Here is a 57671-nt window from a genome sequence, read left to right as displayed (position 1 = left end):
GATAGATTAGAAGACGTAGTTTGTCAGAATAGGTGGGCAGGGTCCAAAAAGTTTACGACAAAAGAAACAAGCCTGGCGCGGTGGAGCGAAACCCCCGGCCTTATTGTGGTTTCATTCATTCTCCTACTTGATTCCGACAATCGGAATGTCTGATTTTGAACCGGAGATGGTTTGGTCTCGCCACCATTTGAGCAGGATAACTGTGGAATGCCACGGAAACCTGTCGGTAAAAAATGGTAGACGACAAATGTTCTTATGGTTTCATTTTGCCGTGCAGAAAAACTGGGGATATGGAGCTTCACCTTACAAAAAAAGCTATTCAACTACTTATCTGTGAAATAAACGCAAAAAAACCGTTAGCCCATGGGCTAACGGTTTTACTTATATGTTTAGATCAGGTTGTGACAGATTACACACGCTTGGCTCCACGGCCTCCGCGTTTGCCTTCTGTGTTCTTCTTAAGCGAAGAGATCCGCTCTTCACTATCTTTCAGGAAGCGTGACATTTTATCCTCAAATGAAGGTTTGCCTGCTGCGGGCTTGAAAGAACGGCCTCCGCGGTCACCACGGTTAAATCCACCGCCGCCACCACCACGACCTTGGCCACCACTTGGGCCTCCGCCGCTGAATCGTTCGCGATCTCCTCCACTGCGTTCCGGTCTAGGAGCTCTCGGGGGTCTAGATTGGGTTTGTTGCTCAACCGGTTTGTCAACAGCTTGCTTAATGGAAAGTCCGATCTTGCCATCCTTGTCAACGTTGATAACCTTCACTGTAACGAGGTCATTCAGCTTCAGGTGGTCGTTGACATCTTTGACATAATTGTCGGCGATTTCCGAGATGTGAACGAGACCCGTGACACCTCCTGACAGATCCACAAATGCTCCAAAATGCGTGATTCCTGTCACCTTGCCCTCTAACTTGGTGCCCACTTCAATTGCCATAGAATAAAATGATCCTCCCTTAAAAATATACAACCCGATTTTTTGAATGCCAAAATCAATGCTGCGCTAATGTAATTATACCTTATGCCATAAACCAAGGTCAACTGAACACTACCCCATCAGAGAGCCTATTTTTTCCGGTTTAACGGCTTCAGACACACGGATAACAAACCTAGCTCGGTAATAGACCGAATTCCATCAGTTCCCTGACTCTTCAACCTGGATCGGCGTTTCCTCAGGAAGATAATATCCTTTTTTCCGTGCCAGCTGTCCTATGTATTCAGGGTCATTCAACCGGCTGACTTCGTACTTCAACTGTTCCAGCTTCTTCAACGTATCTTCCTTTGAAGCTTGCTGAGTGGCCAGATGAGAACTCTTGTCCGAAATTTGTGCAGTCTGCACAAGGAATGTATATCCTGCCCATATTACAAATACAATCATAAACGTCATCCAAAGCATGAGGCGCCTTTTTGCACCAGCAGATTTTCCTTGGTTAGTTGGAGCCTTTGATCTGCCCACAGGTGTTTTACCCATTACGGACCTCCTTAAAACCAGCGTTTCCACATCGCTGCAATTCTTGTACCCACACGGATCATGAAGCGTGGCGTTACCCAATGTTTCAGGAGCGGCCTAAACATCCAGCGGAACAACTTGCCGAAAGGTACCAAACATTGCAGCACCAGCCTGCCCAGGAATAATAGTATCGCAATTACAAAACCGAATAATACGCGAATTAACTTATAAATTCCTTTAGCCGGCATAACGATCAGGATGTTAAGGATATGTCCACACCAATGAATCAGCGTTCTTGCGAGTTTAATTAACATTACCACAAAACGCTGGGTTGTAACACTTAAAAGCCAAAAATAGAAGCAAACCCCTATAATCAGCCCCAAAAAGACATAAAACCGCAACTGTCCGTGGTTTCCGGCGTATAGCATCCGAAAAACGAACAGCGCGGAAGCAACCCAGTACAACAGATCGAGCGTGTGAATACTCCATCTCGGAAACCGCAGCTGTCCGGACAGTACCCGGTAACTGTCGTAGGCCATTCCCATCACGACCCCCGAGGTAAGCATCCACATCAATGTGATCCATTGAGTATCCGGACTCATCGGAACATCTTGCCAAACAGGCCTTTACCATTTTTGGACTGGGAACCGGGGTCCAGATATTGGAGCGAACTGACTGTGCCTTCAATGGATAACAGACCTTCCTCCAGGCTCAGGTTTTTGATATGTAAATTGTGCCCCCGGATGGTCAGATGCCCAAGTTCAGTCTGCAGCAAAAATTCCTCACTGTCGAAGCTCTCCACGTTGGAGACACCCGTCAGATCCAGCAGTTTCCGATTCTGCATGCTCAGATGATGCTGTTTGGCCTTACCGTGCTCAACCATGGCATGTACCCCTCCTTCTTACACCTAGCTTATGGGTGTGGAGGTTGGAATAGAACCAGCGTTGTTGAACAAATAACCCGGCATCCAGTAAAAACAAAAACGCCCTTCCCTGTTACAGGAGGACGTTTCGATTCAACTTGCATTGAATGAATATTTAATACCAGATGTACTGTTACCAGTTCATTCCGTTATCCTTGGCGATCGGCTCTTCCTTCACCAAGGTGTAGAGGCTGCTCGCCTCATCCTTCTTGGTACTCTCGGCAATTCGTTCCACCCTCACAGTGACCAGTTTCTGACCGAACTGAACCGTCAGCTCATCGCCCACTTTGACAGCGGCGCTGGGCTTAGCTTCACGTCCGTTCACCAGAACACGTCCCTGTTCAGAGACGTCCTTGGCCACAGTGCGGCGTTTGATTAGCCGGGAGACCTTCAGGAATTTATCAAGACGCATTATTTTACGGCTTCTTTAAGTTTGTTGCCTGCTTTGAATGCAGGAACAGTGGACTCAGGAATCACGATTTCATTCCCTGTTTGTGGGTTACGTCCGGTACGACCGGAACGTTTGCGGGTCTCAAAAGTGCCAAAGCCGATCAATTGTACTTTGTCTCCGCTGGCAAGTGCATCTGTAATTTCTCCCAAAAAGCCGTTCAATACGGACTCAACGTCTTTTTTAGTCAAACCACTTTTGGTTGAAATGTTGTTAATCAGATCTGTTTTGTTCATTTTTAAAAGCCTCCCAAATTGAAAAAAAAGTATCTGCGATTCCTGACAATACATCGATTGCCGCTGATTCGCGTTAGGTCACTACACATGTATTCTGGCTTGGCATCTGAAATCCTGCCTTAGTCCGCGACTTTTTTTAGCTTTTTGTCGATGGTCCGCAGGTAACAGTCTAAGACCAGTACCCGAAACCATCCGTCGCTAAACACCTATCCCAGTCAACATAGATGAACACATGTTCGTATATCATAACACACTGCATAACATGATGGAATAAGGTTTATCGGTATTTCCCAGAAAATTGAACCCGTTATAATCCTGCCTTCTTCGCATCCTGCCAGAATTGCTCCATCTCTTCTACATTGCTATCTGCTGGTGTTCTTCCCTGTTCACGCAAACGCTCCTCGATGTACTGGAACCTCCCGACAAACTTGCGGTTGGTCGCAGCAAGCGCCTCTTCCGGGTCCGTATCGATGAATCTTGCAACGTTTGCGGCTGCGAATAATAAATCACCCAGTTCGAGCTTCCGTTCTTCCGCAGACTGGCCTTGTTGCACCGCTTCTTTCAACTCCGCCAGTTCTTCCTCGATCTTGGCAAACACACCTTCAACATCATCCCAGTCAAAGCCTACTTTGGCTGCTTTCTTCTGTAACTTGTATCCCTTCATCAATGCAGGCAAGTCACGCGGTATACCATCCAGCACGGAAACTTTCTGCTGATCCTGGCCTTTGCGCTTCTTCTCCTCTGCCTTCATCTGTTCCCAGTTCTGAAGAGCTTCATTCGCATCTTTTGCCTGATTATCGCCAAAAACATGTGGATGGCGGAAGATCAGCTTATCATTCAAACCTTCGATGACATCATACACATTAAATGTGCCCACTTCTTCTTCCATCTGGGAGTGCAATAAAATCTGCAGCAGCAGATCACCCAGCTCTTCTTTCATATGGTCGGGGTCATCCTCATCGATCGTCTCAATGACCTCGTAGGTCTCTTCAATCAGGTTTTTGCGAATGGATTGATGTGTCTGCTCCTGATCCCATGGACAGCCACCCGGACTGCGAAGAATATTGACGATCTCATGCAAACGCGCAAAGGAACGGCGACGCAGGGCATCATCAGTGTTCTTCGGTACATAGATCAGTGACAGATTGCCGTACCCTTCGATCCGGTCCAGTTCGTGCAATGGGATCTTGTGAATGACCTCCTGACCCTGCACACCCAACGCATGTCCTACAAATACGGGATAATCATCCGGGTAAACCTCCATCAGGCATAGCTTCACATCTGAAGCAGTGAACACATCGTAGACTTGTCCGATCAACGTATGTAACTGTGGTTGTACCAGTTCTGTGTTCAGGCTGCTGGCATCCAGGAGTTGAAAACCTTCGATTGGATCGAATCCAAGTCGTATAAAAGCTTCATCTAGGAAGCTCTCCCCGCCCATCACACGCAGTGAAATACCCATCTGCGGACAACGCTCTTTGAGTAGGCGCACACTTGCTTCTGCCACCATGGGATGACCCGGAACGGCATACACAACTTCGGTTCCGGCCTCACCCTTGCGAGCAGCCTCTATCAGTTGGTTCGCGATCTCATCATATACTTCGGGGAAGGAGGACTTCGCCTCATAGATGGCATCAAATGATGTCATCTCCAGCCCCTCTTGCTTCAGATCATTCAATACGGGATGATCCAGGGTACGTACATACAGCGTAGCTGCATGTTTCATTTTTTTGATAATACCTACGGTCAGTTGGTCTGCATCTCCAGATCCAAGACCCACTACGGTTAAAGCTGCACTCATTACGTAAACCTCCATCCGGACTATCCTGTCCAGGCTCAATGATTCATCATGCCTGAACAGGACTATTTACACGTATTATACCAGAATCATTCGATATCCTATAATTGCATATTCGCTGTGCTGGGTGTAGAAGCACTGTGAGCATGGAGCTAGCGCAGCACACGCAGTCTGCGCAGCAGCTTGGCAAGGCGAGGCCCCAACTTGGGCACAGCCGCCAGCTCCGCGGCGGTCAGTAGCATTGTCCGGGCCGCCGCCAGCAAGAACACGGCCGAGCCTGCGGCAATGCCCAGCAGGCTCACGCCCATCGCGGCCAGCCGGCGTTCGGCCGCGATACCCATGCCGCCGAGCATCGCTTCGGCGGCCCAGGCCGTGCCTAACGCCGCCAGACTCATGGCGGCGATTACCAGCGCCGGCTTCGCCAGAACGGCGCCAGGGGCAGGGCGCAGGGCGACAAGTCGCGCCAGCAGCGCCACATTCAGGCCAGCCGCCAGCATGTAGGCGACTGCGCCTGCCAGGGCCGCGCCGCTGATGCCCAGCGCCGGCACAAGCATGACGTTCAGCAGCGCCTTGACGCCTGCGGCGGCTAGCATGCTGAACGCGGGTGCGCGCACAGCGCCGAGGCCTTGCAGCAGCGCCGCCGCAATAATGCTGACGGTGCTGCCCGCAGCCGTCAGCGCCATGTACCGCAGTGCTTCGGTGCCTGCGGCATCTCCGTACAGCATGCGGTTAATCGGCTCCGCCAGCACCGCGAGACCCGCGGATGCCGCCAGGCCGATCAACCAGAACCAGCGCAGAGCGAGGCCTGCTTGCTGCCGGACGGCTTCTGGCCCGCCCTTTAACCGGGCTTCCGCCATCGCCGGAATAAACAGCACAGATAGTGACGTAGCCAACATCGTCACCAGTTGAACCAGCGGCAATCCACGGTTGTAGATGCCGAAGGAAACCATCGACTGAAGCTCATCCAGTCCTTCTCCTCGCAGCAATCGGGGCACGGTGAAGGTATCCACCAGATTCATCAGCGGTACAGCCAGCGACCCGAGACAGACGGGAATGGCGTACATGAGCAGCGTCTTGATCCACTCACCATTGGATCGTGATCTTTCTGCCAGAGCCGGGTTAATAGCACTCACCGTTTTCTTCAGCGGCTTAACCGGTGTATTCTCCTGACGCTCATGACGATCTGATCCAACCTCTCCGCTGTTACTGCTCCATTCCGAATTCAACTGTTCAGTGACTGCTTCCCTGTCTTTCCGCCGATGACGGACCATGTACCCTAACATGGTTAACAGCCCAACCATCCCACCAGCAACGGAGCCCATCATGGCACCAGCAGCAATAGTCTCAAGCGAAGCGTCCCGTCTCATCAACCACAGAAGAAGAACAATCATGACGGTGACACGTATCGTCTGCTCCACCACTTGTGATACTGCTGTTGGAACCATCTGCTGTAATCCCTGAAAATATCCACGCAGCCCTGTCATCACCGGTACGAATAATAACGCCCATGAAGCAGCACGAATCGATGGAACCACATGGCGGTTGCCAATCATGTCAGCGATCAGCGGCGCACCTGCATACATCAAGAGCGCCATTATAATTCCAATTCCCCCGAGCAGTAGGGAAGATAGTCGAATAATTCTTCTGCTCTCGTCTGGTCTTCCGAGTGCGTTCTGTTCTGCTACGAATTTGGATACGGCCAGCGGCAGCCCTGCAGCAGCAAGCGTGATAATGAGCATATATAACGGATACACCGTATTGTAGATGCCAAATACACCGTCTCCCCCCAGATTCTGCAGCGGAATCTTCTGAAAAGCACCAATGATTTTAGAGATAATGGCAGCAAGCCCAAGTATAAATGCACCCTGTAGCAGCCTTGAGCCTGTAGACGGCTGTTTCATAAGTCCCTCCCGCGTAATCCTTTTAAGCATACCTTGCTATTATAACTGCCTGAAGGCACACAGACTAACCCTCCCCCATCACAATCATCCGGATTAACTTTGTTGTCCCTTAAAATGCAAAAACTCCCGTATGCCCAAGACAGGGCACCAGGAGTTGATCTGCGGTCTATTGTTCCATTTGCTTGCCAAGGAAACCAGCAGCCGTCTCAGACATCTTCACTTCCATCTGAGACATCTTAACTGATTCGTCCTTATTGAACAGGATAACCGTTCCGATGGGGTCACCACCTGAAATAATCGGCGCAATAACAAAAGAGGATAACGTCTCGTCATGATCTTTGCTAAGTTCATAAGAACCATTGTTTGTTTCCAGAATGGTCTTCCTGTTTTCCATACATCCCTCTAACAGTTGACCTACCTGCTTGTCCAAATATTCTTTCTTGGAGCCGCCTGCCACCGTGATAATGGTATCCCGGTCAGAAATCATCGTTACATGTCCTGTACTCTCATACAGGGATTCTGCATATTCTTTGGCAAAATCACCAAGTTCGCCAATTGGCGAATATTTTTTAAGGATAACTTCTCCATCACGATCCACGAAAATTTCCAGTGGATCACCTTCACGAATACGTAACGTACGGCGGATTTCTTTTGGAATGACCACACGACCAAGGTCATCTATACGGCGGACAATACCAGTAGCTTTCATTTCACATGTTGCCCCACTTTCTCGAGAAGATTTTTCAACTACTGTTCCTTAATGGGTAGAGGAAAGTCCCAGAACGTTTAGTGTGATATCTTGACCATAGTATTCATCTGTTCCCATTTCCTTATACATGCTTCGGAGAATATAGTTGTGTAACTTTCGAAGAAGGCGACCATTTACCCATATGACTTGAATATATAAAAGAAGAAGCAAGAAGGAGGTCCTAAGTCCTCCCCTTGCTTCTCTGTATGGTTGTCCATATTTACGAAGTACAAGGCATTCATTCGGGCGAATTTAACCCCTGAACGTATGCTAACACAGCAATTTTACCAGCTTACTTGCTGCTTGTACCTTCATCTGTAGTTGCATCTTTGTCTGTTCCAGTCGTACCTTGGTCAGTCTTGGTATCCGTACCTGTGGAGTCATCCGTTTTTGGTTCGGTTGTTTTTTCTCCTTCAGTTCCTGTACCCGTAGTGCCTTCAGTCTTACCTTCTTCAGCTTTTTCTGTTTTTGGCAGTTTAACTTCTTTTACGATTTTGTCCAATTCATTTTGCATGAACGTATCGATTTCGGCTGCAGCCAATTGGCTCTTCAGACTTTCTTTTTGTTCAGCCGTCAATTTGGCAAAGTCAGCTTCTGTACGAGCTTCCACTTTCATGACGTGGTAACCGTACTCTGTCTCTACTGGATCACTGATTTTGTTCAGTGGCAATGTTTTTGCAGCTTCCTTAAATGCCTCTACCCAGCTACCTACAGGTGTATTTTCATACAGTCCACCCTTTTCAGCAGAACCTGGATCTTCGGAATATTTTTTTGCAATTTCAGCAAAATCAGCTCCGCCATCCAACTTGGTTTTTACTTCTTTTGCAATTTTAAGTGCATCTTCTTTTTTACGCTCTTTTTGCGTTTTTGGATCTGTGAAGTTAATCAGCACGTGACGAACGGAAGCCGTTGTGAACTGATCTTTGTTTTTCTCAAACTCAGCCTTGATTGCATCATCCGTAACGCCTGTTTCTTTATCTTTGATTACTGTCATGATCCGAGTCATGTAGTCTTTAATGTTGTCGTCAGTCAGTTTCTGAGCTTTGAGCATTTCTGTCCATTGATCTGCCTGAACAGAAGCTTTCATTTTATCGAATTGCTCAGTTGCCGCTTTTGTACCTGCTGTTTTGGCTTCTTCACTTGCTTTGCCACTCAGATATTCATAAGCAACTTCCTGTTTCACCAGATACTCTTTGAAATCGTCCATATCCATCATTTGTGCATACTCCGGATAGAGGAATTTCATGACACGTTGCTCCATGTCGAATTCATTGGCTGTAATAGTACCACCATCATACGTAGCGACTACAGCACTTGTATCCGTGGATTCAGGTGTTTTTGCTTCTTCCTTCTTGCCACATGCAGCAAGCAGTGATAAGGATAGTACTGCAACCATGCTCACAGACAGTACTTTTCCTACTTTTTTATACTTTGGTAACATCCTTTAGTTCCCCCTTTGATTTAAAAGCAGTTTTCATGGACTCCAGAATTTTCTCTACCAGCTCCATCAGTTGCTTATCCCCAAGCCCCTTGCCTTTTGCGTGAATCAGCATATGGGGTCCTTGTTCAAATTGTACACGTCTTTCGAACTGATTTCCAATGTGCGCGATTTTCGAGAGTTCAAAGGCATGTTCACGCCCTTCATAGAACTTCACGGTAATGTCCTCACCACGTTGGGAAATGGACTCAATACCGTAGATTTTGCCGTATACTTTCATCCGCGCAACAGCCAGCAAGTTAATGACGGCTTCCGGAAGATCACCGAATCGGTCAACCAATTCGTCTTCCAACTCCATCGCATCGTCGAAGGATGCAATGACCGCCACTTTTTTGTAGATCTCAATCTTCTGAATACTGTCATAGATATAATCGGACGGCAAGTAGGCATCGATACTGAGATCCAGCGTTGTGTTCCACTGGTCTGAAGGTACCGGCTCTTCGCCAAGCATCGTAACTTTGCGTTTGTTGATCTCCTCTGCGAGCATCTGGGAATACAGATCAAACCCGACGGAAGCGATGAAACCATGCTGCTCCGCTCCTAGCAGATTTCCCGCACCACGAATCGACAAGTCACGCATGGCAATTTTGAATCCTGAACCCAGTTCGGTAAATTCTTTGATTGATTGCAGACGTTTCTCAGCAACTTCAGTAAGCACTTTATCCCGTTGGTACGTAAAATAGGCATACGCAATACGGTTGGAACGACCCACACGTCCGCGCAGCTGATACAGCTGGGAAAGCCCCATTTTATCCGCATCATGTACGATCAGTGTATTTACGTTCGGAATATCTACCCCGGTCTCGATGATACTTGTGCTCACAAGCACGTCATATTCACCATCCAGGAAGTCCAGAATCGTTTTCTCCAGCTCTGTTTCCGACATCTGACCATGTCCTACACCAACTTTGGCTTCAGGCACAAGTTCAGAAATTTCGGCTGCCATCTCCTGGATTCCCTGAACACGGTTGTAGAGGTAATACACTTGCCCACCACGGGCAAGCTCACGCTCAATGGCTTCACGTACAAGCGCCTGGCTGTGTTCAACCACATAGGTCTGCACCGGGAAACGATTCTCTGGTGGAGTCTCGATAACGGACAGATCACGCACACCCAGCATGGACATATGAAGCGTCCGCGGAATCGGCGTTGCCGTAAGTGTCAGCACATCCACATTGGTTTTCAGCTTCTTCAGTTTTTCCTTATGGGTTACACCGAAGCGCTGTTCTTCATCAACAATGAGCAGTCCCAGGTCCTTGAACACCAGATCCTGTGACAGCAATCGATGCGTCCCGATAACAATATCCACTGTGCCTGCCTTGATGCCTTTGGCTGTTTCATTCTGCTCTTTACGGGAACGGAACCGGCTAAGCACATGAATGTTGAACGGATAACCGGAGAAGCGCTCACGGAACGTCTCAAAATGCTGCTGGGCCAAAATGGTTGTTGGCACGAGTACAGCCACCTGTTTGCCTTCAATAGCTGCTTTAAATGCAGCCCGAATAGCCACCTCGGTTTTGCCGTAACCAACATCCCCACACAATAAACGATCCATTGGACGGTTTTGTTCCATGTCCTTTTTGATTTCTTCGATCGCACGCACCTGATCACGTGTCTCATCGTAAGGGAACATGTCCTCAAACTCCTGCTGCTCCGCGGAATCCTTGTCGAATCCAAACCCTTTGGAGGTCTGACGCTCTGCATACAGCTTAATTAGATCATCAGCAATATCCTGTACAGATGTGCGGACTTTATTTTTAACCCGTGTCCACTCATTGCCGCCCAGCTTGTATATTTTCGGTTCTTTCTCTTCGGAACCAACATATTTCTGGATCAGATCGATCTGCTCAATAGGTACAGACAGTTTGTCTCCACCCGCATAGAGAATATGCATGTAGTCCTTATGAATACCGCCAACTTCGAGGGTACCGATCCCCAGGTACTTACCAATCCCGTGGTTCTGGTGAACGACATAATCGCCCACTTTTAGCTCGCTATAGGATTTGATCCGTTCAGCATTATCTACATTCCGAATCGGTTTGCGTACTTTACGCTGTTTTTGCGAGAACATCTCGCCCTCGGTCACAACAGCCAAATGAATGGACGGCATTTCAAATCCCGTTTGCAAATTACCGATCATCATCTCTGGCTCTGGAATATCATAGTCCATCAGTACCCGGCGCATCCGCTCGAGTCGCTCCTCACCGTTCGCCAGCATGAGCACTTTGACTCCGGCCTTCTGCCAACGCTCCATCTCTGCCTTCAGTACATTCATCTGTCCATGGAAATCCTGCATGCCACGACTGATGAAGTTCAGAATGTTTTGTGGTTGAGTGTGTGGAACTTGGCGCAAAAAGATCGACATAAACAGCGTCTGGAATGGACGCTCATACAAGAGTTCATCACCGTCTGCGGATAATGGAAGATCCGGAAGTGTTTTTCCGTTTTGCATCAAATGTAGGTTCCACTCTGATTCATCACGGTCCAGCTGTTTTGATGTCTCCGATAGTCTGGCAGGCTCATCAAGAACCAGCAGGGTATCTTCTGGCATATAGTCGTAGATCGTTTTGTTCTCCGGATAGAGCGGAGAAATATATTTATACATTTCGGAGAAATACACGTGTTCCCGCAAAAGCTCGATCTCCCGGTGAATTTCCTCACGAAGACGCAGCTTCGCCTGCCGGTCCGTCATTTTCTCCAGCTGTTGCTCCAGCAAAAGAGCAGCCGCATCGGCAGCCTTTTCCATACGTTCACGATCTGCAATTAACTCCTTGCATGGTAAAACCGTAATTTCTTCAATCCGTTCAATCGAACGCTGATCCGCTGGATCAAATGTCCGAATGGAGTCGATCTCATCATCAAATAACTCCACCCGATATGCGATCGATGAAGTAACCGGATAGAAGTCGATGATACCTCCGCGTACACTCATCTCACCACGAGATTCCACGCGTTCCACACGCTCGTATCCGAGCTTTACCATCTCCAGCAGGAAGGAGTCCAGTTGAAGTGTGTTACCCTGTTTGATCAAAATTCGAGCATTGGCCATCACTTCCGGAAGCGGAACATAACGTCTTACCCCGGAAAAAGGAATAACAACAACGCCCCTGAATCCCTGGGCGCAACGGACCAACACATCAATACGCTGACCCAATGTTTCCGGGCTGGAAACAGCAGCTTCCGCAGCGACAAGCTCGTTGGCAGGATAGATCAACACCTGATCAGGTGAAAGCGCTTCCTGTAAATCTTCTGCAATTTTTTGAGCTGAAAACATATTATGTGTTACTACGAGCAATGGTCGGTTCATTTCCTGATGCAGAGCAGCCAGCATAATCTGACGCGCCGAGCCGGATAGACCCGAAACCAATTGTTCCTTCATGCCGGACTTGATTCCGGCTGTAATGGATCCGAAGTCCGGATCTTTGGAAAAAGCCTGTATAAGTGCTTGTAACAAAAGGGGCACCTCTCTTATAACTTACTTGATTATCTCACGCATACGCGTAGCATCACTATTAAAATGGATACAAATTCCTTTTTGTCCTGTTTCATCATATCGGATTACTCGCAACATTGCCACATCTGTTGATGCGGCTGAGCCTGATTTCGAGATAGCCATGACTTTCATGCCAACTGAAAAGAAGCCTCAGCAGGCTGCCAAGGCTATAAAAGGTGGAGCGTTATTACGCAACCGCCCTCAACTGTCATTCGATCCTGTACAGGCGATGTCTACTGAAGCGGACTCGCGAGCAGGCTAAGCTCCGGATTGTGCTCCAGGGCTTCCTTACAGTAATCACATGTAATCCGAACGGTAATGTCACCACCGGAATTATACGCTATTATATCCCTCCGCTCGTCGGGGGTCAAGAAATGAAAGCCGAGCTCTACTTCCGTTATCCGGGCAGAATCGATTCGTCCAATAAAGGTACGGCAATGCCTACATACGTAATTCACTGACATGTTTATGCCTCCTGAACATGGTTTATACATCCAGTATGTCCAGTATGGCTGAATCGAACCCGTCTTTATGATCATTTTACCAGTATGTCTTACAAAATTAACCGTTAAACTTCGCCATTGTTTGTTCAAACGTATGAGTCAAGCTATGCTCCAGGGCATCACATGTTTGCTCAATGGTCTGATCAAGGGCTTCCTTTTCTTTCTTCATAAATGTCGACAGTACATAATCAACAATGGCATGTCCTGGTTCAGGCCGGGATATTCCCATGCGCACCCGGTTAAACTGCTGTGTACCGGTATGCTGAATAATGGACTTGATTCCATTATGTCCGCCTGCACTACCTTGGTAACGTAATCTGACTTTGCCAATCTCTGTATCCATGTCGTCGTACACAACAATCAGATCTTCAAGACTAACTTTATAAAAATCCATATATGCTCGAACCGATTCACCAGACAAGTTCATATAGGTCATTGGTTTGATCAGTACGGTTTTCACACCGCCAATATTGCCTTCTCCAATCAGCGCTTTACATTTATTCTGTGTAATGGAGATATTATGACGATCAGCCAACCGATCCAGTGCCATAAAACCGATATTATGACGGGTTTTGGCATAGTTCGAGCCTGGATTTCCAAGTCCGACAATCCACTTCATCTTGTTCCCTCCTTCGGATTAGCCTGAGGTGAGGCATAGACTTCGAATCTTATATTTCATATAATATCAAGAAAGTAAAGATCGATTTACTGTAGTGTTCACAGTTAATATTTTATCGACCCAGGAAGGTGAGCGGGTTTTGCGCGAAGACAATGGACAACTGACTCAACATAGCGATTTTATCTATCATCTCGAATATCACGTACCTGTACAGGTATACGACCGCGACACCCATATTGAGATTGGTCTAATCACACGTTTCGATAATCAATTCGTCGAAATTGCCAATACGCTTTTTCATCGGCGTCGTTTCCGATTTATCTCCCGCCCCGGGTATTAACCATATTAAGATGAACGAACCATTTTACACTGGATCACTGCGCGTGCAGAAACATCTTCCGATCGCTGTTATCCCCAGATTTTTTGATTCCCTTTTCAAAGGGAAAATCCGGTGATAAAGGCGAACGCTTCGCTTCTTCAGATCTTTTCTGCCCTCTCCGTTATTGTGTAAATGAGTAGTTCAAACTTATATGGACTGACCAGCGTCTGTTTCACCTTTAATAAAACGGCACGCCGACAGGGGTTACATTTTCCATTGAACCGGAAAACGTAACCCCTCTACTACTTTATGCAGACATCCTTATTCAATTTCAAACAGCTTGCTGATTGACAATTCCTCATGAACCCGGATAATCGCTTCTCCGAGCAAAGGCGCTACAGACAACACTTTGAGTTTGCTTGTCGGATTAGCATGCGTAATTGGAATGGTATCCGTTACGATGACTTCCTTCAATGGTGCATTCTCCAAACGTTCCATCGCAGGTCCGGACAATACCGGGTGAGTACAGCACGCGTATACTTCTTTTACGCCGCCTTCCATCAGAGCATTCGCTCCCAGTACAATCGTTCCCGCCGTGTCAATAATGTCATCGATCAGGATAGCTGTTTTACCCTCGATGTTACCGATAATGTTCATCACTTCGCTCACATTTGGCTCAGGACGACGTTTATCGATAATCGCCAGGGGTGCATTCAGGAAATCAGCCAGTTTACGTGCGCGCACTACGCCACCGTGGTCAGGCGACACAACAACCGGATTTTCGATCTGTTTCGACCGGAAATATTGAGCCAGAATTGGCACGCCAAGCAAATGGTCGACTGGAATGTCGAAGAATCCCTGGATCTGCATTGCATGCAAGTCCATCGCGATGACACGGGTTGCACCCGCTTTTTCAATCAGGTTAGCAACCAGTTTCGCTGTAATCGGGTCACGCGAACGTGCCTTGCGATCCTGTCTTGCATAGCCATAGTAAGGAATAACGACGTTAATCGTCTTGGCAGATGCCCGTTTGAGTGCATCAATCATAACGAGCATTTCCATCAGGTTATCATTAACCGGCAAGCAAGTGGACTGCACGATATAAACGTGACAACCCCGAACACTCTCGGAGAGTTTCACTTGAATCTCGCCATCACTAAAGCTGGTTGTGTGAGATTCACCCATAGGGATCCCGATATAATCAGCAATTTGATGGGCGAGCTTGGGGTTAGAATTGCAAGTAAATATTTTTAATTTCGAATCAAAATAAGTCATAAAATAAAAACCCTCCGTGCTGGTTCATTGGAATCAATAAGCGTCTGCGACATGTCGGCACCTCCCCGATCTTCGGGAGGCAATCTTGTTATCAAAACCCCTTATTGGGGTTTGGCATTTTGTTTCTTGGCTTTGGCACGTCCGCGAATCTTCTCCGCATAACCAGGTTTATTCTCCTGACGTGGACGAGCAATGGCCAGATCATTCTCGGGAACGGAATGGGTAACGGTGGAGCCAGCAACCACATAAGCGCCTTTTCCTACCGTAATCGGTGCAATCAGATTAACGTTGCTGCCTACAAAAGCATCATCTTCAATCGTTGTCACAGCTTTATTATAACCATCATAATTGACAGTTATTGCCCCGCATCCAACATTTACGTTTTTCCCTACTTTGGCATCCCCAATATAGCTGAGATGAGATACTTTGGAACCTTCATCAATTGTAGCATTTTTCACTTCAACAAAGTCACCAATTTTTACGTTGCGACCCAGTTTGGTCCCTGGACGCAAATTAGCAAATGGACCTACCGTTGCATCAGAACCAACCTCGGCATTGGATACTACCGAATGTTTAATTGTAACTCCGTCCTGAATAACACTGTCTTCCACATCTGCCTGAGGACCAATATGACATGCTTCACCAATGGAAGTTGTGCCTTTGAGGATTGTCCCCGGATACAGAACTGTATCTGATCCAATCGTAACATCCGCTCCGATATATGTCGATGACGGATCAATGATTGTCACACCGTTCAACATATGGCGTACGGCAAGACGTTCACGCATGAAGGCTTCGGCTTGCGAAAGTGCAAGTCGGTCGTTAACCCCGATGGATTCTGCGATGTCATCCGACATGTAAGCTTCAACCACTTCTCCATCATTGCGGAAAATGCCAACTACGTCTGTGAGATAATACTCTTCCTGAGCGTTCTGGTTCGTCACTTTTTCCAAGGCAGCGAACAATTTTGCATTATCGAAACAGTATGTGCCTGTGTTAATCTCATTCACAGCATCTTCCTGCTCTGTGCAATCCTTTTGTTCCACAATCCGTTGTACAGATCCATCTTCTCCGCGAATGACGCGGCCATAACCTTTGGGATTGTCCAACTGAGCCGTAAGAACTGTGGCTGCTGCTCCGCTGCTCTCATGCAACTTCATCAGACCTTCCAACGTCTCACTGGTCACAAGTGGTGTATCTCCGCAGACCACAATCGTAGAGCCAGTTTCACCGCCAAGCAAGGATTTAACCTGCTTCACTGCATGACCTGTACCCAGTTGTTCCGCCTGAAGTGCATACTCCGCTCTGGAACCCAAAAATGACTGCACCGCTTCGGCACCATGACCGACTACAACTACACTGCGTTCAACGCCTGCGCTGAGTGCTGCATCCAGCACATGTCCAACCATAGGTTTACCGCATACGGGATGCAGTACTTTGTACAATTTTGATTTCATTCGTTTTCCTTGCCCTGCGGCAAGAACGATTGCCATTCGTTTCAAAATTAACGACCTCCTGTTCTGAAAATCCCATTGAAATGCATTGCTGATATATATCCAATGAGTATCGTTCAGCCGGCTTCAAGCCGGTCCTGTTCATCGCCTGCTGTCTCTGTAATCACACGTAACAACGCGGACACCAACGAATCGTGACCTATATGTATACGCCGTGTACCTGCGAGCTTAACCGAATCCCAATGATTCCTAAGATGCCGCCCTGCCACCAAGCGCACGATGCGCTTTTTGTTCTCTGCTAATAAACTCAATACTGAATATATCTTATTCCGGTCAAAAAGAAAAGAGAGCCATAAGACATGGCTCTCTTTTCCTTCGAACCCCAATAATGTTCTCAGGCACCTTCTTCAATGACTTCTTCCTCAGTTGCCGCACGATCGTATTCAGTCAAAACTGCTGCCTGAATCTTCTCACGCGTACCGGAAGAGATCGGGTGGGCGATATCACGGAACTCTCCATCAGGAGTACGTTTGCTCGGCATAGCAACAAACATTCCGTTGTTACCATCAATGACACGAATGTCATGAACGACGAATTCGTTATCGATGGTAATGGATGCGATAGCCTTCATTCTCCCCTCCGAGTTAACACGGCGGAGTCTGACATCCGTAATTTGCATGTGTGTGTTCACCACCTTTTTCCATCAGAACTTGGTGTATAATTCCACACAGCATATACGAACTCCTTCTTTTTATAACCACAAAAATTTCCTAATTTCAGGAATTTTTTTATTTAATACACAATTCGACAACGTTCATGCCAGGTCGATGGAAAAGACCTTTTAACGACATAACATTCGTCATCTTTCTACAGGTCAAAATAGTTGCCAGGCTTGACGGAAATCTGTCTGCTCTTGGCATCAACCGCCGTCAGTTTCGCCAGAGATACGTAATCTGTTAACAGGCGTTCTTCTGAATCTACAGAACCAGATTCCACCAGTACCCCTACCCCGGCTACTGTAGCATTAAACTCGGCCAAAAGATCGATCATTCCTTGCACCGTACCCCCGGCCTTCATGAAGTCATCCACAATAAGTACTCTGGAATGCTCACGCATCGCCCTGCGGGACAGGGACATGGTATGCAGACTTTTATGGGACCCGGATACATAATTGATACTAACGGCCGATCCTTCTGTAGCCTGATGGTCCCTGCGTACGAGCACGACAGGCAGGTTGAGCTGGGCTCCGGTCGCATAAGCCAATGGAATTCCTTTGGTTTCTACCGTCATAACCACATCAATATTCATATTGCCAAATGCCGTTGCAAAAATCTTGCCGGCTTCATTCATCAATGCGGGCTGACCAAGCAAGTCGGACATGTACAGGTATTCCCCAGGCAAGATCCGATCAGGTTGCGCGAGCTGGGTAGAGAGCCGCTCCGCAAATGCCAGTGCCAGTTCTCGGGATACCTTCGGAATCCATCTTACTCCCCCGGCTGCTCCAGCCAGTGTATGCAGTTCTCCTGACCCACCTTCTTCGAACACTTCTTTGATAATCGCCAAATCTTCACTAATTGAAGACTTTGCGGCACCATAACGTTCGGCAAATGTGGTCAACGGAATAACCGTATGCGGTCTGGACAATAAGTATTGCGTCATTTCAACCAGCCTTGCGCTTCGTTTTAACTTCTTCACAGAGATCCATCCTCACGATCACGGAAACATCCAAATCCGAATAATTATTTAAGAATATAACACCTTTATACGTGTTTGTACATTATAAAAGCGAATTTTACGTTAACATACGTACAGCGTACACTTCTTTACAGAACCCACGCAGACCATTGTATATCCGGGCAACCTTGGATTCTTTGGAAACCAGACCAAATACCGTTGGACCGCTACCGGACATTAACACGCCGTCTGCACCCAATCGAATCATGGCATCCTTCAGATGCTGAACTTCCGGATACAGCTTCAACGTTACATCTTCAAGCACATTGCCCATTTGGTTACAGACTTCCGTAAATGATTGATTGCGAATAGCCTGCTCCATTTTAGCTGCACTCGGATGACGAACAATCTTGTCACTGCGGAACCTTCCGTACACATCGGCTGTAGACACATTAATCGGAGGCTTGGCCAGAATTACCCAGCATTGCGGCGGATTAGGAATGGGAGTTAACTTCTCACCACGGCCTGTAGCGAGTGCAGTCCCTCCTGTGATACAGAATGGAACATCCGACCCAAGTTCAGCTCCAAGCTCCTGCAGTTCGTGATCCGGTATATTCAACCGCCACAGACGGTTCAATCCACGCAGCGCTGCTGCTGCATCACTACTGCCGCCGGCAAGTCCGGCTGCAACTGGAATCTTTTTATCCAGATGAATATGGACACCCGTACGCACGTTATAGCGCTCCTTAATGAGTCTGGCTGCCTGGAAAGCCAGATTCTTCTCGTCGAGCGGGATATAACCCGCCTGACTGGAGATGAAAATAGTATCTCGCGGCAGCTCCGACATTTCCAGCCGATCAGCTAGATCGACCATGGTCATGATCATTTCAACTTCATGGAATCCATCGCTTCTTTTATGTAAAACGTCCAGCATCAAATTAATTTTAGCAGGCGCTTTTTCGTAAATTTTCAAGGCGTTCACCCGTCCTCACCTTTTCCCTAAGACAACTTAACATATTATATCAAAATGGGGCTGTCAAGTCATTTGTATTCCGCATCTAAGGGGAAAAAGCGGGGTTATTCCTGACGGATTTCCCCGCTTTTCAGTCTGCTTGAACCGGATTAAGATTTGCGGGCAGCCTGCTCAGCAAGTTGAATGGCTCTTTTCACCATGTTTCCTGCATCCTTGGCTTTAATTCCGCCCCAACCTTCCTGTTGCACCGTATCATAGAAGCCCAGGTCTTTCGCGAGCTCATTCTTCAGATCCTCTGACATGACACTTCTTCTTCTGCGACTCATGAACCATCCTCCTCCAAAGTATCCTTCATAATGTGATGAGTTCGTTGTTCGTTCACGTTTTGGACATTTTGTCACCAGGCCATATTCAGTTTCCTGCATTGCTTAAGAAACTGTCCCTTCACCTGTCCATATAGTATGCCGCGACCGTTCCTCGCTCATTCCTGAGTATGTATGGGTTACGTTAGAGGGAAAATTGGTGTTTTAAGAAAACAAAAAAGCGATCCGCCTTGTGGGGCGAATCGCCTGTAAATCGATACTTACGTCTCCATATAGGAGCTATGCGTCTGGCTGCCCGGGTCATAAACCATGACTTCCACCGATTCCGTAAGTATATCCGCATAACTATAAGATACTCGCTTGAAGGTTTCTTGCTCCTCATCAAGCTTAACAATAAAAACAGAAGGGTACGTTTCTTCCAATACACCCGTACGCTCAATGGTCTTACGGCGGCCACCATTAGCCCGCAACATAATTTTCTGACCAATATGTGCATCGAGATTGCGTTTGATATCCAACAGCGTGTTTTTAGCCATTGTCGACGACCACCTCTTTTCTTGTCCATTATACCGGATTTTACAGTCATTGTCAAATCAAAACTAATTATTATATCAGCATCAAAAAGTTGTTGTCAATGAATTTTTTTGCAAACAAAAAAAGCCCCAAATTGGGACTTTAAATGGCCTACATCAGACTGCCGACGGGTTCACTTTTAGCGTAGATAAATCATTCAGCCCAGGCAGACCTACCCGGTAACTCCCCCGTGTCTCGACACCACCCACACCCTGGCTACCACTGATGGTATTGTGCAGAACATCACTCATGTTGACCGTATCGCGCACAGAGGTAAAGGAGGCCTTGGCTGCCACATAGACCGGATCAAGTGCATGAATGAGAATTCTGCCTGGGGAACTGGCAAAGTTCGCTCCAGCGCGCAGCAGTGCCTCAAAATGGGACTGACAGGCCCCTGCAACAATAGTGAGGGCGTCCAGATGGCGTTCATATTGTCTGGCCACCTGAATGGCCGACACAAAATTTTGCGAGTTCTTGTAGCTACCAAGACTATATAAGTCATAGGGCTGACGTGTCTTTAACACCCCATCATGACCCGTAATAACTACGATATCCGGACGTACTTTGGGTAATAAGCGGTATAAGGTATCTGCCATTGCCGATTCATGGACATACTGTCCCTCTGCGGGCACACGAAGTTGCTCATAGAGATCCATACTTTTTTTCAAATAGTTCGGATCTCCATCCAGATGAAGCACCTTTCCAGGCATTTCAAAATAAGCCGGTTCCTGCTGGGTAGTCCAATCCTGTACCAGACCTTCACGATTCCGCTCAGCCTGTTCCATACGATTCTGCTGCAGACGGGACAGGGTCTGATGTGCTTTAATATGCGCCTGTCTGGTCTTGGCGCTTTGTGGTTCGTAGGGAACCTGTATCAAATCGTCCACCGGGGAATCGGCAATCAGCCGGAACTCAGTCCCTTTAATGACCGCAGCATCCAACTGGAGGCCTTCCACCCGAAAAGTCACATCGCCGCCGTATGACTTCCGAACGACCAAGTCTCCGATATTCATCAACGTAATCACCTCTACCCCATCGTATGGGCAAAGACCCGGTTTGGTTCATTCAAATTTTACAGCGCTGCACGTACCCCAGCTTCCCACATTACGGTGCTGAGTGTGGCATACTCTTGCAGACTCAATGTCTCTCCACGCCGGGACGGTTGAATACCTGCCTGCTCCAGCAGAATGTCTGCCTGTTCCCGGTTCTCCTTTGTGAAGAAACGTGCCTTCAAGTTGTTTGAGATTGTTTTTCTCCGCTGGGCAAAAGAAGCCTGTACCACTTCGAAGTAGTGTGCTTCATCCGGAATCTCCACTGGCGGCTGCTCACGCACTTTCAGCTTAATGACAGCTGATTCCACATTAGGTTGCGGAATGAAGACCGTAGGAGGCACAATACACACAAGTTCCGGCATACTGTAGTACTGAACTGCGATGCTCAGACTGCCATAGTCTTTTGATCCAGGTGCAGCAGCCATGCGTTCAGCCACTTCTTTTTGGATCATGACAACAATGCTGTCTACCGGCAGTTTCTCTTCCAGAAGTTTCATCATGATTGGAGTCGTTACATAATAAGGCAGGTTAGCCACAACACTGACTTTGTCCACGGATGCAAAATCCGTATTAAACAACTCAGCCAGATCAAGCTTCAACACATCCCCATGATGTACACGTACATTTGAATAAGGCTGCATCACTTCTCCCAGGATTGGGATTAAGCGCTGGTCAATCTCTACGGCTGTGACGGGACCGGCTACCCGAGCCAGTCGCTCCGTGAGTGCTCCAATACCAGGCCCGATCTCCAGTGCGCCCTTGGACTCGTCCAAATCGGCTGCATTAACAATTTTGTTCAGTATATTTTGATCGATCAGAAAGTTCTGACCCAGACTTTTCTTAAATGAGAATCCGTGTCTTTGAATAATCTCTTTCGTACGCTTGGGCGTTGCAATTTCAATCGTCTCTTCCATGTTCTTCATATGCTCACAATCCTTCACGTTCAATTTGCGCTAATGCTGTAGAGAACTCTTCCCGTGTAATCTGAAATACACTGAGACGTTTGTGGAACTGCTTACCGTTACAATAACCGATGCCCAGCAGATTGCCCATCTCCATGCGACGTGCAGCAGCCTGCGGATGCACAATAAGTCCTGCCGCGATCAGGTCCTCCCAATCGATCAGGCTCGGAGCACCTTCGTATGAAGTATGTACGCGCGCCAGAGCATGACGGATCGCCTCTGGTGAGGCATTCTCCACCCCAATGTCCCCTTTGCGCGTTGCATCGGCTTCCGGGATGAAGGCATGTTTGCAGCCTGGCACCTTGTTCGCGATAATTTTTCGAATGCGTTCGCCAGCATGATCCGGATCTGTCAGTACAATGACTCCCCGTCTCTCCTGAGCAAGCGCAATCCGCTTCAGAATGCGTTGGTTGATTGCTGATCCACCTGTTTCTATGGTATCGGCTTCCACGGCCCGACGGATAGCTACCGTATCGTCACGGCCTTCCACCACAATGACTTCTTTTATCATGTTCCATTTCTTCCTTTCTAACGCAAAAAGAAGAGGAATATCCTCTTCTCTGCCAAACGGCGGGGGAGACTGAATTCAGACTCCTCCGCCGCATATTCCGCATGAATCATTCATGCAACTATTTTATAGCATTCCCATTTCAAAGTAAAACGATTTTAGTTCGCTTCCGGCTTCACCGGACCGATCACGTAGACCGTCTTGCCTTTCTTACGTCCAAAATTCAGGGCATGCTTCACACTGTCATAATACACATCAATTTTGTTGCCTTTAATGGCACCGCCTGTATCTTCCGCACGACGGAATCCCAGACCTTCGATATATACCCACCAGCCAATTGGAATGACTTTGGGATCAACCGCAATGGTGCGTCCTTCCGTTACACGAGTACCGGAAGCTGTTTTAGTTCCAATGCCAGGCTCTTCGGAAGAGTAAGCAGTCATGGATACATTTTTAAGTACTTTGGAGTATTTAAAAGAAGTCCCGGATACGGTAATCACTTTGCTGCCCGAGGCAGATGTTTTCTTCGAATTCGTTGTTGTAGCCTTTTTGGTTGTTGACGTTTGAGCAGATACGGTCTGAATCTCAGGTTCCTTCACGACCGGTTTTGCTTTGGTGCCGACAGCGATCACTTTATCTACACGATTATTCGCGACAGATTTGCCGACCATTTTTTTGGAGACCAATTCTCCATCCTGAAATACCTTTTCGATATGCTGTACAATTGTGCCTTCTTTGCCGTTCACAACGACACGGTTATCCCCTTTGTACAAGCTAGGGTCAGCCGTTTTAATGACTTTGTAAGCGATCGGTTGCTCTACATCCACTGTACGCTTTGTTACGCGCACTACACGGATCTTCATCTCCGCTTTGATCGCAGTTCCAAGCGCCGGATACACTTTATCATTACTTTCAACTTGAATACCTGATTTTTGAATTGCATCTTCTACCGATGAATCGGTTGTATACAGAGTCTTGGTGTCTCCGTCTGCCGTAATGTTAACTGGAACGGCCCGCTCAATAACGATTCGGTCTCCATCTGTAATCGCCCCATTCATGGACATGGATACCTTATCGTGAGGGCTGACTGTGATCGACTGCTCCTCCAGCATTTCCTGAAGCATTCCTGTACGAGTCTCTACCACCTGAGCTTTGCCATCAATAACCAGCGAAATTTGTTTCCCGGCCTGACCGTAAACGACTAACAAGATCATGATTGTAAGCGCAATTGAGAAAATCGCGATCAATGCCATTTGACGCATGTTCTCATGCTTCCACCGCAACGCGAAAGACTTACTGGATGATCGTGACTCATGGGTCTCTTCTGGTTGGAATGTGCCCACTTCTCCGTCCTCCTTCATAGCCTCGCCGTCTAAAGTAATGCATGATGTCTTTGACGTGACTATACCAAATTTTCTACAGAACACAGATTGGACCAACATAATCCGGTTCTGCACCATGAATCAATCTTCGCAACATGATGTCATCCTCCTGAATACCTACCGTATGATGACAATATTTCTTTTATTCAAAAACAAAAAAGCCAAAGAAAGAGTGTAAGAGGAACTCTTTCGTGGCTTCCGAATGATTTTGAATATCGGAAATTCATGCACGAGGTTGCCTCTCTTTTTCCGCTTGCGAGGTTAGCTGTCGGGTTCGGGCGAAAGAGAGCCGCCCTATCTTGGGTCACCCGCTCATGGCGGACGCCCTTGAATTCACCCCGAGACCCAAAGAAGAAATCAAATACGGCTTCGCAGTTCCCTTCGCTGCTTTTGGGTCAGCGAACGTTGCGCATCGGCCAAATACACCGATGTTTAAGCCCTATTGGTTCCCCCGCTCTCCGTTAACGGAGACTCAGCGAGACTGATTCATGAAAGTAATGTTGTTTCATCGGAAAGTGTCCCTTTGTTCATCCCCCGAACATCTGTCCAATTTTCCGCACAACAATTCACTGAAAAGATGATATCCTGTTTTGATGCATGTTGTAAAGCGTTGATCAAGTACGTTTTTCTGAATATTTGGTTAAAATATTGTAATATTCTTGATTTATTTGGATCAAAGGGCAAATTACCTCCGCTTACCTGCCTTTTTCACCTCATTTGCTCGTTTTTTTAACGAATCCCAAATCGTTCCATGGCATTTTTGGTTGTTATTGCAGCAATTTCCTCCACCGAAATGCCTTTAATTTCCGCAGCTGCCTCTGCAACCAGACGTACATGCGCTGTCTCATTTCGCTTCCCACGATAAGGGTGCGGTGTCAAATATGGAGCATCTGTTTCAATGAAAAACCGGTCCATAGGAACCTTCTCCAGCACCTCTTTGGGTTGCTTTGCATTTTTGAATGTGATCGGTCCTCCGAAGGAGAGATGGAAGCCCATATCGAGGCAACTTTTTGCTGTTTCCCAGCTGCCCGAGAACGAGTGCATCACACCACCAACTTCACTCGCCTTCTCTTCACGCAAAATTCTTATGATATCCTCATGCGCATCCCGATTATGGATGACAATTGGCATGTTCACTTCACGCGCCAAAGCAATTTGTTGTCGTAATACGCGATGCTGTATTTCTTTTGGTGAAGTATCCCAGTGATAATCCAATCCAATCTCACCGATCGCAACCACTTTTTCATGCTTGCATAAAGATGCAATCCACTCCAAATCGCCCTCCTGCATTGTGATCGCATCTACAGGATGCCACCCTACAGCTGCATATATAAAGTCATATGTTTCAGCGAGTTTCATTGTGGTTGGAATTGTCTCCCGGTTAAAGCCAATGTTGATCATGCGACCAACTCCTGCATCCACAGCACGCTGAATCATGTCCTCGCGGTCCTCGTCGAATTGTGGTGCATCCAGATGTGTATGTGTGTCGAACAGCATCATGTCTGTATCTCCCTTCATGTCGAAATAACGACTATCTTCTTTTTCAAAATCCAATTTGTAAAATTCAATAATTCAATGACTCATACATAAAACATTTTGGGTATCTGTGTATTACATCATTACGTTTGTTTCTTCACAACTACAATATATAGAAGATATAAGGATATTCTGATCTATATATTGCTAATTGTGCTCATTCTGCCTGCTTGCATTTACAAAATTATGTCGATCTACATATACTCCCCATTAAAGCAGATTACTGTATCATGGAAAATAGCTCTTTTAGAAAGTGTTTTGATATCGAAATTCTTCATCGGATTATACCCACACGATTACAAGAAATAGGGGCGTATATGTGACGGTAATTCGTGAATAATCGCATCCACCTTGTTTTGCGGGTAATACAAATGATGTTTCCCTCGGTGAAGCCCACTGATGGAACGGACAATGTCAGATACTTCTGACAACTCACGTAAATTGTCCTGTCGATCCAGAAGAAGAATCTGCTTATCTGTGGATTCATCCGGACGAAACACATCATACGGATTATCCGAAGGAAAATCAATTTCAAGATCATATTCGGGATCGAGGCCAGCCTGTACAAAAGCTTCCCGAATCTCTTCCATCATTGTCAAGTCGACCTGTTCAAGCTCTACATACTTATATAACTTGCGATCCATAAAACGTTCGCATAACTCACTCAGAACAGTATCGTCCTCCTTGCGCCACTGCGTAAATGCCGTCTGAATTAATGCTTCATCCAACTGCAAATATTCATCCACGGATAATTCTCCTTCAAATAATTGAGGGAGTGGATCAATCATGAAGCGGAATTGAAAACCATGTTGTAGGAGTGTTTTCGCTCGCTTGAATATTTGCCGCAATATAATTTCAGAACTACGAGTTACCGGATGGAAGTAAATCTGCCAATACATCTGATACCGAGACATTAGGTAATCCTCCACAGCATGCATGCCTGACTCCTTGACTACAATCCGCCCATGATAAGGACGTAGCATCCGAAGGATACGATCAAGGTCAATCGTGCCGTAATTTACACCTGTAAAATAGGCATCCCTGAGCAAATAATCCATTCGGTCTGCATCAAGCGGACTGGTCACCAAGTTCACCACAATCGGCTTTTCATACGTTTTTTGAATGACAGACGCTACTTTCTCAGGAAAATCAGGAGCATACCGTCTTAAGATCGCCCCTACTTCGGTATCACCTGTAATAATGCGACAAGTCCAATCTTCGTGATTCATGTCAAAAGCTTCCTCGATGGAGTGAGAGAATGGCCCATGCCCGAGATCATGAAGTAGAGCTGCACACAGAGCTACAATCTTTTCTTCCTTCGGCCAATCCGAATAATGACTTCTTTCAAATTGAGAGATGATCTTGCGTGTGATCTCATAAACACCTAGTGAATGTGAGAACCGACTATGCTCTGCTCCGTGAAAGGTAAGGTAAGAAGTACCCAGTTGACGAATCCGGCGTAAACGCTGAAATTCCGGGGTGTTAATTAACTGCCATATAACCGGATCTTGCACGTGGATATAATTATGTACCGGATCTTTGAATACTTTCTCTTCCGTTAAACGTTGTTCCATGTCGACTCACTCCTTTAATTTCTTTTATATTAACGCTTTGAGCTCTGCGATTCACCTAAGATTCGACACCATATGACGAACTTTGTCGAATGAAGTAGTTTTGTCGTTTTCCAAATCGACAAAGCTGACATTGAGGTTTAAATGCGAAAAATGGCTTCCAATCCCTTACCACCAGTAACCTTGTGAAAAACAGCCTTAATTTTAAGCTAATTTTAAGGTTGACTGATTTGGGAATCGTTGGTATGATGAGTATCATAAAACATAAAATAATGTCGAATAATGACAAAGATAGTTAGCTGAGAGGAGCACTGATTATAATGATGAAATCAACAGGTATTGTAAGAAAAGTGGACGAACTGGGACGGGTAGTTATTCCAATTGAATTGCGCCGTACGCTCGGTATTGGTGAAAAAGATGCTCTGGAAATCTACGTTGACGGCGAGCGCATCATGTTAAAAAAATACGAGCCTGCTTGTATCTTCTGTGGTAATGCAGAGAACGTTACTTACTTCAAAGGTAAAATTGTTTGTAACGAATGTATTTCCGAAATCCCTGCACCTGTGGCAAAATAAGAAAAACCAGGTATACTGGACTTATCTAAATTGTTATTTCTAACCTTTTTAATATTCCTTAATGACCTTCCCGGTGTGAACCCCACCGCGGAAGGTATTTTTTTGCCTTGTTATGGGTTCCATTACCCAAAATGATTCTGTCACACGCGAACTGGGAGAGAACGATGAAATTTGTTCGGAATTTTTTTTAGCCACTCTGCTCTTTTTAATATTCCACTAAGGTTGGATATAAGCTTCTTTTCAGGTTATGTTCCCCACAACAGAAGATATTTGGTTAGATTACTACTCGATTAATGCATTATATACATCACGCTTCGCCAGACCGCGATCGGTAGCCGTTTTTTTCATTGCATCTTTGCGGTTATGTCCTTCACCCTCATAATGGCTGACATGATCCGCGAGTGACATGAGCTGCCACCATGCTTCGCGCTCAGCCTTACGCTCCTCTTCCTTAATGCCTTCTACTAGCAAGCAGTACTCGCCAAGAGGTGGATGCTCTTCAAGCCAGTCTATGCATTCCCTCACAGTACCCCTTGCGAATTCCTCATGACGCTTGGTTAGTTCACGAGCCAGGACAATCGAGCGATCACCCAGAATTTCTTCAAGGTGGACTAATGTTTTCCGAATACGATGAGGCGGTTCATAAAATAACAAAGTCCCGTTGGATTCGTCAAACGCCTCCAGCACTTTTCGCATGTCCTTTTTCTCCCGCGGCAAAAAACCGCCGAATGTAAAACGCTCCGTCGGTAATCCGGACACGATCAGAGCAGACAACGCAGCGTTGGGCCCCGGGATGGGAATGACCGTTATTCCGGCTTCCAGTGCAAGCTGTACAAGGTCAGAACCAGGGTCCGAAATAGCTGGCAAACCGGCATCGCTGACGAGTGCCAAATTTTTTCCTTCTATTATATAGCGTATCAGTTCAGGTCCACTCGCCCCCTTATTATGCTCATGATAACTAAACAGCATCGAAGGTGTAATTTCAAAATGGGTAAGCAGCTTTCGGGTCTGGCGTGTATCTTCTGCTGCAATGATGTCACAACTCTGCAATGTCTTGATGGCACGGAAGGTCATATCTTCCAGATTACCAATGGGTGTTCCAACCAGATAGAGCTTGCCTGATCCTTCAGGCTGCTCCGCATAGCTTTTTTGGATATGCAAAGTCATCTAAAGCCCTCCTTTCGTAGTACGCTCAGCATGTTGCTGACCATAGTAAATATCCATAATCTCTTCGCAGTATTTCCCCTCTTCATTGTAGACAATGAGTGGAGGAAGCATCCTTACTTCGGGTTTACCATCTTTCATTCCTTCAATTAACACCATGTTGGCTTCCAGATGAGCACGGGGATGTACCATCCGAATCCGTTTTGGTTCCAGCTTATATTCGCGCATGAGCGAGATAATCTCTGCAAGGCGCTGCGGACGATGAACCATCGATACTTTGCCGCCATTACGTACAAGCCGACTGCAAGCTTGAATCACTTCTTCCAGGGTACATCCGATCTCATGACGTGCCATTGCCTGATGTGTGTTCATCTTGAGATCACTGCCATTCAGAGGCATGTATGGAGGATTAACCGTTATTGCATCGTATACAGCATGTCCTGTTTCTTTCACGAGTTCTCGCAAATCACCTTCACGAATCATAATCGATTCATCCAATGCATTTAATTGCACACTGCGACGCGCCATATCAGCCAAACGTGGCTGAATCTCGATCCCTTCCAGACTAGCCTGCGTACGCGTTGTAAGCAAAATGGGAACCACCCCGTTACCCGTACACAAATCAAGTATACGACCCCGTTTAGGTACGGAAGCAAACCGGGCTAATAATACGGCATCCATCGAAAAACTAAACACTTCATCACTTTGAATGATTCTCAGATCATGAGAGAGCAGATCATCAATCCGCTCTGACTCATGTAACACAACTTCATTTTCTTCCATATGTTACGCTCATCCTCCGGTACTCTATATCTCATGTTTGTTTAGTTTAGGTTTATAACCTTGAAAAAAAACCGTAGGGGATCCCTACGGTCACTTCATTTATTCAAAAAAGACAGGCAGAACAGACAATCGCCTTCCGTCCGCAAATGTCCATAATAGACGTTGCAGATATGGAAGCCTTCGTGATACAACCGGGCCAGATTATCATACCCTTCACCCACAACATCCTCGCCTGTAGCCGGACCTGCTGGTCTTGCTACAGGAGCGAGTGCTGAAGAGATCGGCAGATCTGCCGGAGCCTCACGTTTGAGCAGTTTGCGTAACTGCTCATTCTCGATGGTAAGCCGCTGATTATCCTCAAGCAGCTCCTTCACAATCATTTTTAACTCTCCTAAATCACCGTGCAACTGACCCAGTTGGGTTTCCATTTCATGAATGTGCGTAAACAGATTTTTCTTTTCCAAGTTTCCACCCCGAAGCAACCTTTATGGTTTACTTGATAACGACGTCATCCAGCGGAAGTTCTTTGACTTTACTGATGTCGAACAGTTGAACATGGACTGTGCGGCTACCGGCATTAATTCCGACAACTTTTCCTTCACCCAATGAGGTGACGACCAATTTGCCTACAGCTGGCAGTTCTTCTCTCACACTTTCATAGTTATCATGCTCAAATTTCAGACAGCACATGAGTCTTCCGCACAACCCTGAAATTTTCGTCGGATTCAGTGACAGGCTCTGATCTTTAGCCATCTTGATTGATACCGGCTCAAAGTCTCCCAGCCAGGAAGAACAACACAACACACGGCCGCAAGGTCCGATTCCGCCAAGCATCTTCGCTTCATCACGTACACCAATCTGTCTCAGCTCGATTCGTGTCCGGAATATGCTTGCCAGATCCTTGACCAGCTCCCGGAAATCAACTCTTCCTTCAGCTGTAAAATAAAATATAATTTTATTGCGATCAAACGTAAATTCCACATCGACCAGCTTCATTTTGAGGCCATGGTCTTTGATTTTATTTAAACAAGTACCGAATGCTTCTTTGGCTGCACGTTTGTTCTCATCAACCACACGGGCATCTGTATCGCCCGCAACGCGGATGACTTTCTTCAGCGGCAACACCACATCGGACTCGCCCACTTCCTTCTTACCTACGACAACCTTACCGTACTCAACCCCCCGCGCTGTCTCCACGATAACGCAGTTTTCTTTCTCAATGGGAAGGTCCAGGGGATCGAAGTAATAAATTTTGCCCGCTTTTTTGAAACGGACACCCACTACACTGTACAAAAAATTAACCCCCTTGTAAGCCAACCCCACTTCGTCTGAAGCCCCGTCTTCTTAGGGAACCGGCCGAAGTTATAACCGTTTGCATATGATTGGAGCTAACTTTGCCCTCTCCCAGTCTTATGCCAAACCGATCAAAAATTGCTCCAGACAAAGCTGGCCATTGACGTTGAAACGCAATTTTTTTCTGCATGCTGCGGCCATATCCATGTAGGAGACCCACTGCTCTGTGCTGCGGGTATGTGCCAACTGAGATAACATGTCTAACTGATCTATAAAAACGATATGTTCATGCCTATCGTACTGAACATACAGCATGTCCCTAAACCATAGATGGAACAAACTAAGCAGCATGTCCAGGTGTTCAGAGAGTCCGGTTTTAAAAAGCTTCTGCTGTGCAGAGATCAATGATGTACTTCCTCTACCCAGGGACTCCTTCCCTAATTGTAACATTACGTTTCTAATTTCTGCAAACCAATTCTGCTGGAGAATTTCTCTACATGCTTCCAATCCTGACGCTAAATGGACGGCAGAGCGAGCCAGATTGGCAGGATGCCCTTCCTCAATTAGTGATTGCAGCATCTCTTCCGGATTCAGTGCGCTGAACGGTACCAATTGGGAGCGTGAGCGGATCGTTGGCAACATGGCCTGTCCATTATCTGTAATCAGGATGCCGACTGCTGGTACCTGCGGTTCCTCCAGAAATTTGAGCAAACTGTTTGCTGCCTGCACCGTCATTTTCTCGGCTTGTTCTATAATATATACTTTGGGATGGCCTGCCTCTGATCGGTATGAAAAGATACGTTGCAGATCCCGGATTTGATCTATTTTAATGTTGTTTCCATCTGGTGCAAGCATGGTTAGATCCGGATGGTTACCATGATCTACCTTACGACATTCAAGACACTGCCCACAAGCGTCATCTTCAAGCTCTGTACAGAATATTGCCTTGGCAAAGGTAATTGCCGTCTTCCGTTGCCCGCTACCAGCTGGACCGCTAAACAAATACGCATGGCTTATTGCCTTACGTCTCAAACTGCTTTGTAACATTTTCTTGGCCGCTTGTTGACCCATAATCTGTTGAAAGGACATACTTCCTCCTCAGAAGCTTAAATTAATAAGCATCCCCCGAATTTCGCCTACTTGTTGTAATAGAGAGATTTTTCCTTCTTCTGTATCCAGCAATTCATCAGCCATGGATAACAGAGCGGAGTCAATTTCATCAATCAGCTTATACCGCTTACCTCTGCCACGACGATCCCAACCCCTTGTCTCTTTCATGGATACACCGCGACGAACGGTCTCTTCCAGGAACCTTTTAACAAGTTGCTTATACGCCTTCAGTTCACGAATCGTCATGGAACGTGCCAAGCGATCTCCCTGAAGCTGGATTTCACTAAACCGGCGATTCAGTTCAGCTTGTGAGGCCCGTTCACCCTGGTGATTCATCATATCAGAGAAATTTTTGGATTGAACCGGTTTGGAACCTGAATCAGTAGAACTGATCCCGCTCTGAATCGGTCTGAATCCAGGATTGATTTTCATGGATACGCCCGCTTTCTATCATAGTTAGCCAATCGCCCATCAGCACAGTGCGCATTGCGCCTGTGCGTGAGAATGAGGCTTTTATATATGCTGATCACACTCTATATATAATGGTAGATACACATCACCATCAAGGACTTGTTCTTTGTAGTCAACCTCTTTCCGAAATGAACCATTCCCCAGCTGGGAAATGCTCATCCGGAAAGAGTATGCTGATTCTTCTCGTCAAGAAAGGCGTTCCGTAAGTGGCACGCACGAACTCTGTTAACTCTTCTTGCATCCATCGTTTCCAACATGCTATCAATCATGAAGGACCCTCATGGGTTCCATGCAATAGGTTTAATTAGAAATGTTCGAAGCGATCTACCGGGAGAACAAATACAGTAGCTCCGCCTACTTGAACTTCAACAGGTAGCGGCAGGTAAGAGTCGGTTGTTCCACTCATCGGTGTGACCGGAGTCACGAGCTGTTCACGAACCTTACAGCTGCTGCGAATGACGTTCATTACGGATTCGACTTGACCATCATCGACACCGATCATAAACGTCGTGTTGCCTGCCTTCAAAAATCCGCCCGTACTGGCAAGCTTCGTCGCCCGAAAGTTTGCTTTGACCAATGCGCTGGATAATCGGTTGCTGTCTTTATCCTGTATAATCGCAACAATCAGTTTCATCCTGCATAACCTCCTTTAGAATAAGCACCTTTATCAAATGCCCTGTCTATATATTAGACAATTACTCGTCAAAATCCTTCAAAATCCCTGTCTCCAGCGACAAAATCATTGCTGCCAAGACATCCTCCTGCTTCATGGAAGCATCGATAACTCTGATCCGTTCCGGGAACTGCTCTTTTAATAGGAAGTAACCCTCTCGCACTTTACGGTGAAACTCCAGATTTTCCAGATCCAGACGGTTCACTTCGCGGCCATCATGAGCATCGATCCGGGCAAGCCCCACTTCAGGCTCAATGTCCAGATATAAGGTCACATCCGGCATGAGATCACCAATCGCAAAACGGTTAATGGCCCATACATTCTCTATCCCGAGTCCACGGGCGTAGCCTTGATAGACCAGACTGCTATCGACAAATCGGTCACAGATGACTGCTTTTCCAGCTCTCAGCGCAGGCTCTACTTTCTCCGCCAGATGCTGGCTGCGTGCAGCTGCATACAATAGCGCTTCGGTTCGAGCATCCATTGCCGTATGAAGAGGGTCCAGAATAATTGAACGTATTTTCTCCGCAATCTCAATTCCACCAGGCTCTCGCGTAACTACGTAAGGTATACCCCGTTCTTCAAAATAAGAACCTATTCTACCGATCATCGTTGTTTTACCGGAACCCTCTCCCCCTTCCAGCGTAATGAATTTACCTCTGCCCTGCATATGCTTCCCTGCTTTCTATGTCGATAATTGCATCTATTGCTGCTGTAATTGAATATGCTTAGACCCTCTTGCTACAAGATATGATATCCCCCGCCCAGAGGTGTATAGCTACAGCTATATCGGTACGTATTAATAACACCAAGATCATACAAGCTTGTTTCTTTCTATCATACTATAGGTCAGCGGTTACTCCAACATGAACAACAAAGTAAAGCATTCAACCGTAGATAATCCATACCCATAATGGAAGCATAATTGATCCGGCAATGGCACTGACAATCATGGAAACTGAACTGAGGGCTACCGCATTCTCTCCATATTCAAAAGACCTTGCCATGCCGAGGGCATGAGACGCTGAACCCAGTCCAATTCCATAGGCATGTTTACTGCGGACTTTGGCCCATTTCAAGAGCATCGGCCCCAATAATATCCCTGAGAATCCTGCAATCATCACAAACAGCGATGTGAATGAGGCATTCCCCCCAACCTGATTAGCGAGTTGAATAGCCACAGGAGTTGTCACTGATTTTGGCAATAAAGCGATGACCATCTCTTGCGGATAGCCGAGTAGAATGGCGATTAAAGCGCCTGTAGCGATACCTGTAATACTGCCTCCGATTATTCCACCCACAATTGGAATGATATTTTGCTTCAGCACATGCAGATGTCTGGACAAGGGAAAAGCGAGCGATACGACTGCTGGTCCCAAAAGCTCCTGTATCCATTTTCCACCCAGCATGTAGGTATCCAGCTTTATACCGGAAATCACCAATATCAGAATCAGGATGGCAGTCGTTGTGAGTACAGGCATAAGGATCGGCCATTTCAGCCTTTTATATAGACGAGTGGCTGGAATATATACAGCGATGGTTAGCGCGATCATTCCAATTCCGAGGATGAATGCTGACAAGTGATCGCCTCCTTTTTGCCTGAATGAGACGATCTCCATGTCATAAGCCACTCACTTAATTTGGCAGATATCAGACAGGTGATTAATGTGCTAACAATCAAACCAAGTACCAATAACAAGGTGTTGGCTCTAAAAAAATCAAAATGATTAATAATGCCCACAGTTGGGGGGATGAACAACAATTGCAGATGAGATTGAAGCCACGTCGACCCTTCTTCTCCCCAGCTCATTTTGATCCCTCCCAGTTGAATGGTGACAAACAATACCATCATGCCCACAATACTACCTGTTAACGGCAGATGTAATACAGCTTGAATCAAGTTGCCAATCCAATAAAAACCGTACATCAACAAAACTTGCAGGACTATTCCTGTATATTTTTTTAGCGGAATACCCAAAGTGTTCCCTTCTTTCTTATGTCTATCTATATAAGTTGAACTAAAGCGTGTCTTCAAACTGAATGTGTCTGGAGCAGGGCACGGAGCGGGAGGGCTAACGACCCTGTGACGTCTTATTCAGCGATTTGAAACGCCCGCAGCAATCTAAGGAATCTGAAAGACGGTATATTGGAATAACCAGCCGTTTACAGCGTGTTTGTTAGGTCTATATGGTTAATAACGTGTCTCAGGTTCCTTACAAAATAAAAGGAGGACTCGAAGGCTAAATAAGACGTCCTCGGTTTCTTAGAAAATCGTCTGGACAATTCGCCAGGATCAGCAATCCTTGACTTCAAGCTGTTGGACCCTGACATCCTTCAACGTATTGCATGCCTGATTTTGAAGACACACCCTAGCAACTAGATTAATGACCAAGAGACCCTCACATGTGTAGGGTCCAGTATCGCTATCCGTATTGGTCATATTGCCTACCTATTGGTGAATGCAATTCAGATCCTCATGTGTTCCCTTCATTCCTTCATAACCTTCAATGACTGTAGAGATGCATCGGATACCCCATGAAACTTTGCACCCTCATCCCGCAGGAGTTGTATACGAGCCACCATCGATGTACTAATACGTTCACCCGGATATACAAGCGGAATCCCTGGAGGATACGGGACTACCATCTCAGCTGATCGACAACCCGCGCTTTCTTCTATCGGGACATTAATCGTATTCGTCTCCACAATCGGTTGCAGTGTAAAGGAGATCGGTTCCGAGTAGCGAGTGATTTCTTGTAAATTGTTCCACGTGGAAATATAATACGCCGAACCTTTCGCAAGCTGATGAGATGACTCTGCATTAGATTGTTGGACCTGCTCATGCCCATCGGCAGAGCTGATATGGTGTAAAGCCTGCAACAGGTGCTGAGCATCTTGCACCGTTGAGCCCAGGCTGAAGAGCAAGACGACGTACCGTTCGTCGCTCATCTCAGGCACACAGCCGCATGCTTCCAGCTGCTGCTGTAGCCCATAACCGCTCAGCACCCCTGCGCCGTCATAGATGACGGCCTTGAATGGGTCCTGAGCGGTATATCCCGCGGCAGATGGCATCGCCGCCGCGGTCAAGCCCTCCCGTGTCTGCTGCGCAGCGGACACGGACATGCCAGCCGGCTTCGCTGTTCCGGCTGGCGATTCTGGCTGCAGCGGCTGTGCAGGCTGCAGCAACTGGAAGCGCGGCAGCTCAGCGAGGCCGCGCTTAAAGGCATTCACGGCGGTGAGCCCCGCCGTGAATGTGTTCGCGCCCTGCACATGCAGCAGCCGGCGCGCCAGATCAAGCGAAGCCATCAACGGGTATGATGGGCTTGAGCTTTGCACCATGGCCAGGCGCTGCCTTAACAGGGACCGGTTTAACAGTGGTCCCTGAATGTGCAGCATGGCACCCATGGTGAAAGCCGTCAGCATCTTATGCGTCGACTGCACGACACCGTCTGCTCCGCATGACAGTGCAGAGACAGGCAGCTCCGGATGCTGCCCATAATGCGCGCCATGCGCTTCATCCACGAGCAATGGCAAGCCAGCGGCGTGGCATACCTCGGCTATGGGCGTCAGATCAGCGCCCATGCCGTAATAATTGGGCAACGTGACTAAAACGCCCTTTGCCTCAGGGTAGGACTGGACAGCAGCCTGAACCGTCTCCACAGACGGCATGACCGCAAGTCCAGACACAGGATCGACCCACGGCTCCAGAAATACAGCTCTTGCGCCCGCCAGCATTAACCCGTGAATAACGGATTTGTGCACATTCCGTTGCACCAGCACAATACTGTTTGGCTCATCACACACAGTTAGCAATAGAGACAAATTACCTGCTGTACTTCCTCCCACAAGGAAGAAACTCTCCTCCGCTCCAAAACAATCTGCCGCAAGCTCCTGTGCTTCCTGGATTACACCTTCCGGATGGTGCAAATCATCGGTGCCCGTAATCTCCGTAACATCCATCTCCATCATCTCCAGAAATGAACGAACCGGCACCAATCCTATTCCCGAATGAGCCCCTTCATCGCTGAGTCGTTCCCCACTCCCCATGTCAGCCCCATGTTTCTCCACTGAACTGAATTGCTCTATCCTTCGGTTAACGTTCCCTCCTGCATTGCTCTGAATCACTCCGTGCTGTTGTTCCTCATTAGCGATATCCTTAGCTGGAGATTGCCCTGCTTCTGCTTGTTCCAGCAAATGTCGGTAAGCTTGTCCATTTTTATGCCCAGGCACATGAAAAGAACGCTGCTTCGAATCACGATACGCAAGCAACGCTTCATATAAAGGGGCACTACTTGATTTATTTTTATGATCCATGAAATAACCATCCTGTACATATATAATGTGCGCCCTATGCGCTCCAAAATGCTTCCTAATCCAAGGAAAGCATTTCTTCCCCATCTCCACACGCTCTACTGCAAATGATCTATACCATTATATCAGCATACGCCTTCCCAAGATGGCATACAAGACAATCTCTCCTCTTAAAAACAGAAAAAGGCCCATTGGGCCTCTATACACATCAGCATCGTTACAATGTGATGTTTCGCTTCTACTTCTATTAGCAAAATTTATTATGCGTTTTTTTGTACCCAAATTTGCTTCATTTGATGAATAAAATAATTGTACTTGGCATCCTGCGCGTCGGTATGAACCATTTCTGCTTCACAAGTGTCACATATGAATTCAGATACAATAAAAATGCCTTCTCTTTTTCTTTGCTCGCAGATAATACATGTGTGTTCGGCATGTTCTTCCATGAACCATCCCACCCTTGTTTTACGTTTACTATCAGTATTGCACAGTTTCTATTATTTTAAACATTTTCATAGTGCTTTCTTTCTATAAAATATATATATTCGCCCACCCCCTCTTGGGTGTCTGTACCGAAAAATACATTCATTCTCCCTACAAGAACATTCAATTGCTTATGTATATACAGTTATCCTACATTCCATCGCATTTACCTCTACATCACGTATCCCTTGGCCTGACTCAAACTTATATTTAATTTCCTTAAAAAAACTTGGAATCCCAGCCGATATATAATACATGATAACGATATCAAAGCCTGACAGTCCGTGTATTCGGGAGTATACTGAGATAAGCTCCGTCGAATCTCAATATCTTGTACAATCGTCATGGCGTGAGATACAAGGTTCATATATACATACATGTATGATTCATTCCCTTTTACTCGTGTAAGAACAATGAATACCTACCCCACACAAACGTGAATCCGAAGGAGGATATATAATCGTATGATCGCCGAACCGGAGAATAAAGCAACATTTTATCAATACCGGCTTCTGAAAAAAAAGGCTATCGCCCGCAGTGTCATTTACAGCTATCTGTGTCTGCCGGTCATCATGCTCTTATTCAATCTACTCGCATTCTCCTGGACTGGCCTCTTCTTTTTTTTACTGGCAGGTCCAATCACCATCTGGATTCATTATGTCATCGCCAGAACGATATTACTTCTGGTCCGTACCTCTTACGCCAAACGCTGGCGCTGGAATATGCGTATGCCCTGGTTAGGTTATATCCCTGATCAGCATTTTAGCTTCCGTATGTTTGTCCGGGTACACCTTAACATGAGCTGGATTGGACTATGTATCATTACAGTATGTTTGGTATGGTCGCCATTGTCCTTCACCCTCTCGCTGATCTTCTGGCATTTGTGGTTGCTGGGTCCTCGCTTGTATGTTGTAATGGTGCTCTCCCGTGAGCGTAAAGACGGACTCATCAAATTGAATGACCAAGATGTCTCATATTATCTGCAATAACACTCCCTCATTTATGCAATACTCAATGTACCTTACTTACTTGTAATACATAACCGCTGAGCCCTTCGAATAATCTGATGCAAAAACATAATCGTGTATCGTTCCTCATATGCGCAAATAAAGGTTATCCACAGTGGATAACCTTTATTTATTGTTCCCTTCTCATCCATTATCCACAGCATGGGCATAGTTAAATGAGTTATCCCCAGTCGTGGCTCCGTTCTTCTCTTCTTTTTCGCCTCTTATTACATATCTCATAACCCCATTTGTTTCGTAGAACGCCTTGAGCGATCTCTCACTCAGTCTCAGCTCTATATGCCCTCAAGCTGCTTTCCATCAGCCACTCATTACCTCATACCTTTATACAACTTATATCTCTCCCCCTCTACTTTTAGCGCTCTACACTCCGCTATGCTTCAAGCACACATACCACCTATACATGGTACGAAAGAAACTACTCATTCCTTCCTTCTGTACCTTTATGGCCTCTGATCCACCATACGCGATAGCTTCTCCCACCATTACTAAAGCCTACTTCGCCAAAAAACAAAAAGCCCCCGATCATGTACACGGGAGCTTTACTATATTATAAGGAACATCACAGCGTTAATTGATCATACCAAACCATACCTGAACCAGCTCAATCATCTTCAGCCAATGATTTAACTGTCGTTTGAGTAGCATCATTTCTAGGAACCATTAGTGTAAAGGAACCATCATGTACTGCTAAATGCACAGTATGTCCTTCCTTTGCAAATACACGCAAGGTACTGGATTCATTGGATGTACCCTTGGCTTGCCTCTCTGTCCAACCCCAGCTTTTAATCTCGTCTAGATATACCTCAGGCAAGCTAGTACTCTCACTAATACCAGACAGCGTATATCGAACATAATCCATATCCGAATTATTTTCAGACTGGTCAGATTTATTCGCTACTTTCGGCACCGGAAAACTCTTCTCGTTCACCGCACCTTCATATGAAGTCCATACAGATCCTGAAGCTTCACCGCATCCTGCTAGAACAACGGTCAAACAAAGCAACAGAAATGATTGTAGTCCAAGTCTCCGCCAACTTAACACACACACCCTCCTTTTCACAGCTGCACATTCCAGCTCTGTGGTCAGGTACTTTTAGCATATTTAACATAGTCCTATTATACTGGTTTTGCCGCTGTTATCCGTAACAAAAATGTTACCTTCCAGTATCGATCATGTCAGAGCTTCCACTTATCATATTTAATCCTTATAAACAAATAAAAACCACCACCGAATAACATCGGCAGTGGTTCTTTGCTTGGCGGCGTCCTACTCTCCCAGGACCCTGCGGTCCAAGTACCATCGGCGCTAGAGGGCTTAACGGTCGTGTTCGGGATGGGTACGTGTGGAACCCCTCCGCCATCGCCACCAAACGCATAGCTTAGCTTACATTCAGAGATCGTTCTCTGAAAACTAGATTCGAAACGAAACACGCGAATTACAATTTGCTAATTGGATAAGCCCTCGACCGATTAGTACTGGTCAGCTCCATGCATTGCTGCACTTCCACCCCCAGCCTATCTACCTCGTCGTCTTCAAGGGGTCTTACATACTGGGAAATCTCATCTTGAGGGGGGCTTCACGCTTAGATGCTTTCAGCGTTTATCCCGTCCGTACATAGCTACCCAGCGGTGCTCCTGGCGGAACAACTGGTACACCAGCGGTACGTCCATCCCGGTCCTCTCGTACTAAGGACAGCTCCTCTCAAATTTCCTACGCCCACGACAGATAGGGACCGAACTGTCTCACGACGTTCTGAACCCAGCTCGCGTACCGCTTTAATGGGCGAACAGCCCAACCCTTGGGACCTACTTCAGCCCCAGGATGCGATGAGCCGACATCGAGGTGCCAAACCTCCCCGTCGATGTGGACTCTTGGGGGAGATAAGCCTGTTATCCCCAGGGTAGCTTTTATCCGTTGAGCGATGGCCCTTCCATGCGGTACCACCGGATCACTAAGCCCGACTTTCGTCCCTGCTCGACTTGTAGGTCTCGCAGTCAAGCTCCCTTATGCCTTTGCACTCTTCGAATGATTTCCAACCATTCTGAGGGAACCTTTGGGCGCCTCCGTTACTCTTTAGGAGGCGACCGCCCCAGTCAAACTGCCCACCTGACACTGTCCCCGCACCGGATTACGGTACCAGGTTAGAACCTAGATACGATCAGGGTGGTATCCCAACGTTGCCTCCACACAAGCTGGCGCTCATGCTTCAAAGGCTCCCACCTATCCTGTACAGATCGTACCCAAATTCAATATCAAGCTGCAGTAAAGCTCCATGGGGTCTTTCCGTCTTGTCGCGGGTAACCTGCATCTTCACAGGTATTAAAATTTCACCGGATCTCTCGTTGAGACAGCGCCCAAGTCGTTACGCCATTCGTGCGGGTCAGAATTTACCTGACAAGGAATTTCGCTACCTTAGGACCGTTATAGTTACGGCCGCCGTTTACTGGGGCTTCGGTTCACAGCTTCGGGATTGCTCCCTAACCACTCCCCTTAACCTTCCAGCACCGGGCAGGCGTCAGCCCGTATACTTCGCCTTACGGCTTCGCACAGACCTGTGTTTTTGCTAAACAGTCGCTTGGGCCTTTTCACTGCGGCCCCCTCGTGCTATTCACACTACCGGGGCACCCCTTCTCCCGAAGTTACGGGGTCATTTTGCCGAGTTCCTTAACGAGAGTTCTTCCGCGCGCCTTAGAATACTCTTCTCGCCTACCTGTGTCGGTTTGCGGTACGGGCACCATCACCTGGCTAGAGGCTTTTCTTGGCAGTGTGAGATCATGACCTTCGCTACTATAATTTTCGCTCCCCATCACAGCTCAGCCTTACAATGTGCGGATTTGCCTACACATCAGCCTTACTGCTTAGACGGACATCCATCAGTCCGCGTCACTACCCTACTGCGTCCCCCCATTGCTCATAACGGCTTACGGTGGTACAGGAATTTCGACCTGTTGTCCTTCGACTACGCCTTTCGGCCTCGCCTTAGGTCCCGACTTACCCTGAGCGGACGAGCCTTCCTCAGGAACCCTTAGGCTTTCGGCGGATCAGATTCTCACTGATCTTTTCGTTACTCATACCGGCATTCTCACTTGTATAATGTCCAGCGCTCCTTACGGTACACCTTCAACCCTTATACAACGCTCCCCTACCCCTGATGCAAAGCATCAAGCCATAGCTTCGGTGGTGTGTTTAGCCCCGTTACATTTTCGGCGCAGAGTCACTCGACCAGTGAGCTATTACGCACTCTTTCAATGATGGCTGCTTCTAAGCCAACATCCTGGTTGTCTGTGCAACTCCACATCCTTTCCCACTTAACACACACTTGGGGACCTTAGCTGATGGTCTGGGCTGTTTCCCTTTTGACAATGGATCTTAGCACTCACTGTCTGACTCCCGGAAGTAAGTCTATGGCATTCGGAGTTTGACTGAGCTTGGTAACCCTTGCGGGCCCCGCACCCAATCAGTGCTCTACCTCCACGACTCTGTTTTCCGAGGCTAGCCCTAAAGCTATTTCGGGGAGAACCAGCTATCTCCGAGTTCGATTGGAATTTCTCCGCTACCCCCACCTCATCCCCGCATTTTTCAACATGCGTGGGTTCGGGCCTCCAGTGCGTGTTACCGCACCTTCACCCTGGACAGGGGTAGATCACCCGGTTTCGGGTCTACGTCCACGTACTAATTCGCCCTATTCAGACTCGCTTTCGCTGCGGCTCCGGCTCTTCACCTTAACCTTGCACGGGAACGTAACTCGCCGGTTCATTCTACAAAAGGCACGCCATCACCCCTAAAACGGGCTCTGACTTTTTGTAAGCACACGGTTTCAGGTTCTATTTCACTCCCCTTCCGGGGTGCTTTTCACCTTTCCCTCACGGTACTGCTTCACTATCGGTCGCTAGGAAGTATTTAGCCTTGGCAGATGGTCCTGCCGGATTCATACGGGGTTTCACGTGCCCCGCACTACTCGGGATCCGTCTCGGAGGGAACCAACTTTCAACTACAGGGCTTTTACCTTCTTTGGCGGGCCTTTCCAGACCTCTTCGCTTAACCGGTTCCTTTGTAACTCCATGTGAGACGTCCCACAACCCCAAAGAGCAAGCTCTCTGGTTTGGGCTTCTCCGCGTTCGCTCGCCGCTACTGACGGAATCACTATTGTTTTCTCTTCCTCAGGGTACTTAGATGTTTCAGTTCCCCTGGTATGCCTCTACACAACCTATGTATTCAGTTGTGAGTAACTGGAAATTACCCCAGCTGGGTTTCCCCATTCGGACACCCCCGGATCAAAGCTTGCTTACAGCTCCCCGAGGCAGTTTCGTTGTTCGCCACGTCCTTCATCGGCTCCTAGCGCCTAGGCATCCTCCGTGTGCTCTTAGTAGCTTAACCATTTTGTTCCGGTTTCGGTCGCTCGCTTCCCTTGTTTTGCTTGCGCAAAGCCAAAAGTCGCTCTCACCCGATACCCTCACAAAAGCAATTTAACTACCTTTATACACTTGACTTGTTTGCACAAGTTCAGCTTAAAGGAATGTTCTAATTCGCGTTTGTTTCGTTTCGATATCTAGTTTTCAAAGAACAAGCTCCATGCAAAAGCAAGCTGTTTGAGAGTTTGAGCTCTCAAAACTGAGCAACGAGTGAGTTGCTTTGCTCTTCATTTCATCCACACCGAAGTGACGAACCGAAATGAATCGCTGTCGCAGGTTCTGAGAACCTGCTTATTTGAATGTTTCCACTCGGGAAACGATTCTCCATAGAAAGGAGGTGATCCAGCCGCACCTTCCGATACGGCTACCTTGTTACGACTTCACCCCAATCATCTATCCCACCTTCGGCGGCTGGCTCCTTGCGGTTACCCCACCGACTTCGGGTGTTATAAACTCTCGTGGTGTGACGGGCGGTGTGTACAAGACCCGGGAACGTATTCACCGCGGCATGCTGATCCGCGATTACTAGCAATTCCGACTTCATGCAGGCGAGTTGCAGCCTGCAATCCGAACTGAGACCGGCTTTGTTGGGATTGGCTCCATCTCGCGATTTCGCAGCCCGTTGTACCGGCCATTGTAGTACGTGTGTAGCCCAGGTCATAAGGGGCATGATGATTTGACGTCATCCCCACCTTCCTCCGGTTTGTCACCGGCAGTCTATCTAGAGTGCCCATCCGAAATGCTGGCAACTAAATATAAGGGTTGCGCTCGTTGCGGGACTTAACCCAACATCTCACGACACGAGCTGACGACAACCATGCACCACCTGTCTCCTCTGTCCCGAAGGAAAGATACATCTCTGCATCGATCAGAGGGATGTCAAGACCTGGTAAGGTTCTTCGCGTTGCTTCGAATTAAACCACATACTCCACTGCTTGTGCGGGTCCCCGTCAATTCCTTTGAGTTTCAGTCTTGCGACCGTACTCCCCAGGCGGAGTGCTTAATGTGTTAACTTCGGCACCAAGGGTATCGAAACCCCTAACACCTAGCACTCATCGTTTACGGCGTGGACTACCAGGGTATCTAATCCTGTTTGCTCCCCACGCTTTCGCGCCTCAGCGTCAGTTACAGCCCAGAGAGTCGCCTTCGCCACTGGTGTTCCTCCACATATCTACGCATTTCACCGCTACACGTGGAATTCCACTCTCCTCTTCTGCACTCAAGTCACCCAGTTTCCAGTGCGATCCGGGGTTGAGCCCCGGGATTAAACACCAGACTTAAATGACCGCCTGCGCGCGCTTTACGCCCAATAATTCCGGACAACGCTTGCCCCCTACGTATTACCGCGGCTGCTGGCACGTAGTTAGCCGGGGCTTTCTTCTCAGGTACCGTCACCTTGAGAGCAGTTACTCTCCCAAGCGTTCTTCCCTGGCAACAGAGCTTTACGATCCGAAAACCTTCATCACTCACGCGGCATTGCTCCGTCAGGCTTTCGCCCATTGCGGAAGATTCCCTACTGCTGCCTCCCGTAGGAGTCTGGGCCGTGTCTCAGTCCCAGTGTGGCCGATCACCCTCTCAGGTCGGCTACGCATCGTCGCCTTGGTGAGCCGTTACCTCACCAACTAGCTAATGCGCCGCAGGCCCATCCCCAAGTGACAGATTGCTCCGTCTTTCCAGTTTCCTTCAGGCGAAGAAAACAATTATTCGGTATTAGCTACCGTTTCCGGTAGTTGTCCCAAACTTGAGGGCAGGTTGCCTACGTGTTACTCACCCGTCCGCCGCTAACCATCAGAGAAGCAAGCTTCTCTTCAAGTCCGCTCGACTTGCATGTATTAGGCATGCCGCCAGCGTTCGTCCTGAGCCAGGATCAAACTCTCCAATAAAGTATTGAAAAGAGCGATAAGCTCATTTTGAATCTGACGAGATTAAAAATCTCATTTGTGCTCCAGCCGATCCAAGCCAAGGCTTGTCTCAAACTTTCGCGTTTCATTCTGCAAGCAGAATGTTTACTCACTCGTTGTTCAGTTTTCAAAGATCAAACTTATTTTGTTACCGAATGTTGTTCTCTTCAGCAACTTTTATATCTTATCACATCCGAACCAACTTTGCAAGCTCTTTTTTTTAAGTTTCTTTCGAAGCTTATTTCATTTGCTTGCCGCACCGTGTAAACCGTGTTTTCTTGGCCGGAATTAGAATATACCATGTACAGATATTGAATGCAAGTCTTTTTTTAAGTAATTATATAATCGTTCTGGTTTTTCTACACTTCTACATATATCTCACGTAAAAGGCCTCTCTATAAAAGAAAGGCCTTCTCATCAAGTTACTTTAATATCTATTGTTATCCGATAACCTCTTGGATGTGAAGCTGCCGTTGCTGCATCAGGTTAATGATGGTTCCTTCTACTGACACCATAGGCCGTGTAGGATGATCTCGATCAGAGAATACGATCTCTCCAATCTGGTTATTGCTGAGTTTTACTCGGATGCCATTATGGATCTGGGTCGACCGTTGAACAAATACTCTGACAATTGCAGGGTCCAATTTCCCAAATGCCTCACTTTGGATCTGTTCTAGGACTAGGTATGGTGATTGTGCCTTGCGGTAGATCTTCTCCAGCGTCATGGCGTGGAAAATATCAGCGATAGCTACAATCTTGGCATAAATATGAATCTGCGTCCCACTAAGCTGCAACGGGTAGCCTGAACCATCCACTTTTTCATGATGCTGCAACGCTGCAAGTCTGGCTCCCTCATTAATGGCCTTTGCCTGTTTAAGGATCTGATAACCATATTTCGTATGCTGACGAATCTCTTCCTGCTCTGTAGCCGTCAACGTGGATGGTTTATGGAGTATCTGCGGATCTACCTTGTTGTTACCAATATCATGGAACAAGCCTGCAAAAGCCACTTGCATCCAATCCTTGGAGGGGAGATCGATCCATTGAGCCAGTTGATAGGATGTGATCGCACTCAGTACGGCATGGTGATATACATAATCATGTTCTTGCATTACTCGTGGACTGAAGGTAAGCACATTATATTGTTTGAGATGTGCAAACACTGCCTCCAACTGTGTACGTAACTCATAGACCGGTAATTCAGCCGCCAGAGAGGACAGGAAAGCATTTTTGGTTAGTCCAACCATCTTCTCATACTCATCCTGCAAAGACGTTACTACAGGAGCTGTGGTGACGTTCCCTGTCTTCCCTGCCCGTTCACCATTGTTGTCATTGGCAGAACTTCCTGCGGACACAGATGCACCTTTGGTTCCTGTACTACTCGACACCGTTCTTTCTTGTTCAATATCTACCTGTTGAATCATAAAGGCTCTGAGCACTTCCATATCCTTGGGTAAAATGACTTTTCCCTTCTGAAGCAGAACGTTGCCGCGAAGTGTTTGCACATCACTCCCAAGTTTGAGTCCTGGTTTGACTTCTGACAGGGTGATTAATCCCATGTGTATTCCCCTCACTCATCGTTCTTCTATGTTAATACAAACAAGACCATAGTCCCGGTTTTTCATGATATTTTCCATTATATTACTCAGGAATCAGGCTGTACATCCCAGATTCGGAAGAATAAAAGAAGAGATTCCTTTATACAAACAAAAGGGCTCCCGGTGGGAGCCCTCGCAATCTTCTTCCAATCTCAAAGAGATCAGTCTTTATAAAATTCTATTTTATGCTTCCGAACCGGAATCGTCGTCGCCCTCAACTTCATTAACCTCAGCGTCAGAAACGGTGCCTTCTTCCAAGCTTACTTCCGGAGCTTGGGACTCCTCGCCTTCCAAGCCTTCAAGCGACTCATCGTCTGGTTCCTCTTCATTTTTGTCAATTCGGCTGACTGTAGCTACTGAATCCTCGTCACGAATATGAATCAGCTTCACACCCTGCGTGTATCGACCCATAGTGGATATGCCTTCCATGCTCATCCGGATCAACGTACCGCTGGACGTGATAATCATCAGATCCTCTTCGGTTTTAACCATTTTGAGGCTGACTACTGAGCCGTTCTTCTCTGTGACATTAATAGTCTTGATCCCTTTACCGCCACGAGTCTGCATCCGATAATCATTGACAGGTGTACGTTTACCATAACCTTTGGCTGTAACGATCAGAACATCAAGCTCTTTATCAACTACATCCATGCCGATAACAGCATCCTGTTCATCCAATGTAATCCCTTTGACGCCGGTTGCGCTACGTCCCATGGAACGTACATTACCTTCCGAGAATCGAATAGACATTCCGTGAGCTGTACCCATGATGATCTCTTGCAATCCATCGGTCAGCTTAACATCGATCAGAACGTCATCATCACGTAAGGAAATACCGATCAAGCCGCCTTTGCGGATATTGGTGTAATCCTCAAGTGGCGTCTTCTTCACAACCCCTTGGCGGGTAGCAAAGAACAAGTATCTGTCACTTTCGAATTCCTGGACCGGAATTACGGCATTGACCGATTCGCCCTGCTCGATCTGGATCAGGTTGATAATCGGCGTTCCCCGAGCGGTACGTCCAAGCTCTGGAATCTCGTAAGCTTTGAGACGGTACACTTTACCTTTGTCAGTGAAGAACATGAGGTAATTGTGGGAGTTGGTCACAAACAGATGCTCGACAAAGTCGGTATCTTTTGTATCCATACCCACGACCCCACGTCCACCACGTTTCTGGCTGCGGTATGTGGATACCGGCAGACGTTTCACGTAGCCTGTATGAGTAATCGTAATGATAACCTCTTCACGTGGAATCAGGTCCTCATCCAGAATGCTCTCTTCACCTACAGTGATCTCTGTACGACGATCATCGCTGAAGCGGTCGCGGATCTCTTGCAGCTCCGTACTGATAATCTCAAGCACCAGATGCTCATTGGCCAGAATTTCGCGATACTCTCTGATTTTGACCATCAGTTCGTTATATTCATTTTCAATACGTTCGCGTTCCAGACCTGTGAGGCGTTGCAAACGCATATCGAGAATAGCTTGAGCCTGATCATGACTGAGTGAGAAGCGCTCAATCAAACCTTCTCTTGCTGCATCCGCATTACTGGATGAACGAATCAACGTAATAATCTCGTCGATATGATCCAGCGCAATACGTAAACCTTCTAGAATGTGTGCACGAGCTTCAGCCTTTTTCAGTTCAAACTGCGTACGTCTGCGAATAACCTCAATCTGATGCTGCAGGTAGTGATACAACACTTCACGCAAGTTCAGAATTTTAGGTTCTTTATTAACAATCGCAAGCATGTTAATCCCGAAAGTGGATTGCATCGATGTATGTTTGTACAGGTTGTTCAGGACAACCCCCGGATTCACGTCTCTGCGAAGCTCAATTACAACCCGCATACCATTACGGTCAGACTCATCACGAAGGTCAGTAATACCATCAATCTTTTTATCACGTACCAACTCGGCGATTTTCTCAACGAGTCTCGCCTTGTTTACCTGATAAGGCAACTCTGTAACGATAATTCGTGCCTTGTTGTTATTCTCTTCGATGTTGGTTTTAGCCCGCATCGTTACTGAACCACGTCCGGTCTGATACGCCTGGCGAATGCCTGAACGGCCCAAAATGTAGCCGGACGTAGGGAAGTCTGGTCCTTGAATGTAATCCATGAGTTCCATGGATGTAATGTCCGGATTTTGAATCATGGCCTGTACACCATCAATGACCTCACCCAGGTTATGAGGAGGAATATTGGTAGCCATACCTACCGCGATCCCGCCGACCCCATTGACAAGCAAGTTAGGAAAACGAGCAGGCAGAACGATTGGCTCATGTTCTTCACCGTCATAGTTTGGTTGGAAATCAATCGTATCCTTGTTGATATCTCTGAGCATTTCCATAGCAATCTTGGACAAACGTGCTTCGGTATAACGCATGGCTGCTGCCATATCACCATCGACCGATCCAAAGTTACCATGTCCATCTACATGCATATAACGCAGGGAGAAATCCTGTGCCATCCGTACCATCGTCTCGTAAACAGCAGAGTCACCGTGTGGGTGATACTTACCGATAACTTCGCCGACGATTCTGGCTGATTTTTTATGTGGTTTATCGGGTGTCATGCCGAGCTCTGACATCGCGTACAGAATACGCCGGTGAACCGGCTTCAATCCATCACGCACGTCAGGTAAGGCACGGCTAACGATGATGCTCATCGCATAATCCATAAACGATTCACGCATCTCGACGCCTATATCCCGATCTGTAATCTGAGAGTTCATTTCTTCCGCCATGCTGGACCTCCTTCTTGTCCTTCAACAAACGTTCCATTCCGTCATGCAAAAAAGTTGATTATATGTGAAAAGCCTAACAAGGCTAAAACCGCGCAAGAACGCTACTCTTTATTATATTACTTTCACAAAAGTTACACAATTAAACGTCCGCTGGGCAATAGCCTTTCTTCCGGGAACTTCTGCGTGTCTGGGGATACGCCCTGCCTTCCTCCCCAATTGCACATACAATGCTAGAAAAACGGCATATGTACTGTGCCTACCGAGGCTAAAGCCATTCCCGTCCTACGATCAAACTGCAAATTGTGCAGCTCATCGCACAAAACGCCATATTTCTCTATTATACCACTGAAATCGTCTCTTGTCCTTTGATTTCTCCGTGTCTGGTCCCTCTTTAGAACTGAACAAAACATGAAAGGACTGATGAATCTTGGGTATCCAACGCGTCTCCAGCAAATGGGCCAAAACAGCCGTGTTACAACGCAGTCGCATTGTGAATGAATATATCCCAGTGACCCGAAAATATAGCCGTCAAACTCTGGAACGAATGACTGAATTATTTGAGTCCAACTATATCAAACCGGACCGTGGCACTTACGGTAATGGCGTTATGCGGGTGAGAACAACCCGTTTATACGAACCTGTTGTTAATTCCGAAGATTCCACCACAGATGCAGAGGTTTCGGAAGAAACCAATGATCGAAACCTGGCTGATGAACCCGAAGCAAGTGCTGTTATCTCCAGAGCTACCTATCTCACAACAACATATCATCTCCAATACGGTACAGAGGAGAGATCATTTCATTCCCTGGACGAACTCGAACGAGCACTGAATGATCGTATTCAGGAACGTGAATATATCATTCAACAGGGAATCTCGCTGATGAAGCATGAAAATTTGCCTTTTGACTTGCGTGTGTTAACTCAGAAAAATCTGCAACACAACTGGGAAACAACAGGTGTTCTGGGACGTATTGCTGCCCCGGGCAAAATCATCACCAACATTCATGGTGGTGGGCGATTGGCTACGTTTGAAGAACTCGTACTCCCCCATCTTCACCAGGATGGCTTCAAAAAACTTCGCACTGAGCTGTACCGCTTAGGTATTCATACCGCTGTGCAATTGCAAACATCATTTCCAAGACTCAAAGAGATTGGTATTGATATTGCGCTAGACGAAGCAGGGCGTCCCTGGATTCTTGAAGTCAACACACTGCCAGGCATTTATGCCTTTGGCTTATTACCGGACAAGGAGGCGTACCGGAAGATCAAACGTTATGCGATTGCGTACGGTCGTTTGCCCTCCAAAAAGGGTAAGAGCTCCCGGCCATCCCCTAAAGCACAGGCTTCATCTGCCAAAAAACGTGTACGCAGATAACAAAGGGATATGGAGATCTAAGTATACGCCTTCCCTGTTCCATAGCTTCCCTAATATAAAAAAGGCGCCCTCTCAGGCGCCTTTTCGAATATGTTAAATGTCGAGGTTTTTCACGTATTTTGCATTTTCTTGGATAAAGTCACGACGCGGTTCAACGTTATCCCCCATCAGGGTGTCAAACATGGTATCAGCAAGTATGGCATCATTAATCGATACTTGCATCATGGTCCGGCTCTCCGGATCCATCGTCGTTTCCCACAATTGTCCGGCATTCATCTCGCCAAGACCTTTGTAACGCTGAACGTTGAATTTCGCATTTTCGCCGAGCGTTGCAATAATTTCATCGCGCTCTCTCTCGGAACCGGCATAACGAATCACTTTGTTACGCTCAATCTTGAACAATGGCGGTTGTGCAATATATACATAACCTGCCTCAATGATTTTACGCATGTACCGATACAGGAATGTCAGCAATAGTGTTCGGATATGAGCACCATCAACGTCGGCATCGGTCATCAAAATGATTTTGTGATAGCGTGCTTTGGCAATATCGAAGTCATCACCAATACCCGTACCCATTGCCGTAATAATTGCTCTAATCTCCGCATTACCCAATATCCGGTCGAGACGAGCTTTTTCCACGTTCAAAATCTTACCACGCAGTGGCAAAATCGCTTGGAAATGACGATCCCGACCTTGCTTTGCTGATCCGCCTGCAGAGTCACCTTCGACGATGTACAATTCGCTGATTGAAGCATCCTTGGATGAACAGTCTGCCAGTTTACCTGGAAGTGAGCTCACTTCGAGTGCACCTTTACGACGTGTCAGTTCACGGGCTTTACGGGCAGCTTCACGCGCACGTGCTGCTTGCAGACCTTTTTCCAAAATGCGACGGGATACGGAAGGATTCTCTTCCAGGAACTCCTGCAGCTTCTCGGCAAACAAGGATTCGACAATCCCACGCACTTCGCTGTTGCCCAGCTTGGTCTTTGTCTGTCCTTCAAATTGCGGTTCCGGAATCTTGACCGAAATAATAGCTGTCAAGCCTTCACGCACGTCATCTCCGGAAAGGTTCCCCGTGCTGTCCTTGATTACACCCGCCTTACGAGCATAGTCGTTGATGATCCGTGTAAGGGCACTCTTGAAACCTGATTCGTGCGTTCCGCCCTCATGCGTGTTGATATTGTTCGCGAAGGAATAGATATTCTCGGTGTAGTTGTCATTGTATTGCAGGGCAACTTCCACCTGAATGTTATCTCTGGAACCTTCGACGTAAATTGGATTCTCATGCAGGACTTCGCGCTTCTGGTTCAGGTAGGAGACGTATTCGATAATGCCGCCTTCGTACATGAACGAGTTGGTTGCACCTGTACGCTCATCCGTCAATGTAAGACCGATGCCCTTGTTCAGGAATGCCAGCTCACGAATCCGGGCAAGCAAGATGTCATATTCGAACACTCTTGTTTCCGTGAAAATTTCAGGGTCCGGATGGAATCTAACCGTTGTTCCTGTTTCGTCGGTTGTACCGATCACTTTCAGGTCATACTGTGGAGCTCCACGGCGATATTCCTGTTGATAGATATGTCCCTCACGTTTAACCGTTACAACCACTTTTTCAGAGAGTGCATTCACAACGGACACACCAACACCATGCAAACCACCGGATACTTTATATCCGCCGCCGCCAAATTTTCCCCCTGCATGGAGGACAGTCATAACTACCTCAAGTGCAGGACGTTTCATTTTGGTATGTTCGCCGACAGGAATACCCCGTCCGTTATCGACTACAGTCACGCTATTGTCTTCATGGATACTGACCTCAATGTGGTCGCAGTAACCTGCAAGCGCTTCGTCAATACTGTTGTCCACTACTTCCCAGACCAGATGATGCAGGCCCTTGGAACTGGTGGAACCGATATACATGCCCGGACGCTTCCGTACGGCTTCCAATCCTTCAAGGACCTGAATTTCATTCGCATCATATGACGGTTGATTCATAGACATGCCTTTCACCTACTTCTATAGATTCAATATCGTAAATATGCGTTAACTAATAATTGTTTGCTGAAATAGGCAACGTCCTTCATTTCAGCAGCTATTCAAATTTAAAGACAAGCAGCAAAAGAGACATCTTTTATGCCACACAACGCTAGAGATCCGGAAAAATGTGAGCCCGCTTTTTCAGCGTGGCTGAGGAAATAGGCGAGTAGTACACAATGTTTTTGGTCACCACAATGGACTTGGCTTCCTCTTCGCCGATGTGTTCCACTGTTTTTTCCTGCTCGGCATGCGTGACATACTGCTTGGAGATCTTTGAGGATTTTTCAATCGATATATCAAAAATAGCGACCAATTCGGAAGAACGGATGATCTTCTCACCGCCCAGATGAATGTACATAAGCCCCTCACTCCTTAGCGTTCAACCTGTCCGGCATGAACGTGATAAATACTGGCATCTTTGAGCTTGTCAACGTTCAGGCTCTCGATCCCCGTAGCCGTAATAAAGGTTTGCACCTTGCTCTGGAACGTTTCGATCAGCTGCGTCTGGCGAAAAGGGTCCAGCTCGGACAGAACATCATCCAGCAACAGAACTGGATATTCTCCGATTTCTTCATGAATCAGTTCAATTTCCGCAAGTTTAAGGGACAACGCCGTTGTGCGCTGCTGCCCCTGCGAGCCATATGTTTGTACTTCCCGATCGTTAATGAAAAAGGACAGGTCATCCCGATGCGGCCCACTAAGGGTTGTGCCTCGGCGAATCTCCTGCTCTTTCATTTGTGATAATTTTATCATAAATTGGTCCATTAAGACAGCTTCATCTTCCTCAGCGGCTTCGCTGAAGGAAGGAAGGTAGGCCAGCCGCAAGACTTCTCCGCCTCCGGTGATCCCCTGATGAATCGTTTCTGCCCACTTTTGCAGTTTCTTTATGAATTGTTTCCTTTTTTTGACGATTTTAACACCATGCTCGACCAGTTGTTCGTTCCACACCTCAAGCATGGTCTGGGCCGATGCCCCTTTTCCCCATAACTGCTTAAGCAAATTATTTCGTTGGACGAGCACTTTTTGGTATTGCTGCAGGTGGTACAGGTAGCCAGGTGCAACCTGTCCAATCTCCATGTCAAGAAACCGGCGGCGGACCCCCGGTGTGCCTTTTACAATCTCCAGATCCTCCGGTGCAAACATCACCACATTGAGCGCTCCGACAAAATCACTTAACTTGCGCTGCTCCAGGCCGTTAATCTTTGCTTTTTTGCCTTGTTGCGACAAAGATAGTTCAAGCTTGACCGATCCGTACTTTTTGTCGACCTCTGCTGCAAGCCTGGCACGTTCCTCACCGAAACGGATTAACTCCTTATCACGGGATGTACGGTGGCTCTTGGTGAGTGCAAGTACAAAAATCGCCTCTGCAAGATTGGTCTTGCCTTGGGCATTTTGTCCGATCAACAAGTTTACGGGACCAAAAGAATCCAGTCTCAGATGTTCATAATTGCGGAAATTCTGCAGATCAATGCTGTTCACAAACACGCGGTAACCTCCCTTTTATCCCGTCCGTCAGGAGGCAGCAGGATCGAACTGGTCTTCTTATTCTGCAGCAACTTCGAATGTGCCTTCTCCGTCCACTTCAACGATATCCCCAGGGTATAACTTACGTCCCCGGCGTTCCTCAGGCTCTTTATTCACACGTACAAGTCCTTCCTGAAGCAGAGCTTTGGCCATACCTCCAGTTGGGATGCAATCAGCCAGTTTCAAAAATTGATCAAGCTTAATATATTCCGTACGAATCGTAACTTGGTTCACTATGATCTTCCTTTCGTTAGTTGGTCGTCCGATATGGCAATATCACGTAAAGGCTGTGACTGTCATCCAGCGGTTTCAAGATGATTGGACTCATGACTCCTGTAAAAGCGATCATCAGCTGCTCACTTTCAACAACTTTCAGCACATCCAGCATGTATTTGGAGTTGAACGAGATTTTTAACGGATCTCCTGTAAACTCGGCAGGTTCGATTTCTTCTCTTACTTTACCTAGCTCGGAAGAGCTTGAAGAAATTTCAACGGATCCCGAATCCATCGTTTGCATACGCACGATGTTTGTTTTCTCTTCACGCGACAGCAAATAAGCCCGGTCAATGGATTCACTTAATTTTTTTGTATCTAAAACAAGTTCTGTTTTGTATGACGTTGGAATAATTCTAGAAGTATCCGGATATGTTCCGTCCAAAATACGGGAGTAGAACAATACACGGTCGATTTTGAACAGGACCTGGTTATCTGCAACAACGATATCCACAAGGGTATTTTGATCCGGAACAATTTTGCTGAGCTCGTTCAGCGTTTTACCGGAAATGACTACGTTGTTGAAGCGGATACCCTCTGCATTATCCAGCATTGCTGATCGAGTAGCAAGACGGTGACGGTCTGTTGCCACAAATTTCAATTCGTTATCACCCAAACTCCAGAGTACACCTGTCAAGATTGGAGTAGTCTCATGTGTGGAAATGGAGAAGACCGTTTGTTTGATCATATTTTTCAGCAAATCTCCTGGAATGGAGACGGTTTGGTTTTCTTCGATGCTTGGCAGTACCGGGAATTCTTCCGGATCCAGACCTACCAGTTGAATTTCGGTAGCACCTGCGGAGATAAAGGTGTTGAAGTTCTCTTTGACTTCCATGTGCACTTCCTGTGATGGCAGCTTCTTGATGATCTCCACAAAAAACTTGGCTGGCAAAACTACACTGCCGGGTTGATCTACCTGAACTACGCTTTTATCTCCATCTTCAAGCGGGATGAAGGATTGAATGGATATATCGGTGTCACTTGCTGTCAACGTTACACCTTGATGATTCACGTCGAATTTGATACCGCTCAGGATCGGAATCGTCGTACGGCTCGAGATCGCTTTGGATACTTGCTGTATGGAATCGTTTAAGTAGTTTTTCATTATGCTGATTTTCATGGTTTCACTCCTAGCTGTTTTTTTGGGTGTTGGGGTGTTAAAAGGTGTTTTTCAAAGGCCGAAGGCTAAGCTCCGAAATGGCTATTTTGGAGATGATATCTTTAAGATCTTTTTAGTAATAATAGTAATAGGGGCACTGAATATGTGGATAAGTGGGTATAAACCCGTACACCCAAGCCTATCCACATGTGTATACGTTGTGCATAGGCTTGGGACTTGTTCAGGTTGGATTCTTTATTTTTTCGGTTAAGTTGTTGATAACTTTATAGAGATCCTGATCGTTTTTAATCGCTTGGGAGATTTTTTCGTGAGCATGTATGACAGTGGTGTGATCTCGTCCTCCGAATGCTTCCCCAATTTTGGGCAGAGAAAAGTCTGTCAGTTCACGAGAGAGATACATGGCAATCTGTCTTGGAAAAGCAACTGCCTTGGTCCGTTTCCGTGCTTTGAAATCTTCAAGCTTAAGGCTATAATACTCGCCGACCTTTTGTTGGATGTCATGAATAGTGATCATTTTGGGACGACTGGAAGGAATAATATCCTTCAGTGCTTCAGCTGCCAGATGGGTGGTTACATCTTGATTAGTCAGTGAAGAATAAGCAACGACCCGAATCAGGGCGCCCTCCAGTTCACGGATGTTGGTGTCAATCTGGTTGGCAATGTACATCATCGCTTCATTCGGAATATCCAAGTTTTCCGCACGTGCCTTTTTCCGCAAAATTGCGATCCTTGTCTCCAAATCTGGAGGCTGGATATCCGTGATTAACCCCCATTCAAAGCGAGAACGAAGCCGTTCTTCCAGTGTCGGAATTTCCTTCGGTGGTCTGTCGCTGGAGATGATAATCTGCTTCCGTTCCTCATGCAGCGCATTAAACGTATGGAAAAATTCCTCTTGTGTTGATTCTTTTCCCGCCAAGAACTGAATATCATCAATGAGCAAAATGTCGACGCTCCGGTATTTGTTACGGAAGCTCTCCCCGCGGTTGTCACGGATCGAGTTAATGAATTCGTTCGTGAATTTCTCAGACGACAAATAAACGACTTTGCTGCCCGGATCATGCTCCAGAACATAATGTCCGATCGCATGCATCAAGTGAGTTTTACCGAGACCTACTCCTCCATACAGAAAGAGAGGATTGTAAGCTTTGGCGGGCGCTTCAGCGACCGCCAGCGATGCGGCATGGGCAAAACGGTTGCCCGGCCCGATGACAAATGTATCGAACGTATATTTCGGATTCAGCATGCTGAGTACGGCTTCTTCCTGTACAACTGTAGGCGTTGGAGCCGGCAGTTGCGGGTCCGGTTCAGCAGGCTTGTTCTCTTCGATGACAAATTTCACATCGACTTGCTTGCCAAGCAACTCGTATACCGTCGAGCCAACCAATTTGGTGTAACGGCTCTCCAGCCATTCGACGGCAAACGTGGTTGGTGCGGAAATGACGATTGAATGGTCATTCAGCTTGGTGGCTTTGGTTGCTTTGAACCAGGTGTCAAAGCTGGGTTTGCTGAGTTTGTTTTGTATGATTGATAAAATTTGCTGCCATAAATCAGAAGTATGGCTGTCCAC

At 47.0% G+C, this 57671-nt stretch carries 52 protein-coding genes, 3 rRNA genes and 1 riboswitch; of the genes, 4 read left to right on the top strand and 51 right to left on the bottom strand.

Annotated features, from left to right (window positions below):
• Window positions 1–409: 409 nt before the first annotated feature.
• From MHI48_RS00275 to pth, 13 genes are all read right to left on the bottom strand, one after another.
• A complete protein-coding gene (locus MHI48_RS00275) occupies window positions 410–940 on the bottom strand; it encodes a S1 domain-containing RNA-binding protein (protein ID WP_017691357.1) in 531 nt (176 codons plus the stop codon).
• Window positions 941–1138: 198 nt separating this feature from the next.
• On the bottom strand, window positions 1139–1474 hold the full coding sequence (locus tag MHI48_RS00270; RefSeq protein ID WP_017691358.1) for a septum formation initiator family protein: 336 nt from the start codon (window positions 1472–1474) through the stop codon (window positions 1139–1141).
• A gap of 11 nt (window positions 1475–1485) precedes the next feature.
• Window positions 1486–2055 (bottom strand): spore cortex biosynthesis protein YabQ, encoded by a 570-nt coding sequence (gene yabQ, locus MHI48_RS00265; protein WP_017691359.1) that lies wholly within the window; start codon window positions 2053–2055, stop codon window positions 1486–1488.
• The gene (yabP, locus tag MHI48_RS00260) at window positions 2052–2336 is read right to left on the bottom strand and encodes a sporulation protein YabP (protein WP_036606119.1); all 285 of its coding nucleotides are present in this window, start codon (window positions 2334–2336) and stop codon (window positions 2052–2054) included. The genes yabQ and yabP overlap by 4 nt, the downstream gene beginning before the upstream one ends.
• A gap of 172 nt (window positions 2337–2508) precedes the next feature.
• Window positions 2509–2787: an RNA-binding S4 domain-containing protein gene (locus MHI48_RS00255; protein WP_017691361.1), complete on the bottom strand. Its 279-nt coding sequence runs from the start codon at window positions 2785–2787 to the stop codon at window positions 2509–2511.
• Window positions 2787–3059, bottom strand: a complete 273-nt coding sequence (locus MHI48_RS00250; protein ID WP_017691362.1) for an HU family DNA-binding protein — start codon at window positions 3057–3059, stop codon at window positions 2787–2789. The genes MHI48_RS00255 and MHI48_RS00250 overlap by 1 nt, the downstream gene beginning before the upstream one ends.
• A 307-nt stretch (window positions 3060–3366) precedes the next feature.
• Window positions 3367–4860: a nucleoside triphosphate pyrophosphohydrolase gene (gene mazG / locus MHI48_RS00245; protein WP_405142704.1), complete on the bottom strand. Its 1494-nt coding sequence runs from the start codon at window positions 4858–4860 to the stop codon at window positions 3367–3369.
• 149 nt (window positions 4861–5009) lie between these two features.
• Entirely contained in the window at window positions 5010–6758 is a 1749-nt protein-coding gene (locus MHI48_RS00240) for an oligosaccharide flippase family protein (protein WP_405142702.1), read from the bottom strand.
• Between the two features lie 166 nt (window positions 6759–6924).
• Entirely contained in the window at window positions 6925–7467 is a 543-nt protein-coding gene (spoVT, locus tag MHI48_RS00235) for a stage V sporulation protein T (RefSeq protein WP_036606123.1), read from the bottom strand.
• A 331-nt stretch (window positions 7468–7798) separates the two neighbouring features.
• Window positions 7799–8947 carry a peptidylprolyl isomerase gene (locus tag MHI48_RS00230; RefSeq protein ID WP_127551186.1) on the bottom strand — a complete coding sequence of 383 codons (1149 nt, stop codon included), beginning with the start codon at window positions 8945–8947 and terminating at the stop codon, window positions 7799–7801.
• A complete protein-coding gene (gene mfd, locus MHI48_RS00225) occupies window positions 8931–12458 on the bottom strand; it encodes a transcription-repair coupling factor (protein ID WP_036606125.1) in 3528 nt (1175 codons plus the stop codon). The genes MHI48_RS00230 and mfd overlap by 17 nt, the downstream gene beginning before the upstream one ends.
• Before the next feature lie 272 nt (window positions 12459–12730).
• Window positions 12731–12961: an anti-sigma-F factor Fin family protein gene (locus MHI48_RS00220; RefSeq protein WP_017691368.1), complete on the bottom strand. Its 231-nt coding sequence runs from the start codon at window positions 12959–12961 to the stop codon at window positions 12731–12733.
• Between the two features lie 97 nt (window positions 12962–13058).
• Window positions 13059–13619: an aminoacyl-tRNA hydrolase gene (gene pth, locus MHI48_RS00215; protein ID WP_036606126.1), complete on the bottom strand. Its 561-nt coding sequence runs from the start codon at window positions 13617–13619 to the stop codon at window positions 13059–13061.
• A 139-nt stretch (window positions 13620–13758) separates the two neighbouring features.
• Here pth and MHI48_RS00210 point away from each other — a divergent pair, with 139 nt between their 5' ends.
• On the top strand, window positions 13759–13959 hold the full coding sequence (locus tag MHI48_RS00210) for a hypothetical protein (RefSeq protein WP_076216763.1): 201 nt from the start codon (window positions 13759–13761) through the stop codon (window positions 13957–13959).
• 300 nt (window positions 13960–14259) lie between these two features.
• Here the strand turns inward: MHI48_RS00210 and MHI48_RS00205 are convergent, their stop codons facing one another.
• The 14 genes from MHI48_RS00205 to MHI48_RS00140 form a co-directional block, all read right to left on the bottom strand.
• Window positions 14260–15213 (bottom strand): ribose-phosphate diphosphokinase, encoded by a 954-nt coding sequence (locus MHI48_RS00205; RefSeq protein WP_017691370.1) that lies wholly within the window; start codon window positions 15211–15213, stop codon window positions 14260–14262.
• Between the two features lie 101 nt (window positions 15214–15314).
• Window positions 15315–16706, bottom strand: coding sequence for a bifunctional UDP-N-acetylglucosamine diphosphorylase/glucosamine-1-phosphate N-acetyltransferase GlmU (gene glmU, locus MHI48_RS00200; protein WP_405144567.1), 1392 nt, complete (start codon window positions 16704–16706; stop codon window positions 15315–15317).
• Between the two features lie 77 nt (window positions 16707–16783).
• Window positions 16784–16978 (bottom strand): hypothetical protein, encoded by a 195-nt coding sequence (locus MHI48_RS00195; protein ID WP_124118801.1) that lies wholly within the window; start codon window positions 16976–16978, stop codon window positions 16784–16786.
• Window positions 16979–17061: 83 nt separating this feature from the next.
• Entirely contained in the window at window positions 17062–17346 is a 285-nt protein-coding gene (spoVG, locus tag MHI48_RS00190; protein ID WP_017691372.1) for a septation regulator SpoVG, read from the bottom strand.
• Window positions 17347–17534: 188 nt separating this feature from the next.
• Window positions 17535–18362: a pur operon repressor gene (gene purR / locus MHI48_RS00185; protein WP_017691373.1), complete on the bottom strand. Its 828-nt coding sequence runs from the start codon at window positions 18360–18362 to the stop codon at window positions 17535–17537.
• Window positions 18363–18459: 97 nt separating this feature from the next.
• Entirely contained in the window at window positions 18460–19314 is an 855-nt protein-coding gene (gene ispE, locus MHI48_RS00180; RefSeq protein WP_036606140.1) for a 4-(cytidine 5'-diphospho)-2-C-methyl-D-erythritol kinase, read from the bottom strand.
• Between the two features lie 149 nt (window positions 19315–19463).
• Window positions 19464–19640 carry a small, acid-soluble spore protein, alpha/beta type gene (locus MHI48_RS00175; protein WP_017691375.1) on the bottom strand — a complete coding sequence of 59 codons (177 nt, stop codon included), beginning with the start codon at window positions 19638–19640 and terminating at the stop codon, window positions 19464–19466.
• 257 nt (window positions 19641–19897) lie between these two features.
• Window positions 19898–20173 carry a biofilm formation stimulator Veg gene (gene veg, locus MHI48_RS00170; RefSeq protein WP_017691376.1) on the bottom strand — a complete coding sequence of 92 codons (276 nt, stop codon included), beginning with the start codon at window positions 20171–20173 and terminating at the stop codon, window positions 19898–19900.
• Window positions 20174–20326: 153 nt separating this feature from the next.
• Complete coding sequence (gene yabG, locus MHI48_RS00165; RefSeq protein WP_405142697.1) at window positions 20327–21223, bottom strand: sporulation peptidase YabG; 897 nt, start codon at window positions 21221–21223, stop codon at window positions 20327–20329.
• A 59-nt stretch (window positions 21224–21282) separates the two neighbouring features.
• Entirely contained in the window at window positions 21283–22185 is a 903-nt protein-coding gene (gene rsmA / locus MHI48_RS00160; protein ID WP_100528122.1) for a 16S rRNA (adenine(1518)-N(6)/adenine(1519)-N(6))-dimethyltransferase RsmA, read from the bottom strand.
• Window positions 22186–22189: 4 nt separating this feature from the next.
• Window positions 22190–22735 (bottom strand): ribonuclease M5, encoded by a 546-nt coding sequence (gene rnmV, locus MHI48_RS00155; protein WP_017691379.1) that lies wholly within the window; start codon window positions 22733–22735, stop codon window positions 22190–22192.
• A 155-nt stretch (window positions 22736–22890) separates the two neighbouring features.
• Window positions 22891–24075 carry a 3D domain-containing protein gene (locus MHI48_RS00150; RefSeq protein ID WP_091039099.1) on the bottom strand — a complete coding sequence of 395 codons (1185 nt, stop codon included), beginning with the start codon at window positions 24073–24075 and terminating at the stop codon, window positions 22891–22893.
• A gap of 273 nt (window positions 24076–24348) precedes the next feature.
• Window positions 24349–24602, bottom strand: a riboswitch (cyclic di-AMP (ydaO/yuaA leader).
• Window positions 24603–24843: 241 nt separating this feature from the next.
• Window positions 24844–25614: a TatD family hydrolase gene (locus MHI48_RS00145; RefSeq protein WP_174806491.1), complete on the bottom strand. Its 771-nt coding sequence runs from the start codon at window positions 25612–25614 to the stop codon at window positions 24844–24846.
• 332 nt (window positions 25615–25946) lie between these two features.
• Entirely contained in the window at window positions 25947–27224 is a 1278-nt protein-coding gene (locus tag MHI48_RS00140) for an HD domain-containing protein (protein WP_036606129.1), read from the bottom strand.
• 317 nt (window positions 27225–27541) lie between these two features.
• Between MHI48_RS00140 and MHI48_RS00135 the strand changes: the two genes are divergently transcribed.
• The gene (locus MHI48_RS00135) at window positions 27542–27796 is read left to right on the top strand and encodes an AbrB/MazE/SpoVT family DNA-binding domain-containing protein (protein ID WP_017691383.1); all 255 of its coding nucleotides are present in this window, start codon (window positions 27542–27544) and stop codon (window positions 27794–27796) included.
• Window positions 27797–28078: 282 nt separating this feature from the next.
• Here the strand turns inward: MHI48_RS00135 and rsmI are convergent, their stop codons facing one another.
• The 12 genes from rsmI to MHI48_RS00075 form a co-directional block, all read right to left on the bottom strand.
• Window positions 28079–28963, bottom strand: a complete 885-nt coding sequence (rsmI, locus tag MHI48_RS00130; RefSeq protein ID WP_405142695.1) for a 16S rRNA (cytidine(1402)-2'-O)-methyltransferase — start codon at window positions 28961–28963, stop codon at window positions 28079–28081.
• Complete coding sequence (locus MHI48_RS00125) at window positions 28964–29743, bottom strand: tRNA1(Val) (adenine(37)-N6)-methyltransferase (protein WP_036606131.1); 780 nt, start codon at window positions 29741–29743, stop codon at window positions 28964–28966.
• 95 nt (window positions 29744–29838) lie between these two features.
• Entirely contained in the window at window positions 29839–30207 is a 369-nt protein-coding gene (gene yabA / locus MHI48_RS00120; RefSeq protein ID WP_017691386.1) for a DNA replication initiation control protein YabA, read from the bottom strand.
• 28 nt (window positions 30208–30235) lie between these two features.
• A complete protein-coding gene (locus MHI48_RS00115) occupies window positions 30236–31036 on the bottom strand; it encodes a stage 0 sporulation family protein (protein WP_017691387.1) in 801 nt (266 codons plus the stop codon).
• A gap of 117 nt (window positions 31037–31153) precedes the next feature.
• Window positions 31154–32125: a DNA polymerase III subunit delta' gene (gene holB / locus MHI48_RS00110; RefSeq protein ID WP_036606132.1), complete on the bottom strand. Its 972-nt coding sequence runs from the start codon at window positions 32123–32125 to the stop codon at window positions 31154–31156.
• Between the two features lie 9 nt (window positions 32126–32134).
• Window positions 32135–32578 (bottom strand): YaaR family protein, encoded by a 444-nt coding sequence (locus MHI48_RS00105; protein WP_017691389.1) that lies wholly within the window; start codon window positions 32576–32578, stop codon window positions 32135–32137.
• Between the two features lie 343 nt (window positions 32579–32921).
• Window positions 32922–33251, bottom strand: a complete 330-nt coding sequence (locus MHI48_RS00100; protein ID WP_017691391.1) for a cyclic-di-AMP receptor — start codon at window positions 33249–33251, stop codon at window positions 32922–32924.
• A 61-nt stretch (window positions 33252–33312) separates the two neighbouring features.
• Complete coding sequence (tmk, locus tag MHI48_RS00095; RefSeq protein ID WP_017691392.1) at window positions 33313–33960, bottom strand: dTMP kinase; 648 nt, start codon at window positions 33958–33960, stop codon at window positions 33313–33315.
• A gap of 217 nt (window positions 33961–34177) precedes the next feature.
• Entirely contained in the window at window positions 34178–34870 is a 693-nt protein-coding gene (locus MHI48_RS00090) for an LrgB family protein (RefSeq protein ID WP_405142691.1), read from the bottom strand.
• Window positions 34840–35217 carry a CidA/LrgA family protein gene (locus MHI48_RS00085; protein WP_405142689.1) on the bottom strand — a complete coding sequence of 126 codons (378 nt, stop codon included), beginning with the start codon at window positions 35215–35217 and terminating at the stop codon, window positions 34840–34842. Before MHI48_RS00085 ends, MHI48_RS00090 begins: the two co-directional genes overlap by 31 nt.
• A gap of 560 nt (window positions 35218–35777) precedes the next feature.
• Entirely contained in the window at window positions 35778–37604 is a 1827-nt protein-coding gene (locus MHI48_RS00080) for an aminotransferase class I/II-fold pyridoxal phosphate-dependent enzyme (RefSeq protein WP_405142687.1), read from the bottom strand.
• Window positions 37605–37861: 257 nt separating this feature from the next.
• Complete coding sequence (locus tag MHI48_RS00075) at window positions 37862–38047, bottom strand: sigma factor G inhibitor Gin (protein WP_017691396.1); 186 nt, start codon at window positions 38045–38047, stop codon at window positions 37862–37864.
• A 501-nt stretch (window positions 38048–38548) separates the two neighbouring features.
• Between MHI48_RS00075 and MHI48_RS00070 the strand changes: the two genes are divergently transcribed.
• Window positions 38549–39073 carry a hypothetical protein gene (locus MHI48_RS00070; RefSeq protein ID WP_405142685.1) on the top strand — a complete coding sequence of 175 codons (525 nt, stop codon included), beginning with the start codon at window positions 38549–38551 and terminating at the stop codon, window positions 39071–39073.
• Window positions 39074–39713: 640 nt separating this feature from the next.
• Here the strand turns inward: MHI48_RS00070 and MHI48_RS00065 are convergent.
• From MHI48_RS00065 to gyrA, 6 genes are all read right to left on the bottom strand, one after another.
• Window positions 39714–40154: a hypothetical protein gene (locus MHI48_RS00065; protein WP_017691399.1), complete on the bottom strand. Its 441-nt coding sequence runs from the start codon at window positions 40152–40154 to the stop codon at window positions 39714–39716.
• A 212-nt stretch (window positions 40155–40366) separates the two neighbouring features.
• Window positions 40367–40483 (bottom strand): 5S ribosomal RNA (rrf, locus tag MHI48_RS00060).
• Between the two features lie 79 nt (window positions 40484–40562).
• Window positions 40563–43490: ribosomal RNA gene (locus MHI48_RS00055) — 23S ribosomal RNA — on the bottom strand.
• A 365-nt stretch (window positions 43491–43855) separates the two neighbouring features.
• Window positions 43856–45408, bottom strand: a 16S ribosomal RNA gene (locus MHI48_RS00050).
• Together the 16S, 23S and 5S rRNA genes form the textbook arrangement of a ribosomal RNA operon.
• Window positions 45409–45866: 458 nt before the next feature.
• On the bottom strand, window positions 45867–46985 hold the full coding sequence (locus MHI48_RS00045) for an HD-GYP domain-containing protein (protein ID WP_076329291.1): 1119 nt from the start codon (window positions 46983–46985) through the stop codon (window positions 45867–45869).
• A gap of 222 nt (window positions 46986–47207) precedes the next feature.
• A complete protein-coding gene (gyrA, locus tag MHI48_RS00040; RefSeq protein WP_076329292.1) occupies window positions 47208–49772 on the bottom strand; it encodes a DNA gyrase subunit A in 2565 nt (854 codons plus the stop codon).
• 427 nt (window positions 49773–50199) lie between these two features.
• Here gyrA and MHI48_RS00035 point away from each other — a divergent pair, with 427 nt between their 5' ends.
• Window positions 50200–51147 carry a YheC/YheD family protein gene (locus tag MHI48_RS00035; RefSeq protein WP_338707443.1) on the top strand — a complete coding sequence of 316 codons (948 nt, stop codon included), beginning with the start codon at window positions 50200–50202 and terminating at the stop codon, window positions 51145–51147.
• Window positions 51148–51240: 93 nt separating this feature from the next.
• Here MHI48_RS00035 and gyrB read toward each other — a convergent pair whose 3' ends face one another.
• From gyrB to dnaA, 6 genes are all read right to left on the bottom strand, one after another.
• Window positions 51241–53151, bottom strand: coding sequence for a DNA topoisomerase (ATP-hydrolyzing) subunit B (gene gyrB / locus MHI48_RS00030; RefSeq protein WP_036611997.1), 1911 nt, complete (start codon window positions 53149–53151; stop codon window positions 51241–51243).
• Window positions 53152–53296: 145 nt separating this feature from the next.
• The gene (gene remB, locus MHI48_RS00025; protein ID WP_017691405.1) at window positions 53297–53545 is read right to left on the bottom strand and encodes an extracellular matrix regulator RemB; all 249 of its coding nucleotides are present in this window, start codon (window positions 53543–53545) and stop codon (window positions 53297–53299) included.
• 14 nt (window positions 53546–53559) lie between these two features.
• The gene (recF, locus tag MHI48_RS00020) at window positions 53560–54672 is read right to left on the bottom strand and encodes a DNA replication/repair protein RecF (RefSeq protein WP_017691406.1); all 1113 of its coding nucleotides are present in this window, start codon (window positions 54670–54672) and stop codon (window positions 53560–53562) included.
• Between the two features lie 57 nt (window positions 54673–54729).
• On the bottom strand, window positions 54730–54945 hold the full coding sequence (gene yaaA, locus MHI48_RS00015) for a S4 domain-containing protein YaaA (protein ID WP_036611994.1): 216 nt from the start codon (window positions 54943–54945) through the stop codon (window positions 54730–54732).
• Window positions 54946–54961: 16 nt separating this feature from the next.
• On the bottom strand, window positions 54962–56104 hold the full coding sequence (gene dnaN, locus MHI48_RS00010; protein ID WP_017691408.1) for a DNA polymerase III subunit beta: 1143 nt from the start codon (window positions 56102–56104) through the stop codon (window positions 54962–54964).
• Window positions 56105–56324: 220 nt separating this feature from the next.
• Window positions 56325–57671: a chromosomal replication initiator protein DnaA gene (gene dnaA / locus MHI48_RS00005; RefSeq protein ID WP_405142682.1), complete on the bottom strand. Its 1347-nt coding sequence runs from the start codon at window positions 57669–57671 to the stop codon at window positions 56325–56327.

This window comes from Paenibacillus sp. FSL H7-0942, from assembly GCF_045040715.1.
GTDB lineage: Bacteria > Bacillota > Bacilli > Paenibacillales > Paenibacillaceae > Paenibacillus > Paenibacillus amylolyticus.
The sequence above is the reverse complement of the archived record's forward strand: the minus strand, read 5'-3'. Positions and strand labels throughout refer to the sequence as shown.

Coding starts and splice junctions, on each gene's coding strand:
- MHI48_RS00205 (WP_017691370.1), bottom strand. CDS start 15,213: ATGACTTATTTTGATTCGAAATTAAAAATATTTACTTGCAATTCTAAC.
- MHI48_RS00135 (WP_017691383.1), top strand. CDS start 27,542: ATGATGAAATCAACAGGTATTGTAAGAAAAGTGGACGAACTGGGACGG.
- MHI48_RS00175 (WP_017691375.1), bottom strand. CDS start 19,640: ATGAGTCGCAGAAGAAGAAGTGTCATGTCAGAGGATCTGAAGAATGAG.
- rsmI (WP_405142695.1), bottom strand. CDS start 28,963: ATGACTTTGCATATCCAAAAAAGCTATGCGGAGCAGCCTGAAGGATCA.
- MHI48_RS00240 (WP_405142702.1), bottom strand. CDS start 6,758: ATGAAACAGCCGTCTACAGGCTCAAGGCTGCTACAGGGTGCATTTATA.
- MHI48_RS00220 (WP_017691368.1), bottom strand. CDS start 12,961: ATGTCAGTGAATTACGTATGTAGGCATTGCCGTACCTTTATTGGACGA.
- glmU (WP_405144567.1), bottom strand. CDS start 16,706: ATGGCAATCGTTCTTGCCGCAGGGCAAGGAAAACGAATGAAATCAAAA.
- remB (WP_017691405.1), bottom strand. CDS start 53,545: ATGTACATTCATCTGGGCGGTGAGAAGATCATCCGTTCTTCCGAATTG.
- rsmA (WP_100528122.1), bottom strand. CDS start 22,185: ATGAAGAACATGGAAGAGACGATTGAAATTGCAACGCCCAAGCGTACG.
- veg (WP_017691376.1), bottom strand. CDS start 20,173: ATGGCTAAAAACACGCTGTTGGATATCAAACGCAATCTCGATGCACAT.
- MHI48_RS00075 (WP_017691396.1), bottom strand. CDS start 38,047: ATGGAAGAACATGCCGAACACACATGTATTATCTGCGAGCAAAGAAAA.
- dnaN (WP_017691408.1), bottom strand. CDS start 56,104: ATGAAAATCAGCATAATGAAAAACTACTTAAACGATTCCATACAGCAA.
- yabP (WP_036606119.1), bottom strand. CDS start 2,336: ATGGTTGAGCACGGTAAGGCCAAACAGCATCATCTGAGCATGCAGAAT.
- tmk (WP_017691392.1), bottom strand. CDS start 33,960: ATGCAGGGCAGAGGTAAATTCATTACGCTGGAAGGGGGAGAGGGTTCC.
- yabG (WP_405142697.1), bottom strand. CDS start 21,223: ATGAATATCGGAGACTTGGTCGTTCGGAAGTCATACGGCGGCGATGTG.
- MHI48_RS00080 (WP_405142687.1), bottom strand. CDS start 37,604: ATGGATCATAAAAATAAATCAAGTAGTGCCCCTTTATATGAAGCGTTG.
- gyrA (WP_076329292.1), bottom strand. CDS start 49,772: ATGGCGGAAGAAATGAACTCTCAGATTACAGATCGGGATATAGGCGTC.
- gyrB (WP_036611997.1), bottom strand. CDS start 53,151: ATGTCTATGAATCAACCGTCATATGATGCGAATGAAATTCAGGTCCTT.
- holB (WP_036606132.1), bottom strand. CDS start 32,125: ATGTCCTTTCAACAGATTATGGGTCAACAAGCGGCCAAGAAAATGTTA.
- MHI48_RS00140 (WP_036606129.1), bottom strand. CDS start 27,224: ATGGAACAACGTTTAACGGAAGAGAAAGTATTCAAAGATCCGGTACAT.
- spoVT (WP_036606123.1), bottom strand. CDS start 7,467: ATGAAAGCTACTGGTATTGTCCGCCGTATAGATGACCTTGGTCGTGTG.
- mazG (WP_405142704.1), bottom strand. CDS start 4,860: ATGAGTGCAGCTTTAACCGTAGTGGGTCTTGGATCTGGAGATGCAGAC.
- MHI48_RS00275 (WP_017691357.1), bottom strand. CDS start 940: ATGGCAATTGAAGTGGGCACCAAGTTAGAGGGCAAGGTGACAGGAATC.
- spoVG (WP_017691372.1), bottom strand. CDS start 17,346: ATGCAAATTACGGATGTCAGACTCCGCCGTGTTAACTCGGAGGGGAGA.
- MHI48_RS00100 (WP_017691391.1), bottom strand. CDS start 33,251: ATGAAACTGATTGTTGCGATTATACAGGATAAAGACAGCAACCGATTA.
- MHI48_RS00270 (WP_017691358.1), bottom strand. CDS start 1,474: ATGGGTAAAACACCTGTGGGCAGATCAAAGGCTCCAACTAACCAAGGA.
- MHI48_RS00070 (WP_405142685.1), top strand. CDS start 38,549: ATGATCGCCGAACCGGAGAATAAAGCAACATTTTATCAATACCGGCTT.
- MHI48_RS00125 (WP_036606131.1), bottom strand. CDS start 29,743: ATGGAAGAAAATGAAGTTGTGTTACATGAGTCAGAGCGGATTGATGAT.
- rnmV (WP_017691379.1), bottom strand. CDS start 22,735: ATGATAAAAGAAGTCATTGTGGTGGAAGGCCGTGACGATACGGTAGCT.
- MHI48_RS00255 (WP_017691361.1), bottom strand. CDS start 2,787: ATGCGTCTTGATAAATTCCTGAAGGTCTCCCGGCTAATCAAACGCCGC.
- yabQ (WP_017691359.1), bottom strand. CDS start 2,055: ATGAGTCCGGATACTCAATGGATCACATTGATGTGGATGCTTACCTCG.
- MHI48_RS00145 (WP_174806491.1), bottom strand. CDS start 25,614: ATGATGCTGTTCGACACACATACACATCTGGATGCACCACAATTCGAC.
- MHI48_RS00105 (WP_017691389.1), bottom strand. CDS start 32,578: ATGAAAATCAATCCTGGATTCAGACCGATTCAGAGCGGGATCAGTTCT.
- MHI48_RS00045 (WP_076329291.1), bottom strand. CDS start 46,985: ATGGGATTAATCACCCTGTCAGAAGTCAAACCAGGACTCAAACTTGGG.
- pth (WP_036606126.1), bottom strand. CDS start 13,619: ATGAAGTGGATTGTCGGACTTGGAAATCCAGGCTCGAACTATGCCAAA.
- MHI48_RS00230 (WP_127551186.1), bottom strand. CDS start 8,947: ATGTTACCAAAGTATAAAAAAGTAGGAAAAGTACTGTCTGTGAGCATG.
- MHI48_RS00085 (WP_405142689.1), bottom strand. CDS start 35,217: ATGTACGGTTTTTATTGGATTGGCAACTTGATTCAAGCTGTATTACAT.
- MHI48_RS00250 (WP_017691362.1), bottom strand. CDS start 3,059: ATGAACAAAACAGATCTGATTAACAACATTTCAACCAAAAGTGGTTTG.